58 protein-coding genes are annotated in these 54,487 nt (G+C 69.3%); 17 read left to right on the top strand and 41 right to left on the bottom strand.

Features of this window, described 5'->3' with window-relative positions; genetic code table 11:
• Together HFP89_RS04925 and HFP89_RS04920 are read right to left on the bottom strand one after the other, a co-directional pair.
• Window positions 1-525, bottom strand: coding sequence for a hypothetical protein (locus tag HFP89_RS04925; protein ID WP_168716535.1), 525 nt, complete (start codon window positions 523-525; stop codon window positions 1-3).
• A 149-nt stretch (window positions 526-674) separates the two neighbouring features.
• Window positions 675-1,346 carry a DNA-3-methyladenine glycosylase 2 family protein gene (locus HFP89_RS04920; protein WP_168716534.1) on the bottom strand — a complete coding sequence of 224 codons (672 nt, stop codon included), beginning with the start codon at window positions 1,344-1,346 and terminating at the stop codon, window positions 675-677.
• Between the two features lie 69 nt (window positions 1,347-1,415).
• Between HFP89_RS04920 and HFP89_RS04915 the strand changes: the two genes are divergently transcribed.
• The 6 genes from HFP89_RS04915 to deoC all read left to right on the top strand — a co-directional run bounded on the left by HFP89_RS04915 (window position 1,416) and on the right by deoC (window position 7,064).
• Complete coding sequence (locus HFP89_RS04915; RefSeq protein WP_168716533.1) at window positions 1,416-2,282, top strand: class I SAM-dependent methyltransferase; 867 nt, start codon at window positions 1,416-1,418, stop codon at window positions 2,280-2,282.
• Window positions 2,279-2,686 (top strand): HIT family protein, encoded by a 408-nt coding sequence (locus tag HFP89_RS04910; RefSeq protein WP_168716532.1) that lies wholly within the window; start codon window positions 2,279-2,281, stop codon window positions 2,684-2,686. Before HFP89_RS04915 ends, HFP89_RS04910 begins: the two co-directional genes overlap by 4 nt.
• A complete protein-coding gene (locus HFP89_RS04905) occupies window positions 2,683-3,243 on the top strand; it encodes an NUDIX hydrolase (protein WP_168716531.1) in 561 nt (186 codons plus the stop codon). Before HFP89_RS04910 ends, HFP89_RS04905 begins: the two co-directional genes overlap by 4 nt.
• 126 nt (window positions 3,244-3,369) lie before the next feature.
• Window positions 3,370-5,169, top strand: a complete 1,800-nt coding sequence (locus tag HFP89_RS04900; protein WP_168716530.1) for an acyl-CoA dehydrogenase C-terminal domain-containing protein — start codon at window positions 3,370-3,372, stop codon at window positions 5,167-5,169.
• 85 nt (window positions 5,170-5,254) lie between these two features.
• Window positions 5,255-6,334 carry a succinylglutamate desuccinylase/aspartoacylase family protein gene (locus HFP89_RS04895; protein WP_168716529.1) on the top strand — a complete coding sequence of 360 codons (1,080 nt, stop codon included), beginning with the start codon at window positions 5,255-5,257 and terminating at the stop codon, window positions 6,332-6,334.
• Window positions 6,324-7,064 carry a deoxyribose-phosphate aldolase gene (deoC, locus tag HFP89_RS04890; RefSeq protein ID WP_168716528.1) on the top strand — a complete coding sequence of 247 codons (741 nt, stop codon included), beginning with the start codon at window positions 6,324-6,326 and terminating at the stop codon, window positions 7,062-7,064. The genes HFP89_RS04895 and deoC overlap by 11 nt, the downstream gene beginning before the upstream one ends.
• Before the next feature lie 7 nt (window positions 7,065-7,071).
• On the opposite strand, the gene HFP89_RS04885 is transcribed toward deoC, so the two are convergent.
• Window positions 7,072-7,455, bottom strand: coding sequence for a cupin domain-containing protein (locus HFP89_RS04885; protein ID WP_168716527.1), 384 nt, complete (start codon window positions 7,453-7,455; stop codon window positions 7,072-7,074).
• Between the two features lie 134 nt (window positions 7,456-7,589).
• Between HFP89_RS04885 and HFP89_RS04880 the strand changes: the two genes are divergently transcribed.
• Together HFP89_RS04880 and HFP89_RS04875 are read left to right on the top strand one after the other, a co-directional pair.
• The gene (locus HFP89_RS04880; protein WP_168716526.1) at window positions 7,590-8,234 is read left to right on the top strand and encodes a hemolysin III family protein; all 645 of its coding nucleotides are present in this window, start codon (window positions 7,590-7,592) and stop codon (window positions 8,232-8,234) included.
• 13 nt (window positions 8,235-8,247) lie between these two features.
• A complete protein-coding gene (locus HFP89_RS04875) occupies window positions 8,248-8,907 on the top strand; it encodes a thiopurine S-methyltransferase (protein WP_168716525.1) in 660 nt (219 codons plus the stop codon).
• Here the strand turns inward: HFP89_RS04875 and HFP89_RS04870 are convergent.
• On the bottom strand, window positions 8,872-10,887 hold the full coding sequence (locus HFP89_RS04870) for an ATP-binding protein (protein ID WP_168716524.1): 2,016 nt from the start codon (window positions 10,885-10,887) through the stop codon (window positions 8,872-8,874). The two genes, HFP89_RS04875 and HFP89_RS04870, sit on opposite strands and share 36 nt — an antisense overlap.
• Complete coding sequence (pdsR, locus tag HFP89_RS04865; RefSeq protein WP_168716523.1) at window positions 10,884-11,579, bottom strand: proteobacterial dedicated sortase system response regulator; 696 nt, start codon at window positions 11,577-11,579, stop codon at window positions 10,884-10,886. The genes HFP89_RS04870 and pdsR overlap by 4 nt, the downstream gene beginning before the upstream one ends.
• Window positions 11,580-11,733: 154 nt before the next feature.
• Between pdsR and HFP89_RS04860 the strand changes: the two genes are divergently transcribed.
• Both HFP89_RS04860 and HFP89_RS04855 read left to right on the top strand, forming a co-directional pair.
• Window positions 11,734-13,770 carry a marine proteobacterial sortase target protein gene (locus tag HFP89_RS04860; RefSeq protein ID WP_168716522.1) on the top strand — a complete coding sequence of 679 codons (2,037 nt, stop codon included), beginning with the start codon at window positions 11,734-11,736 and terminating at the stop codon, window positions 13,768-13,770.
• A gap of 32 nt (window positions 13,771-13,802) precedes the next feature.
• A complete protein-coding gene (locus HFP89_RS04855; protein WP_168716521.1) occupies window positions 13,803-14,429 on the top strand; it encodes a sortase in 627 nt (208 codons plus the stop codon).
• A 104-nt stretch (window positions 14,430-14,533) separates the two neighbouring features.
• On the opposite strand, the gene HFP89_RS04850 is transcribed toward HFP89_RS04855, so the two are convergent.
• The 18 genes from HFP89_RS04850 to HFP89_RS04765 form a co-directional block, all read right to left on the bottom strand.
• Entirely contained in the window at window positions 14,534-15,946 is a 1,413-nt protein-coding gene (locus tag HFP89_RS04850; RefSeq protein WP_168716520.1) for an MATE family efflux transporter, read from the bottom strand.
• Window positions 15,947-15,995: 49 nt separating this feature from the next.
• The gene (locus tag HFP89_RS04845) at window positions 15,996-16,340 is read right to left on the bottom strand and encodes a chaperone modulator CbpM (RefSeq protein ID WP_168716519.1); all 345 of its coding nucleotides are present in this window, start codon (window positions 16,338-16,340) and stop codon (window positions 15,996-15,998) included.
• Window positions 16,337-17,248, bottom strand: a complete 912-nt coding sequence (locus tag HFP89_RS04840) for a DnaJ C-terminal domain-containing protein (RefSeq protein WP_168716518.1) — start codon at window positions 17,246-17,248, stop codon at window positions 16,337-16,339. The genes HFP89_RS04845 and HFP89_RS04840 overlap by 4 nt, the downstream gene beginning before the upstream one ends.
• Window positions 17,249-17,319: 71 nt before the next feature.
• Window positions 17,320-18,639 carry a replication-associated recombination protein A gene (locus tag HFP89_RS04835; protein ID WP_168716517.1) on the bottom strand — a complete coding sequence of 440 codons (1,320 nt, stop codon included), beginning with the start codon at window positions 18,637-18,639 and terminating at the stop codon, window positions 17,320-17,322.
• A gap of 4 nt (window positions 18,640-18,643) precedes the next feature.
• Window positions 18,644-18,979: a PilZ domain-containing protein gene (locus HFP89_RS04830; RefSeq protein WP_168716516.1), complete on the bottom strand. Its 336-nt coding sequence runs from the start codon at window positions 18,977-18,979 to the stop codon at window positions 18,644-18,646.
• A gap of 151 nt (window positions 18,980-19,130) precedes the next feature.
• A complete protein-coding gene (holB, locus tag HFP89_RS04825) occupies window positions 19,131-20,108 on the bottom strand; it encodes a DNA polymerase III subunit delta' (protein WP_168716515.1) in 978 nt (325 codons plus the stop codon).
• On the bottom strand, window positions 20,105-20,752 hold the full coding sequence (gene tmk / locus HFP89_RS04820; RefSeq protein WP_168716514.1) for a dTMP kinase: 648 nt from the start codon (window positions 20,750-20,752) through the stop codon (window positions 20,105-20,107). The genes holB and tmk overlap by 4 nt, the downstream gene beginning before the upstream one ends.
• A 34-nt stretch (window positions 20,753-20,786) precedes the next feature.
• Window positions 20,787-21,785: an endolytic transglycosylase MltG gene (gene mltG, locus HFP89_RS04815; protein WP_168716513.1), complete on the bottom strand. Its 999-nt coding sequence runs from the start codon at window positions 21,783-21,785 to the stop codon at window positions 20,787-20,789.
• Between the two features lie 13 nt (window positions 21,786-21,798).
• The gene (locus HFP89_RS04810; protein ID WP_168716512.1) at window positions 21,799-22,611 is read right to left on the bottom strand and encodes an aminotransferase class IV; all 813 of its coding nucleotides are present in this window, start codon (window positions 22,609-22,611) and stop codon (window positions 21,799-21,801) included.
• The gene (locus HFP89_RS04805; RefSeq protein ID WP_168716511.1) at window positions 22,608-23,906 is read right to left on the bottom strand and encodes an aminodeoxychorismate synthase component I; all 1,299 of its coding nucleotides are present in this window, start codon (window positions 23,904-23,906) and stop codon (window positions 22,608-22,610) included. Before HFP89_RS04805 ends, HFP89_RS04810 begins: the two co-directional genes overlap by 4 nt.
• The gene (gene fabF / locus HFP89_RS04800) at window positions 23,906-25,153 is read right to left on the bottom strand and encodes a beta-ketoacyl-ACP synthase II (protein ID WP_168716510.1); all 1,248 of its coding nucleotides are present in this window, start codon (window positions 25,151-25,153) and stop codon (window positions 23,906-23,908) included. Before fabF ends, HFP89_RS04805 begins: the two co-directional genes overlap by 1 nt.
• 44 nt (window positions 25,154-25,197) lie before the next feature.
• The gene (gene acpP / locus HFP89_RS04795; protein ID WP_168716509.1) at window positions 25,198-25,437 is read right to left on the bottom strand and encodes an acyl carrier protein; all 240 of its coding nucleotides are present in this window, start codon (window positions 25,435-25,437) and stop codon (window positions 25,198-25,200) included.
• Between the two features lie 154 nt (window positions 25,438-25,591).
• On the bottom strand, window positions 25,592-26,332 hold the full coding sequence (gene fabG, locus HFP89_RS04790; protein ID WP_168716508.1) for a 3-oxoacyl-ACP reductase FabG: 741 nt from the start codon (window positions 26,330-26,332) through the stop codon (window positions 25,592-25,594).
• Window positions 26,333-26,372: 40 nt separating this feature from the next.
• A complete protein-coding gene (fabD, locus tag HFP89_RS04785) occupies window positions 26,373-27,308 on the bottom strand; it encodes an ACP S-malonyltransferase (RefSeq protein ID WP_168716507.1) in 936 nt (311 codons plus the stop codon).
• 75 nt (window positions 27,309-27,383) lie between these two features.
• Window positions 27,384-28,349 (bottom strand): beta-ketoacyl-ACP synthase III, encoded by a 966-nt coding sequence (locus HFP89_RS04780; RefSeq protein ID WP_168716506.1) that lies wholly within the window; start codon window positions 28,347-28,349, stop codon window positions 27,384-27,386.
• Window positions 28,350-28,370: 21 nt separating this feature from the next.
• A complete protein-coding gene (gene plsX, locus HFP89_RS04775; protein ID WP_168716505.1) occupies window positions 28,371-29,396 on the bottom strand; it encodes a phosphate acyltransferase PlsX in 1,026 nt (341 codons plus the stop codon).
• Between the two features lie 49 nt (window positions 29,397-29,445).
• Window positions 29,446-29,649: a 50S ribosomal protein L32 gene (gene rpmF / locus HFP89_RS04770; RefSeq protein WP_168716504.1), complete on the bottom strand. Its 204-nt coding sequence runs from the start codon at window positions 29,647-29,649 to the stop codon at window positions 29,446-29,448.
• 56 nt (window positions 29,650-29,705) lie between these two features.
• Window positions 29,706-30,137 (bottom strand): YceD family protein, encoded by a 432-nt coding sequence (locus HFP89_RS04765; RefSeq protein WP_168716503.1) that lies wholly within the window; start codon window positions 30,135-30,137, stop codon window positions 29,706-29,708.
• Window positions 30,138-30,268: 131 nt separating this feature from the next.
• Between HFP89_RS04765 and HFP89_RS04760 the strand changes: the two genes are divergently transcribed.
• The 3 genes from HFP89_RS04760 (at window position 30,269) to HFP89_RS04750 (ending at window position 34,521) form a co-directional block, all read left to right on the top strand.
• Entirely contained in the window at window positions 30,269-30,856 is a 588-nt protein-coding gene (locus HFP89_RS04760; RefSeq protein ID WP_168716502.1) for a Maf family nucleotide pyrophosphatase, read from the top strand.
• Between the two features lie 97 nt (window positions 30,857-30,953).
• Window positions 30,954-33,176, top strand: coding sequence for a 3-hydroxyacyl-CoA dehydrogenase NAD-binding domain-containing protein (locus tag HFP89_RS04755; RefSeq protein ID WP_168716501.1), 2,223 nt, complete (start codon window positions 30,954-30,956; stop codon window positions 33,174-33,176).
• Window positions 33,177-33,228: 52 nt separating this feature from the next.
• Window positions 33,229-34,521 (top strand): acetyl-CoA C-acetyltransferase, encoded by a 1,293-nt coding sequence (locus HFP89_RS04750; protein ID WP_168716500.1) that lies wholly within the window; start codon window positions 33,229-33,231, stop codon window positions 34,519-34,521.
• Window positions 34,522-34,590: 69 nt separating this feature from the next.
• Here the strand turns inward: HFP89_RS04750 and HFP89_RS04745 are convergent, their stop codons facing one another.
• The 10 genes from HFP89_RS04745 to icd form a co-directional block, all read right to left on the bottom strand.
• Window positions 34,591-34,836, bottom strand: a complete 246-nt coding sequence (locus tag HFP89_RS04745) for a hypothetical protein (RefSeq protein WP_168716499.1) — start codon at window positions 34,834-34,836, stop codon at window positions 34,591-34,593.
• Between the two features lie 103 nt (window positions 34,837-34,939).
• Complete coding sequence (locus tag HFP89_RS04740; protein WP_206212229.1) at window positions 34,940-36,214, bottom strand: TRAP transporter large permease subunit; 1,275 nt, start codon at window positions 36,212-36,214, stop codon at window positions 34,940-34,942.
• Complete coding sequence (locus HFP89_RS04735; protein ID WP_168716498.1) at window positions 36,211-36,750, bottom strand: TRAP transporter small permease subunit; 540 nt, start codon at window positions 36,748-36,750, stop codon at window positions 36,211-36,213. Before HFP89_RS04735 ends, HFP89_RS04740 begins: the two co-directional genes overlap by 4 nt.
• Window positions 36,747-37,754 carry a TRAP transporter substrate-binding protein DctP gene (gene dctP / locus HFP89_RS04730; protein WP_168716497.1) on the bottom strand — a complete coding sequence of 336 codons (1,008 nt, stop codon included), beginning with the start codon at window positions 37,752-37,754 and terminating at the stop codon, window positions 36,747-36,749. Before dctP ends, HFP89_RS04735 begins: the two co-directional genes overlap by 4 nt.
• A gap of 4 nt (window positions 37,755-37,758) precedes the next feature.
• Window positions 37,759-38,631 (bottom strand): TRAP transporter TatT component family protein, encoded by an 873-nt coding sequence (locus tag HFP89_RS04725; protein WP_168716496.1) that lies wholly within the window; start codon window positions 38,629-38,631, stop codon window positions 37,759-37,761.
• The gene (gene folD, locus HFP89_RS04720) at window positions 38,628-39,503 is read right to left on the bottom strand and encodes a bifunctional methylenetetrahydrofolate dehydrogenase/methenyltetrahydrofolate cyclohydrolase FolD (protein WP_168716495.1); all 876 of its coding nucleotides are present in this window, start codon (window positions 39,501-39,503) and stop codon (window positions 38,628-38,630) included. Before folD ends, HFP89_RS04725 begins: the two co-directional genes overlap by 4 nt.
• A 75-nt stretch (window positions 39,504-39,578) precedes the next feature.
• Window positions 39,579-40,550: an FAD-dependent oxidoreductase gene (locus tag HFP89_RS04715; protein WP_168716494.1), complete on the bottom strand. Its 972-nt coding sequence runs from the start codon at window positions 40,548-40,550 to the stop codon at window positions 39,579-39,581.
• A complete protein-coding gene (locus tag HFP89_RS04710) occupies window positions 40,550-41,095 on the bottom strand; it encodes a lipocalin family protein (RefSeq protein ID WP_168716493.1) in 546 nt (181 codons plus the stop codon). The genes HFP89_RS04715 and HFP89_RS04710 overlap by 1 nt, the downstream gene beginning before the upstream one ends.
• Entirely contained in the window at window positions 41,092-41,880 is a 789-nt protein-coding gene (locus tag HFP89_RS04705; RefSeq protein ID WP_168716492.1) for a ferritin-like domain-containing protein, read from the bottom strand. The genes HFP89_RS04710 and HFP89_RS04705 overlap by 4 nt, the downstream gene beginning before the upstream one ends.
• Window positions 41,880-43,133 (bottom strand): isocitrate dehydrogenase (NADP(+)), encoded by a 1,254-nt coding sequence (gene icd, locus HFP89_RS04700; RefSeq protein WP_168716491.1) that lies wholly within the window; start codon window positions 43,131-43,133, stop codon window positions 41,880-41,882. The genes HFP89_RS04705 and icd overlap by 1 nt, the downstream gene beginning before the upstream one ends.
• Before the next feature lie 162 nt (window positions 43,134-43,295).
• Here icd and HFP89_RS04695 point away from each other — a divergent pair, with 162 nt between their 5' ends.
• The 4 genes from HFP89_RS04695 (at window position 43,296) to HFP89_RS04680 (ending at window position 46,572) form a co-directional block, all read left to right on the top strand.
• Window positions 43,296-44,087 (top strand): hypothetical protein, encoded by a 792-nt coding sequence (locus tag HFP89_RS04695; RefSeq protein WP_168716490.1) that lies wholly within the window; start codon window positions 43,296-43,298, stop codon window positions 44,085-44,087.
• A 27-nt stretch (window positions 44,088-44,114) separates the two neighbouring features.
• The gene (locus HFP89_RS04690; protein WP_168716489.1) at window positions 44,115-44,792 is read left to right on the top strand and encodes a 3'-5' exonuclease; all 678 of its coding nucleotides are present in this window, start codon (window positions 44,115-44,117) and stop codon (window positions 44,790-44,792) included.
• 180 nt (window positions 44,793-44,972) lie between these two features.
• The gene (gene yghU, locus HFP89_RS04685) at window positions 44,973-45,839 is read left to right on the top strand and encodes a glutathione-dependent disulfide-bond oxidoreductase (RefSeq protein WP_206212228.1); all 867 of its coding nucleotides are present in this window, start codon (window positions 44,973-44,975) and stop codon (window positions 45,837-45,839) included.
• Between the two features lie 205 nt (window positions 45,840-46,044).
• Window positions 46,045-46,572, top strand: coding sequence for a pseudouridine synthase (locus tag HFP89_RS04680; RefSeq protein ID WP_346775190.1), 528 nt, complete (start codon window positions 46,045-46,047; stop codon window positions 46,570-46,572).
• Between the two features lie 39 nt (window positions 46,573-46,611).
• On the opposite strand, the gene HFP89_RS04675 is transcribed toward HFP89_RS04680, so the two are convergent.
• The 8 genes from HFP89_RS04675 to HFP89_RS04640 form a co-directional block, all read right to left on the bottom strand.
• Window positions 46,612-47,088 (bottom strand): anthrone oxygenase family protein, encoded by a 477-nt coding sequence (locus tag HFP89_RS04675; RefSeq protein ID WP_168716486.1) that lies wholly within the window; start codon window positions 47,086-47,088, stop codon window positions 46,612-46,614.
• Between the two features lie 224 nt (window positions 47,089-47,312).
• On the bottom strand, window positions 47,313-48,173 hold the full coding sequence (rpoH, locus tag HFP89_RS04670) for an RNA polymerase sigma factor RpoH (RefSeq protein ID WP_168716485.1): 861 nt from the start codon (window positions 48,171-48,173) through the stop codon (window positions 47,313-47,315).
• Window positions 48,174-48,352: 179 nt separating this feature from the next.
• Window positions 48,353-49,276 carry a permease-like cell division protein FtsX gene (gene ftsX / locus HFP89_RS04665; RefSeq protein ID WP_168716484.1) on the bottom strand — a complete coding sequence of 308 codons (924 nt, stop codon included), beginning with the start codon at window positions 49,274-49,276 and terminating at the stop codon, window positions 48,353-48,355.
• Window positions 49,273-49,974 carry a cell division ATP-binding protein FtsE gene (gene ftsE / locus HFP89_RS04660; RefSeq protein WP_168716483.1) on the bottom strand — a complete coding sequence of 234 codons (702 nt, stop codon included), beginning with the start codon at window positions 49,972-49,974 and terminating at the stop codon, window positions 49,273-49,275. Before ftsE ends, ftsX begins: the two co-directional genes overlap by 4 nt.
• A 28-nt stretch (window positions 49,975-50,002) precedes the next feature.
• Window positions 50,003-51,196, bottom strand: a complete 1,194-nt coding sequence (locus HFP89_RS04655; RefSeq protein WP_168716482.1) for a type II secretion system F family protein — start codon at window positions 51,194-51,196, stop codon at window positions 50,003-50,005.
• Window positions 51,196-52,074, bottom strand: a complete 879-nt coding sequence (locus HFP89_RS04650) for a Rossmann-like and DUF2520 domain-containing protein (protein ID WP_168716481.1) — start codon at window positions 52,072-52,074, stop codon at window positions 51,196-51,198. The genes HFP89_RS04655 and HFP89_RS04650 overlap by 1 nt, the downstream gene beginning before the upstream one ends.
• Window positions 52,071-52,787, bottom strand: coding sequence for a rhomboid family intramembrane serine protease (locus HFP89_RS04645; protein ID WP_168716480.1), 717 nt, complete (start codon window positions 52,785-52,787; stop codon window positions 52,071-52,073). Before HFP89_RS04645 ends, HFP89_RS04650 begins: the two co-directional genes overlap by 4 nt.
• Entirely contained in the window at window positions 52,777-53,574 is a 798-nt protein-coding gene (locus HFP89_RS04640) for a lysophospholipid acyltransferase family protein (protein ID WP_168716479.1), read from the bottom strand. Before HFP89_RS04640 ends, HFP89_RS04645 begins: the two co-directional genes overlap by 11 nt.
• Window positions 53,575-54,487 lie beyond the last annotated feature (913 nt).

The raw sequence follows: 54,487 nt of genomic DNA, 5'->3' as shown, positions 1-54,487 counted from the left end.
TCACTGCGCGCCGTCGAGCGCCGGCATCGGGCCGGGGCCACGGGTCCGCAGGTAGCGGTCCGCCGAACTCTGGTCTTCGCGGATCTCGCTGACGGTCCGGCAGCGCGTGGACTTGAAGTTCGTCCCGACGCGGTGTTCGCGCCGACAGATCACCTGGTCCTCGTCGCGGCCGATCACGGCAGCCCACAGCGCCTGGGTGGTGTTGTAGACCTCGGTCTGCGCGTTGTTGTTGAGCTGATCGATGCTGTCCACGCCGTCGAGCATCTCGCGCAGATCCTTGCTGATCTCCTGGACGCGGCGCATTTCCAGACGATTCAGTTCGCGCGGCTCACCGGCTTCGAGATCCTGCTCGAGGGTATCGAGAAAGACCAGGAATTCCGCGGTGTCGACGATCCGCGGCGCCTCGGCCCGAACGGTCGGCTCGGCGGCGGGCTCGGCCTGTGTGGGGGCCGAGGTGGTGGACGCGCAGCCGGAAACCAGCACCAACAGGCAACTTGCAGACAGCAAGGAAAGCAGTGAACGCATAGTTCGGAAACTCCGATGGAAATGGATAGGGTCGACCAACGGTATCGCAGCCGCACTCGAATGGCAACGTTTCATGGCCTTCCGGGCGGATCGTGCCGGGAAGCCGGCGTTGGATCGGACCTCGTCGCGCCCCCGGTCATGGGAACCATTCACTCCTCGGGCTGGCCGTGCAGGTGCCACATCAACAAGGCCATTGCGCTGCGGTGCGGCGACCAGGCCCGACCGATCCGGTCGGCTTCCCGAGCATCCGGCCGGGACGGCAGGTTCTTCAGCCGCTGAAGGCCGGCCCGGACGCCGAGATCGTCGACCGGCCACACGTCGGGACGACCGAGCGAGAACAGCAGGACCATCTGGGCGCTCCATACCCCGAACCCCTTCAGCGAGGTCAGCGCCGCGATGACCTCGCTGTCGGCCTTGTCGTGGAGCGACTCCGGGTCGAACCGGCCGCTCTCGATCGCCTCGGCCAGCGCGCGGGCATAGCCGATCTTCTGACGCGACAGGCCGATCGCGCGCAGATCGGCATCCTCTTCGAGCAGCAGCGCGGCAGGCAATGGTGGGTCGCCGATCCGAGCCAGCAGCCGTTCGTGGATGGTGGCTGCGGCGCGGACCGACAGCTGCTGGCCGGCCAGTACCTTCAGCAGGTGCCCGAATCCGGGCGCCCCACTCCGCCGTTCGGCCGGAAATCCATGCCGCTCGAGCGCCGCGGCCACATCCGGATCGCTACCGGCCACGCTGCGCAGCGCCTTGTCCAGATGGGCCTGGTCGAGTTCGAACGGCATCAGTCGGTGGGTCGGGTGCGAATGCGGCGGAGAGTATTGCATGACCGCAACGAACCCACGGCGACGCCGACCGGGGTACCCTGCGTCGCGTATTCGAGACCAGGATCGTCGATGGACCCCGACCCGCCTTCAGAAGCCCGCAGCACGGCGAGCGCGGCGATCAAGCGCATGAAGCTCTATCAGCACCTCGAGCGCGTCGAGCGCGCGTTGAACGCCAGCGACGCGCGTACCCCCTGCCCGCCGGAGACCTTCGAAGCGCTGGACCAGCTGCACTACGAAGGCCGCGACGCCGTCGACCATGCCGCCGGAGAGCTGGGGCTCGGCCCGGGCCGTTGCGTGCTCGATGTCGGCTCGGGACTGGGAGGTCCGGCCCGCTGGCTGGCCCACCGGCACGGCTGCCGGGTCGCCGCGCTGGAGCTGCAGCCGGAACTGGATCGAGCGGCCAGAACGCTGACCGCGCGCTGCGGACTGGACGAGTCGGTCACCCACCTGTGCGGGGACGTGCTCGATCCGGCCAAGGCGCCCGGCCCGTTCGACGCGCTGGTCAGCTGGCTGGTGTTCCTGCACATCCCCGATCGACCCCGGCTGCTGACCCGCTGCCGCGAGCGGCTGCGCGACGGTGGCGGTCTGTACGTCGAGGATTTCTACCTGCGCGCGCCGCTGACCGACGACGAGCGCCGCCTGCTCCACGACGAGGTCTTCTGCAGCCACCTGGTCGACCGCGAGCGCTACGTCGAAGAGCTCGGCGAGGCGGGCTTCGAGGACGTCGAGTTCGAGGATCGAACCGCGACCTGGCAGGAGTTCGTGATCGACCGCCAGCAGCGCTTCGATCGACAACGCGAAGCCTATGTGGCCGAGCACGATCGCCCGACCTTCGATGCCCTGAACGGGTTCTATCGCACCATGCGGACGCTGTTTGCCGGCGACCGACTCGGCGGCGTCCGGGTCGTCGCGCGCGCCGCAGCGGGGCCGACATGAGCGCGTTCGAGATCGACCCGCGGCTTGCCGCCGACTCGTTGCCGGTGATCGAGCTGGACCTGTGCGAGGTCCGCCTGATCAACGATGCCCGCTATCCCTGGCTGATCCTGGTGCCGCGCCGCGCCGGCCTGGTCGAACTGATCGACCTGTCGGCGGACGATCGCGCGCGCCTGGCCGAGGAAGTCGACCGCTGCGCCCGGGTGCTGAAATCACGCACCGGTGCCGACAAGATGAACGTGGCCGCGCTCGGCAACCAGGTGCCGATGCTGCACGTGCACGTCATCGCGCGCTTCCGCGGCGACGACGCCTGGCCGGGCCCGGTCTGGGGCGTGTTGCCGGCCTCACCCTATTCCGACCGGGCCCGAACGCTGCGGGCCGAGCTGGCCGAGGCGCTGCGGACATGAGCGATCGGACCCTGGACCTGCTGGCCGAGTATCTCCGGCACCATCCGGACGAGCGGACGACGGTCGATCGCTTCTACGAACTGATTGCAACGACGCCGGATTGTTACGAGCGCAGCGGTCGGCCGGGTCACATCACCGGTTCGGCCTGGCTGGTGTCCGAGACCGGCGACGAGGTGCTGCTGACCCACCATCGAAAACTCGACCGCTGGCTGCAGTTCGGCGGCCACAGCGACGGCGATACCGATCCCCTGTCGGTCGCGACCCGCGAAGCGATCGAGGAATCCGGACTTCAGGTGCGGCCGATCGGTCCGGGTCTGCTCGACATCGACATCCACGTCATCCCGGCCCGCCCCGACGATGATCGGCACCTGCACTACGATCTCCGTTTCGCCTTCGTCACCGCATCGGGCCGCGACTACGCCGTCAGCCACGAATCGAACGACCTGGCCTGGGTGGCGATCGACCGGCTCGACGAGTTCGTCGACGAGCCCTCGCTGCTGCGCATGGCCCGGAAGTGGAGCGACTGGCAGGGACGCGGCCTCGCCGCGCTCGACTGATCGGTGCGGAATCGCCGTCGCGACGCTGCGGCCCGAGGACTGTGCTAGCCTTCTCCGGCCATACGCCACCGTATGTCCATCCTCGGCCTGCGAACGAACGCGTTCCACTACGATTCCGGAGACCCCATGCCGACCTATTCCGCCCCGCTCGAAGACTTCCGTTTCCTGTATCACGAATACCTCGACCTGGAGCCGTGCCGCTCGCTTCCTTCAATGGCCGAGGCCAGTTCCGACCTCATCGATGCCGTGCTGGACGAAGCCGCCCGGCTGGCCCAGGAGGTGCTGCAGCCGATCAACGCCGTCGGCGACATCGAAGGCTGCCGCTACCAGGATCACTGCGTCACGCTGCCGGAAGGGTTCGGCGCGGCCTACAAGCAGTACATCGAAAACGGCTGGACCGGCCTGACCACCGATCCCGACTACGGCGGGCAGGGCCTGCCGAGTTTCCTCGGGCTGGCGCTGTCGGAAATGATCAACGCGGCCAACCCGTCGTTTTCCGCCTACCCCGGCCTGACCCACGGCGCCTACGAAGTCCTCCACGCCTATGGCACCGACGACCAGAAACGCCGCTTCCTGCCGCCGATGGTCGAAGGACGATGGAGCGGCACGATGAACCTGACCGAGCCGCAGTGCGGCACCGATCTCGGGCTGATCCGGACCCGGGCCGAACCGACCGACGACGGCCGCTACCGGATCACCGGCACCAAGATCTGGATCTCGGCCGGCGAGCACGACCTGTGCGAGAACATCGTCCACCTGGTCCTGGCCCGCCTGCCCGACGCGCCGGCCGGCACGCGCGGGATCAGCCTGTTCGTGGTGCCCAAGTTCCACGTCGGCGAGGACGGTTCGCTCGGCGAGCGCAACGGCGTTCGCTGCATGGGCCTGGACCACAAGATGGGCATGAAGGCCTCGGCCACCTGCGAAATGCAGTATGACGGCGCGATCGGTGAACTGGTCGGTGAACAGCACCGGGGCCTTGCGGCCATGTTCACGATGATGAACGCGGCCCGCCTGGTCACCGGCATCCAGGGCCTGGGCATGGCCGACGTGGCGCTGCAGAACGCCCAGCGCTTTGCGCTCGAGCGCCTGCAGGGTCGCTCGCTCGACGGCGCCCGACACCCCGACAAGCCGGCCGACCCGATCATCGTCCATCCCGACGTGCGCCGGATGCTGATGATCGGCAGGGCCTCGGTCGAAGGTGCCCGGGCGCTTGGCCTGTACACCGGCGTGCAGCTGGAGCTCGAGCATCATCACGCCGACGCCGAGGTGCGCGAGAACGCCGGTCACTGGGTCGCACTGATGACCCCGATCATCAAGGCCTGCTTCACCGACATCGGCAGCGACGTCGCCAACCTCGCGATGCAGGTCCACGGTGGCGCGGGCTATATCGTCGACACCGGCGTCGAGCAGTTCGTGCGCGATGTCCGGATCACCCAGATCTACGAGGGCACCAACGGCGTGCAGGCGCTCGACCTGGTCGGCCGCAAGCTGGTCGCCCACCAGGGCCGGACCCTCGCTGCGTTCTTCCAGCACGCCGCCGGGCTGCTCGACTCGATCGGCGACGAGGAGGGCATGAGCGAGTTCGCCACGCCGCTGGCCGAGTCGCTGGAGCGGCTCCAGGCCACCAGCAAGTGGCTGTACGGTGAAATGACCCGCGACCCGCTCGAGGCCGGCGCGGCGTCGTCGGATTACCTGCGCCTGTTCGCGCTGACCGCGCTGGCGTTCAGCTGGACCGGCCAGGCCTTCGCGGCGCGGCGCGCGCTGGCCGCCGGGCGGGGCCGGCCGGCCTTTCTCGAAGCCAAGCTGGCCACGGCGCGCTTCTTCTTCGCCCGGATGCTGCCCGAAACGCTGGGCCTGGATGCGAAGGTCCGCGCCGGCGGCGCGACGCTGATGGCGCTGGACGCAGAGCAGTTCCGGCCCGACTGATCGCTCGACGCGAGCCGGCACCGACCACCGCGCGCCCGGCGCGCGGTGTAGCCTTGACCGCTCGACTTCGCCGAAGCCCGTCCCGATGCCCTCCTCGTCCGCCACCCGCAGGAAACGCCAGCGCAATGCGTCGATCACGATCGGCGGCATCACCGTAGAGCCCGGCAGCCGGACCGGCATCGACCTCGACATGGGCCGGCTCTACAGCCACATGCCGACGACCATGCCGGTCCAGGTGGTCTGCGGACGCAAGGCCGGGCCGGTGCTGTTCGTCAGCGCAGCGATCCACGGGGACGAACTCAACGGCGTCGAGATCCTCCGGCGACTGCTGCGCCTGCCGGTGCTCAAGCGGCTGCGCGGGACGCTGATCGGCGTGCCGATCGTCAACCTGCACGGGTTCATCCAGTCGAGCCGCTACCTGCCCGACCGGCGCGATCTGAACCGGGTCTTCCCGGGCTCCGAGCGCGGCTCGCTGGCCTCGCGCGTGGCCCATCTGTTCATGACCGAGATCGTGTGTCAGTCCAGCCACGGCATCGACCTGCACACCGGCGCGGTGCACCGGGCGAACCTGCCGCAGATCCGGGCCGACCTCGACGACCCGGAGACCCTGCGCCTGGCCCGGGCCTTCGGCACGCCGGTGATCCTGAATGCGGCCATCCGCGACGGCTCGCTGCGCGCCGCGGCGGCCGAGCGCGACATCCCGATCCTGCTCTACGAAGCCGGCGAGGCGCTGCGCTTCGACGAGTTCTCGATCCGCGGCGGAGTCAATGGCATTCTCCGCGTGATGGAGGCCCTCGACATGCTGCCGATCTCGGGCCGCAAGCCGCCGCCGGAGCCGCACGTCGCTCGCTCCAGCAGCTGGGTCCGCGCACCGCAGAGCGGCCTGTTCCGCGCCCGGATGCAGCTCGGCGAACGCGTGATCCGCGATCAGAGCGTGCTCGGCGTGGTCTCCGATCCGTTCGGCGACCGCGAGCAGGAAGTGGTGGCGCCGTTCAGCGGCCTGATCATCGGCCGGTCGAACCTGCCGCTGGTCAACGAGGGGGACGCGGTCTACCACGTCGCCCGCTTCTACCGCACCGACCTGGCCGCCGAACGGGTCGAGGACTACCAGGAGTTCATGGACGGCGCCGAGCATGTCTACGGAGACGACCTGGATGTGCCCTGATCGACTGCGCGCCCTGCTCGGCCGCCTCGACCTGACCCGGCTGGCGCCCGACGACGACGCCGATTCGGTCGCCGCGTTCTGCGCAACGGCAGCGTCGCGCCACGGCGCGCCTGCGGCGGTCTGCATCCTGCCCGCTTTCGTCGAACTTGCCGCCCGCACCCTCGACCGACACGGGCTGTCCGGCACCGTCCGGGTCGCCACCGTGGCCAACTTTCCAGGCGGCGACCGGCCCGTCGACGCCGTATTCGCCGGAATCGAGCGGTCGCTGGCCGACGGCGCCGACGAGATCGACCTGGTCCTGCCCTGGCGTGACCTCGTCGCCGGCCGGATCGAACAGGCGGCCGCCCTGCTGGACGGTGCCCGGAAGCGGAGCTCGGGGGCGACCTTGAAGGTGATCCTCGAGACCGGGGCACTGACGGGCAGACAGCTCGATCGGGCGGCCGACCTGGCGCTCGACCACGGCGCGGATTTTCTCAAGACCTCGACCGGCGTCGACCATCCGGGGGCAAGCCCGGAGGCCGCCGGACGACTGCTGCAGCGAATTTCAGCGCGGCGAGCGCCCTGCGGCCTGAAGGTCTCCGGCGGCATCCGCACCATCGATGCGGCGTCGGCCTACCTGGCCCTGGCAGAGCAGCGTATGGGCCCCGACTGGCCGAGCCCCGAGCGGTTCCGGATCGGTGCATCGGGCCTGCTCGATCGGCTGCTCGAGGCGCTCGACGCGAGCCGCTGAACCCCGGTCAGTGGTCGTGCTCGGCGGCGTCTGCGCGGGTCGCGTGGCGGGTGCCTTCGGCGTGCTCCGGCGGTGCGTACAACGTGTAGAGCTTCAGGGCACGATCGCCGGTGTTGATGAAGTTGTGTTCGACGCCGGCATGCACGAACACCAGGTCGTTGGCGCCCACTTCCCGGGCCCGGCCGTCGAGCACGGCTTCGCCGCGACCTTCGGCGAAGATCAGGACCTGGTCGTGGTCGTCATGCACTTCCGCGCCGATCTCTTCGCCGGGCTGCAGCGTCATCAGGACCACCTGGCACTTCGCACCGGTGATCACGGTGCGGCGGAAGTCGTCGTTGGCCAGGGTGTCGCGGAGAATCGGAACGATCGGCGGCGTGGAAGACTGGCTCATGGCTTGGCTCGGGTGAGAGTTCGTCGGTCACGATACCAACTCCGCGTGCAGGGACACTGAAACCGGGCAGCCATCCGCCCGCCATACCGGCGAGGTATGCTGTCGACGTGTTGGCCACCGCACGCAGGAGCCCCATGCATTCCTCGAGCCCGGAATACAACCACGCCGAAGAAATCGTCAACGCGCTGACCCACGGCGTCGGCGTGCTGCTGAGCATCGGCGGCGGCGCGGTGTTGATCACCCTGGCCGCGGTCCATGCGGGCGCGCGCGAGGTCATCAGCGTGTCGATCTTCGTCGCCAGCCTGGTGTTGCTCTACAGCGCATCGACGCTGTACCACGCCGCCCGACACCCCGAGGTCAAGCGGCGGCTGAAGATCCTGGATCACTGCGCGATCTTCCTGCTGATCGCCGGCACCTATACTCCGTTCACGCTGGCGGCACTGAACGGGCCGTGGGGCTGGTCGCTGTTCGGCGTGGTGTGGGGGCTTGCGGTGTTCGGCATCGTGTTCAAGCTGTTCTTCACCGGACGCTACAAGGCGGTCTCCACCGCCACCTACATCGGCATGGGCTGGTTGGCGCTGGTCGCGTTCGTGCCGCTGGTCCAGGCGCTGCAGCCGGCTGCGCTGGCCTGGTTGCTGACCGGTGGCGTGCTCTACACCGCCGGCACGATCTTCTATCACAACGAGCGGATTCCTCACGCCCACGGCATCTGGCACCTGTTCGTGCTGGCCGGCAGCATCAGCCACTTCACGTCGGTCGCGGTGACCGTGCTGGCCTGATCAGCGCCTGCCGATGGATCATGAGTTCTGGCACGAGCGCTGGGCGCGAAACGAGATCGGCTTCCACCGACACCGAGTCCACCCCATGCTCGAGCGGTACTGGCCTGCGCTGGCTCCGAGCGCCAGCGAACCGGTGCTGGTGCCCCTGTGCGGCAAGAGCCTCGACCTGGACTGGCTGGCCGATCGCGGCCACCCGGTGGTCGGCGTGGAGTTGTCCGAGGCCGCGGTTCGGGCCTTCTTCGACGAGCGTGGCCACACGCCGCAGCCGGCACGCTACGGCGGCCTGGACGCACTGCGGTCCGGTCCGATCACGCTGTGCATCGGCGATTTCCTGGCCTTCGACCCGGGAGAGAGGTTTCCGCTGATCTTCGATCGAGCCGCGATGATCGCGCTTCCGGGCGAGCGGCGACCGGCCTACCGTGCGCACCTGGCCGAACGGCTGGCTTCGGACGGGCGCGGCCTGTTGATCACGCTGGAATACGTCCCGTCGGCGATGGAGGGACCGCCGTTCAGCGTCGAGCTCGACGAGCTGGCGCTGGACCCGGACCTCGAGTACCGCTCGCTGGCCGCGGTCGACGCCCTGCCCGATCACCCCGGCTTCGCCCAGCGCGGTCTCCAGGCGCTGACCGAACGTGCCTCACGCTTCGCCCATCGTCGCGTGCCGCGCGGGTAGTTCGATCTCGATGACGGTGCCGCCGGGCACCGGGCGAGCCGCGATCCGGCCGCCGTGGAACCGCACGATGCAGCGCGCCACGTACAGGCCCAGGCCCAGGTGCGGCGCATCGTCGCCGGCCCGTGCGCCGTTGCGGAAGGTGACCATCGAATCGAACACGGTCGCCGCGCGGTCGAGGTCGATCGACGGCCCCTGGTTCTCGATTTCCAGGCGCCAGCAGGGCCCGTCGGCGGCCAGGCGCAGGACGATCCGGCCGCCGCTGGGGGTGAACGCCACCGCGTTGTCGACGACCTTGTCGAGCAGCTGGGCCAGCAGGTCCTCGGCCCCGTCGATCGGCGCCCGCGCGAGGCCGCCGAGCTCGGCTTCGAGCCGATGGTCCGGCTCGGCGGCCGCACGCGCGGCCGCGTAGTCGCCGATCAGGCCGGCCAGGTCCATCGGCCGCAGGGCCTCGCGCTCGAGGCTTTCCTCGAGCCGGGCGGCCTGGCTCATCGCGCGCACGATCGAGCGCAGTCGCTGCGCGCCCTGCTCCGCGCGCTGCAGGTACACGGCCCGCTCGTCTTCGCCGGCGTCGTGCAGGTTGTCCAGCGAGGACTGCACCATGCTCACCGGTGTGCGCAGTTCGTGGGCCAGCGAGTCGGCCAGCGACTGCAGGTAGCGCTGGTGTTCGCGCAGGCGCTGCAGTACGTCGCGCAGTCCGCGCGAGAGATCACCGAGTTCGTCGCGAGCGGTCGAGGCTGCCGGAAGCTCATCGAGCCGGCCGGTGTCGCCGACCGCGCGCTCGGCGGCGTTGCGCAGCCGCCGGATCCGGAGCGCAAGCACAAGCACGAACCCGAACAGCAGCAGCGCGATGAGCATGAATACCGCCAGGCTGGCGCCGAGCCAGGACAGCACGGCCCGGTTGGCCAGCAGCAACAGCGGGCCGGCGTCGCGTTCCAGCACCAGTACGCCCTGCTCACCGACCGGGACCGCGTAGCGCAGGCGAATCGCCCGTTCGGGACCGACCCGCCCCCAGGCCGCGGCCTCCGCGCCGTCGACGACCGCGCTCAACCAGTCGGCGTCGAGCCGGGCGCTGCGATCGGACCAGGCCTCGATCGGGTCGAGGCGCGCGGCCATCAGGAAGTCCAGCACGCCGCTGTCGCCCGTCGCGGTCGGCGCGAGGCTTCCGGACGTCGGTCCGCGGGCATGGGCGCGGACCCAACCGGCCCGGTCCAGCCACCAGGCCGCGCCGACCGCAAGCCGGTCGAGGCGCAGCTGGGCTTCCGGATCGCGACCCACCGGCCGCATCGGGCCGCTGTCGTGTCGGGTCGGTTCGCGGCCGTCGCCGCCGCGGTCGGTCACTGCGACCGAGACCGCCGTCAGCGGCCGGTCGATCGGCACCCGCAGCTCCAGGCTCCAGCCGTCCGGCCGATCCTGCCAGTGCGCCCGCAGCAGCCGCCCGTAGCGATCGCGCAGGGCCAGCGGGCCCGGCGCGGTGGGTGCCAGTTCGAAACGACGCTGCCCGTCCCCGTCGGTCAGTTCGAGCGTCAGTGCATCGCCGGGCCGGGCGCCGTCCTGGGCGAAGCGCGGGCTGGCGTCGGCCACGCGCAGGAACAGCTCCAGCGTCCGGCCATCCCGGATCGCGGCCAGCCGCACCGGCGCGGGATGCGATTCCAGCGCCGCAGCCGGGGCCGAGCCGGCCCGACGGCCGTCCAGCGTCACGACCCGATCGATCGCCGGCAGCCAGTCGTCGGCGTACCCGTCGACGATCCTGGTGCCGAGCCCCGGGTGCAGATACAGCACCGGGACGTCACGGGCGACCGGGCCGTCGACGATCGGCGCATCGGCGGCCAGCAGGCCGGCCGCGGCCCGCGCCGCGGCCCCGACGGCCTGTTCGTGACCTGCGCGCAACAGGCGTTCGATCGGGTTCAGGAACAGCACCGCGGTGACCGGCAGCAGCGCCACGATCAGCGCGGCGAGCACCAGCTGGCCGCGCAGTCTCATTCCGGTTCGCGCCAGCGGTAGCCTGCGCCGTGCACGGTGTCGATGGCCTCGAACCCGGGGTCCAGCGCCTCGAACTTGCGCCGGATCCGTTTGACGTGGGAGGTCATGGTCGCCTCGTCGACGACCAGGTTGGCGGCATCCATCAGCTGGCCGCGGGTCTTGACGTGTCCGGGCCGACGGGCGAGCGCGTGGACGATCCAGAACTCCGTCACGGTCAGTTCGACCGCGGTGGATCGCCAGGCCGCGCGCAGCCGGTCGACGTCCAGGCTCAGCAGGCCGAGCCGGACCGGACCGCTCTCGTCGTCATCGGCCGCGCTCAGACCCGCTCGCCGGAACAGGGCCGCGACGCGCGCGGCCAGGTGCGGCAGGCTGATGTCCTTGGTCAGGTAGTCGTCGGCGCCGAGCCGCAGTCCCGAAACGGCATCGAGCTCGCTGTCGCGGGCGGTCAGGAACAGCACCGGCAGTCGACGGCTGCGCGCGCGCAGGTATCGGCAGAGTTCGAAGCCGCCCTCGGGTTCGTCGCGCAGCCCGATGTCGATGATGACCAGGTCCGGCAGCGAGCGCTCGAAGGCGGCCTGGGCCGAGGCCCGGTCGGCGTGGGTCTCGACCCGGTAGCCGAGGCGCGCCAGCGCGTCCCGGTAGTTCTCCCGGAGCGCGGCTTCGTCTTCGACCACGGCGATTCGTTGCGGCATGACGCCAAGCGTACCGGAACGCGGTCGCGCTGCGGAGGCGCCGGCCACACTGCCCGATTTCTGCCACATTCCGTCGTCGAATCGCCCGAAAGCGCCCCGCTCACGTCCCGGACGAGCGGCTGGAATGGACGTCCGGTTCAATCGAGCTCCTCTCATGACCCACTGCCCGTTCGCATTGCCGCCCGGCGGCTCGCATCGTCCCCGCGCCGCAGTCCTTGCGCTGGTCCTGTCGGCCTTTCTGTCGATCGCCTACGCACACGCCACGTCGAGCGATTCCACCGCCCGGTTGCTGCTCGACACGGCAAACGGCGTGGTGCCGGCGCTGGCGCTGTCGACCGAGGTCCGGACCGAAGTGACCGGGCTGCTGGCGCGGACCACCATCCGCCATCGATTCGGCAACCCGAGCGCGGACTGGGTCGAAGGGCGTTATCAGTTCCCGCTGCCCGACGGCGCTGCGGTCGACCGCCTGGCGATCGAGATCGGCGACCGTCGCATCGAGGGCGAGATCCAGGCCCGCGCAGCGGCGCGGGCCACCTTCGAATCGGCGCGGGCCGAGGGCCGGACCGCCGGCCTGGTCGAGCAGCAGCGTCCGGGGCTGTTCACGACCGACGTGGCCAATATCGGTCCGGGCGAACAGGTCACCGTGGAGATCGGCTTCGGCCACCGGGTCGACTACCGACACGGGCGGTTCACGCTGCGGCTGCCGATGACCCTGCTGCCGCGCTATGCCCGGCGGATCGCCGACCCGGCGTCGACGTTCGGGCCGATCGAACCCGATCTGCCCGCAGGACCCCGTTACACCGAACATCCGGTCAATCCGCTGACGCTGTCGATCGAACTTCGCCCGGGCCCCGAACTGGCCACGCTCGACAGCCTGCACCATGCAGTGGACCTGGCGCCGGATCGGCACGGTGGCTGGACGATCCGGCTCGATGAGCCTGCGCCGGTCGTCGATCGAGACTTCGAACTGGAGTGGACGCTGATGGAACGCGAGCGACTGACCGGCGCGTTCTACGTCGAGGAATTCGACGGTCGAGCCCATGCCCTGCTGATGCTGGTGCCACCGGCCGCCTGGACGCCGGTGCAGCGGCGCCGGGAACTTGTCCTGGTGATCGATGCCTCCGGATCGATGCAGGGTGCGGCGATCGAGCAGGCGCGCAGTGCGCTGCACGCCGCGCTGGAGCGCCTCCAGCCCGGCGACCGCTTCAACGTCATCGCCTTCAACGACCGCGCCATGCCGCTGTTCGACGCACCGAAACCGGTCGGCCCGACGACGCTGGCCGAAGGCCATCGCTTCATCGACGGGCTGCGCGCCGACCGGGGCACCGAGATGGACGAGGCCCTGCGCCTGGCGCTGGCCGACCCACCCGCCGACGGACGGCTTCGCCAGGTCGTGTTCGCCACCGACGGGGCGATTGCCGGCGAGCAGGCGGTACTCGACCGGGTCCGACGCGATCTGGGCGACAGCCGGCTGTTCGCGATCGGCATCGGTCACGGCGTCAACGCCCCGTTCCTGCGGGCACTGGCCCGCCACGGCCGCGGAACCCACACGCTGCTCCACGATCCGGGCCAGCTGGCCAGGAACGTGACCGAGCTGATGGACCAGCTCGAGCGCCCGGCGCTGGAGCGGCTTGCGCTGGACTGGCCGGTGCCCGACGAGGCCTGGCCGGTGCTGCTGCCCGATCTCTATGCCGGCGAGCCGCTGATGGTGCTGACCCGACTCGACGCCCCGCTGTCGGCACTGCACGGGCAGGCCGTAGAGCTGATGGCCGAACGCGCCGGCGAGCCGGTTCGACAGCGCTGGCCGCTGGACCGATTCCATCCTGCCTCGGGCGTGGCCCGGGAGTGGGCCCGCCAGAAGGTCGCCGGCGTGCTGGACTTCGCTCGCGACGATGCCGACGCCGACGGCCTGCGGGCCCATGCGCTGGACGTGGCGCTGCGCTACCAGGTGCTCAGCCCGGTGACCAGCCTGGTCGCCGTCGACCGCACCCCGGGCCGCTCGGCCGAAGCTGCGCTGCGCGCGGCCGGAACCGGTCACGACCGACCGCATGGCCGAACGCTGGGCCTGCCGCAGACCGCGACCTCGGCGGCACGCGCGATGGCCGCCGGCCTGGTCGCGTTGCTGATGGCCGGCCTGCTGCTCGTCGCACCCCGACTGCAGCGCCCGCACGCGGCGACGGTCGGTCGATGAGCGGGGGCATGCGTGGGCCGAGGAAGGAGGCGATGCGTCGAACGATGCGTCAGGCCGTGGACCGGCGATCGACGGGAATGCTGGCGTGCCTGGTCCTGCTCGGCGGGCTGGCCCTGATCGGACACGGGGGCTGGATCCACGTCAAGGGCTGGCTCGGCCAGCACCTGATGGCCCGGTCCTTCGCCGCTGCGCTCGAGCAGCAGCGCGCGGCCGAGCCGCCCTGGCCGGGCGCACGGGCCCGGCCGGTTGCGCGGCTGGTCGTCCCGGCGCTGGACATCGACCGACTGGTGCTCGACGGGATCGAGCTGCCCAAGCTCGCCTGGGGGCCCGGAACGACCGCCGGCGAGCGGGGCCATCGCGTCATCGCCGGCCACCGTGACACCCACTTCAGATTTCTCGGCGACCTGGCGCCGGGCCAGCGGCTGTCGCTGCAACCGGCCGTCGGCCGGGCACGCGACTGGGAGGTGATCGATCGCCGGATCGTCGACAGCCGGACCACGGCCATCGATCTCGACGCGCCCGGACCGCTGCTGAGCCTGCTGACCTGTTATCCCCTCGACGGCCACCGGCCGGGCACGCCGTTTCGCTTGATCGTACGCGCCCGCCCGATCGACGATGCCGATGCATATTCCGAGGAGGCGGTGGCATGGGCACGCTGACGCTCGCCGACCTGGGCGGCGCGGCGCGCCGGGCGCTGGGACTGGACGAACGACCCTGCCGGTGCCGGTTGGCGGGTCGGCTGCCGGTGGTGCGGGTCGTCGGATCAGCCGCGGACCGGCGCACCGGCCCGCCAGGGGTCGGTCGGGCCGATCGACGGCCCACCGCCGCCCGGCCCGGACGGACCGCGCCGGAAGACCGTCAACACGATCAGCAGCAGCCAAACCGCACACAGCAGGTCGATCGCGGTGGCGCCGTAGTAGACGCCCGGAATCCCGACCCAGCGAGGCAGCAGCAGCATGACCGGCACGTACAACACCAGCTGCCGGGCCACCGACACGCCGGTCGCCAGCCCCGGGCGCTCGACCGCCGGCAGCAGGCTGAGCGCGGTGAACACGATCGGCAGGGCCGGCAGCACGACCATCAGGACCCGGAAGTGGTGCAGGTCCCGGTCCGAGAACACCACCTCGGGCAGCATGATCGCCAGCGCCTCGGCCGGGAACAGGTTCAGCAGCGCCCAGATCGGCAGGACCAGGACCAGGCCGGCGGCGACGAACACCCAGTAGTGCAGGCGCACCCGATCCCAGCGTCCGGCCCCGTAGTTGATGCCGGCGACGGGCTGGAACGCGCGCATCAGGCCGAACAGCGGTGTCAGCAGGAACATCAGCACCCGCCAGGCCGCACCGAAGAACGCGATGTCCTGCTCGTTGCCGATCCGTGACAGGACATTGAACACGACCGCGGCCTGGACCAGCCCCATCGACGAAGAAATCATCGCCGGCACGCCGAGTCGTGCGATCCGGCCGGCCAGCGCCCGCCCGACCCCGACGTAGCGCGCGTCGACCGGGTAGCTGGCCCGGCCGCGGGCGAAGCGGAGCCAGACCAGCAAGCCGCCGAGCAGCGCACCGAGGTTGGTCGCCCAGGCCGCGCCGGCCACCCCCCAGTCGAACACCGCGATGAACAGCGGGGTCAGGACCAGGTTGGCGACCAACCCGAGGCCCATGTACAGGGCCGCCAGCGCCATCTTGCCCTCGCCGCGCAACAGCATGTTCAGGGTCAAGCCGGCGATCGAGGCGATCCCGCCCCAGGCATGCGCGCGCAGATAGCTGGCCGCGATCGGCTCCAGCGGGCCGGTCGCGCCCATGCCGCGAACCAGCGTCTCGGCCAGGCCGACGCCGAGCACGCCGTAGCCGGCGGCGAGCAGCGCGGCGATGCCGACACAGGTGCCCGGCAAGCGCCGCAGCAGGTCCGAATCACCGCGTCCGATCGCGATCGACAGCAGCACGCCGCCGCCGATGCCACCCAGGGAGCCGAGCCCGAGTGTGAGCTGGGTGATCGGAAAGGCCAACGAAACGCCGGCCAGCGCCTGCTCGCCGATCAACTGGCCGATGTAGACGGCGTCCATCACCGAGTTCAGGCCGAACATCAGCATCACGGCCACGGCCGGCACGGCCATCCGGACCAGGACCCGGAACGGCGAACCCTCCAGGATCAGCCGGGCCTGCGGATCCTGGCTCAACGTCGGCGCTCCCGGTGTCGTCGTCCGCGCAGCGAACGCCGTCCGGCGCTCACTCGAAGAACCGGTCTTCGAGCTGGCGCACGCGGCGACGCAGGCGCTGCACTTCGCCGAGCAGGTCCATGACCAGCGGCAGTGACGCGGTGTTCAGGCCCAGGTCGTGCTGCAGGCGCAGCGCACGGCGGGCCCGGTCGAGCTGCTCGGGCGGGAAGGCCCAGTCGCGCCGGGCTCGGCCGTGCGGACGCAGCAGGCCTTCATCGACCCACTCGCAGACCGTTTCCTCGTGCAGTTCGAGGACCACACAGAAGCTGTCCAGGTCCAACGGCGTCCGTTCCGACGGGTCCAGTGCCCGGACCGGGGCGCCGGGCGGATCGTTGCGGGAATCGTTCGAACTCATGCGGGGTCCTCCAGGTCGGCGCGCGGATCGAACGCGCTGGCGGCTCGAAGCTGCTCGTAGAGCGGCCGGGTGTCTTCGGTGGCGGGCGGCGCGACGATCTTCAGGGTCACGTACTGGTCGCCGGGCGGCGAACCGGGCAATCCCCGGCCGCGCAGCCGCAGGCGCTGCCCGGACGCCGCGCCCGGCGGAATCTTCATCGCCACGCGCCCGGCCAGCGTCGGCACTTCGATCGCCGCGCCCAGCGCCGCTTCCCACGGCGCGATCGGCAGCACCAGCTGGACGTCGCGTTCGTCGACCTCGAAGGTCCGGTGCGGCTGCAGGTGAACGTCGAGGTACAGGTCGCCGGGCGGCGCGCCCGGCGGACCGGGTTCGCCCTTGCCGGCCAGGCGGATGCGCTTGCCCTCGGTCACGCCGGCCGGAATCCGCACGTCGAGACTGCGCGCCCGATCACCGCCCAGGCTGATCCGGCGGGAGCCGCCGGCGAACGCGGTCTCGAGATCGATGTCGATCCGGGCCCGCAGGTCGCGCCCGCGGGGTGCTTCCGGACGCGCCCGGCGGGCGCTGCCGAACAGGCTCTCGAAGAAGTCGCTGAAGCCACCGAGGTCCTCGGCGTGGAAGCCGCCGCCATCGCGGAACTCGAAACCCGCGCTGGACCAGTCCGGCGGCGGCCGGAACGATTCGCCCGGGCGATGGCCGCCGCGCCGCAGCTGGTCGTAGGCCTCGCGCTTTTCAGGATCGCGCAGCACCTCGTAGGCTTCGCCCAGTTCCTTGAAGCGCGCTTCGGCATCCGGCTCGTCGGACACGTCCGGATGGTACTTGCGCGCCAGTCGCCGATAGGCCTTCTTGATGGCGTCGGCCCCGGCGTCCGGGCTCACGCCCATGGTCGAATAGTAGTCCTTGAATTCCATGCATCACCTCGCCGTCCTACGACGATCCGAATGGGGGTCGAGGCCATCGTTTTCCATCGGCTTCGGGCCGATCAACGCTCGCCGCCGCCGCGACGTCTCAGCCGCTCCCAGTAGGCCAGCCTGCGCTGGATGTCGCGCTCGAAACCGCGCTCGACCGGCCGGTAGTACTGCTCGCGGCGCATCGCCTCGGGAAAGCCGCTCTGACCGGCAAAGCCTTCGGCGGTGTCGTGATCGTAGGCGTAGTCCTTGCCGTAGCCCAGGTCCTTCATCAGCGCGGTCGGCGCATTGAGAACGTGCGCCGGCGGCGGCAGGCCGCCGTAGCGCCTGGCCGATTTCGTGGCCCGACCCAGTGCCCGGTACAGCGCATTCGACTTCGGCGCGGTGGCCAGGTAGACCACGGCCTGGGCGATCGCCAGTTCGCCTTCCGGCGAGCCGAGCTGGTCGTAGGCCTCGCGCGCCGCCAGCGCCTGGGTCAGGGCCTGCGGATCGGCCAGGCCGATGTCCTCGGAAGCGAACCGGACCAGCCGCCGGGTCACATAGCGCGGATCCTCGCCGCCGACCAGGATCCGGGCCAGCCAGTACAGGCCGGCGTCGACGTCGGAGGCGCGCAGCGATTTGTGCAGCGCCGAAATCAGGTTGTAGTGGGCATCGCGGTCCTTGTCGTGCGCGGCCGCGCGCCGCTGGACCAGCCGCAGCAGCGCATTGCGTTCCATCGCGGGCTCGGGGTCGGCCAGCTCGACCACGGTCTCGATCAGGTTGATCAGGTATCGACCGTCCCCGTCGGCGAGTTCCAGCAGCAGTTCGCGCGCGTCCTCCTCGAGCGGCAGGGTGTGCCCGAGGTGCCGCTCGGCGCGCGCCAGCAGCGTGGCCAGCGCCTTGCGATCGAGCCGCTCGAGCACCAGCACCTTGAGCCGCGAGAGCAGCGCGGCATTGAGCTCGAACGACGGGTTCTCGGTGGTGGCGCCGACCAGCACGATGCTGCCGTCCTCGACCACCGGCAGGAAGCTGTCCTGCTGAGTCCGGTTGAAGCGGTGGATCTCGTCGACGAACAGCAGCGTACCCTGCCCCTGCGACCGACGCTCACGCGCCGCGGCGAAGACCTTCTTCAGGTCGGCCACGCCGGAGAAGATCGCCGAGATCTGTTCGAAATGCAGCCCGCCGACGCCGGCCAGCAGGCGCGCCAGGGTGGTCTTGCCGGTGCCCGGCGGGCCCCAGAAGACCAGCGACTGGACCCGGCCGGTGGCCAGCATCCGCTTCAGCGGTCCGTGTTCGTCGAGCAGGTGGTCCTGGCCGACGACTTCATCGACGCTCGTCGGCCGCAGCCGGTCGGCCAATGGGCGGGGCGGATCGGTTTCGATGGCGGGATCGGGCGTTTCGGACGAGCGTCCCACGCGATCACATGGTCTGGGTCGGGCGATCCGAGTCGAGCATGCCGGCCAGTTCGGACGCGATCCGGCTCTGCGCCTGCTCGCCTTCGGCGGTATCGAGGAACTGCACGCCGACGCCGGCGTTCGGCTGCGCGCCGGACTGGGCCGACAGCCAGGCGACGCGACCGGGAATGGCCATCCGTTCCTCGTCCATCAGGGTCAGCAGCACCAGCACCTCGTCCCCGAGCCGGAATCGCTTGCGGCTGGGAATGAACAGACCGCCGCCCTGCAGGAACGGCATGTAGCAGCGATAGAGTTCCTGCTTGTCGTCGATGCTGCAGGAAAGAATGCCCTTCTGTGCCATGACGGCCTCGCGCGTGGTCCCTGTTGGTGTCGAGTCTAACCGAATCGGCGAACGACCGGCCGGCCCGGAACGGTGGCTCGCCGGCAGCGCCCCTGCCCGAACGCGATCCCCGGCGGCCGCCGTCGCCCGGAGTGCCCCGAAGCGGGCCGGATCACTCGGCGACCGGCAGCTGGCCGGCCAGCGCGCGCCAGCGGGCCAGCCACTCAAGCATCAGCCAGTCGTGGCGGATCGGATCGGAGGCCAGGTTGCGGCCCTGCAACGCGTCCTGCCACAGCGCCTCGAGCCGATCGAACAGCGTTGGATCATCGCTGACCGCCGAGGGTCCGAGGCCGTCTGCGCGACCGATCCTGGCCCGCTTCATCCAGGCCGCCGTCCAGCGGGCCAGCCACGGCCAGGCGACCTCGGGCGATTCCACCCACTCGGCCGGCAGCTCCACCCCGCCGCTGCCGGACTGCAACAACCGGCCGAGGTGATCGCGGATGGCCAGGCCACGCGCCAGACCGTCGTCGGCGAGCCAGCCGTCGGCCACCCGCGGCGCGCCGTCGGCCAGCGCCAGTGCCAGCGTGCGCAGATCGGGATCGGCGGAAGAATGCCGCTCGGCCAGCCAGCGCTCGGCCAGCTCGCGCGGCGGCACGGCCACCGGCCGGAGCTGACAGCGGCTGCGAACGGTCACCGGCAGGCGGTCGGGTCGATCGGTGACCAGCACCAGCCAGACCCCGTCGGCCGGCTCCTCCAGCGTCTTGAGCAGTGCGTTGGCGGCGTTGCGGTTCATCCGGTCGGCCGGATCGATGCGGCCGACTCGTGCGCCACCCAGCGAGGCGGTCAGTGTGACCGACTCGATGAACTCGCGCACCTGGTCGACCCGGATCTCCTTCTTGTCCGGCTCCGGCGACAGGCGGAAGAAATCGGGATGGGTACCGCCGGGCAGCAGGCGACAGGATTCGCAGGCCCCGCAGGGTTCGCCGTCGGTGACATCCAGGCACAGCAGCCGTTCGACCAGCCAGTCGGCCAGCGCCCGCTTGCCGACGCCGGCCGAGCCGGTGAACATCGGTGCATGGCCGAGCCGATCGGCCGTTAATGCCGCGTTCAGCGCATCGCGCTCGCTGTCGAGCCAGGGCAACACGCTCACGGCGCGCCTTCCGCGCCCGGCAGCAGGGCCTTCTCGACCGCCCGGACCACCGCGCCGCGGACGGCGTCGGGCGCTTGCGAGGCGTCGATGACGACGAAGCGATCGGGTCGCGCCGCGGCGCGTTCGAGGTAGGTCCGACGGACCCGTTCGAGGAAGTCCACGCGGTCGCCCTCGAACCGGTCCGGGGCATCGCCGCGCTTGCGGATCCTGGCCAGGCCGACCTCGACCGGCACGTCGAGGACGAGCACCAGGTCCGGCTCGAGGTCCGGATGGACCAGTCCGCCGAGTGCTTCGACCGGCGCCGGACCGAGCCCGCGCCCGCCGCCCTGGTAGGCGTGACTGGCCTCGGTGAAGCGGTCACAGACGACGTCCTGTCCGGCCGCCAGCGCCGGCTCGATCGATCCGACCACGTTCTCGCGCCGGGCCGCGAACATCAGCAGCAGTTCGGTCAGCGGATCCAGTGCACCGGTTGCGGGATCGAGCAGCAGGCCGCGGATCTTCTCCGCCGCCGGGGTGCCGCCTGGCTCGCGGGTCCGGTGGACGCTGCGGCCGTGACCTTCCAGGCAGCGCACGACGGCGTCGATCGCCGTGGTCTTGCCGGCGCCCTCGCCGCCTTCCAGCGTGATCAATCGCCCGCGACTCATCGCGGTCCCCCTTTGGCGGTCGGCTCCAACGGCATCATCGGCGTCCTCGGATGTAGCGATCGACGGCCCGGTTGTGCTCGGCCAGGGTCGCGGAGAAGTGGTGGGTGCCGTCACCTCTGGCGACGAAATACAGCGCATCGCCATCGGCCGGATGGGCAGCGGCGTCGAGCGCGGCGCGGCCGGGCAGCGCGATCGGCGTCGGCGGCAGGCCGTGGCGGGTGTAGGTGTTCCAGGGATGATCGGTGCGCAGGTGGACCCGGCGGATCCGGCCATCGAACTCCGGCCCGAGCCCGTAGACCACGGTCGGGTCGGTCTGCAGCCGCATGCCGCGCTGGAGGCGACGGACGAACACGCCGGCCACGCGCGACCGCTCCGCGGCCACCCTCGCCTCCTTCTCGATCAGCGAGGCCAGCACCAGCAGCTCGTCGGCCGAATCCAGCGGCAGGCCGTCCCGGCGCTCCTGCCAGGCCGCGGCCAGCGTCTCGTTCAGGGCCGCGTGCGAGCGCGAAAGCAGGTCGAAATCGCTGTCGCCGCGCTGGAAGAAGTAGGTTTCGGGCAGGAACCGCCCTTCGGCCGGACAGGCGCAGCCGAGCCGGGCCATCAGCGTCTCTTCGGCAAGTGTTCCGGCCTCGCGCCGGAGCCTTGAATCGCGCGCCAGCGCCGCGCGCAGCTCCGCAACGGTCCAGCCTTCGATGATGGTGAAGCGATGACGGACGACCTGCCCGTCGGCCAGCCTCGACAGCCACTCGGCCGGTGTCATACCGGGGTCGACCGCATACTCGCCGGCCGCCAGTGCCACGCCCTGCTGGCGGCCCAGCAAGCGCCAGCGCCAGTCGGATCGGGTCAGGCCGAGCCGCTCGAGATCGCCGACCACGGTCGACAGCGTGCCGCCGGCGGGCAACCAGATCCTGGCGGTGCCCTGCTCGATCAGCGGACGATCGAGGAAGGCCCGGTACTCGCGCAGCGCCCAACCGCCCCCGACCAGGCCGGAAAGCAGTACAAGAACGAATAGAATCAGGAAAATGCGGCGCATTTCTCGAGTAAATTCAATTTTCGACATCCTCGGCCCAACGCCGCTGCCAGGCCCGGAGCGTTCGACCCGTCGGCCGGGCCGCGCCATCCAAACGCGCCACCGGCCGGATCCCCGCGACCGAGTTTAGCACCCAGATCGCGTCGTCCGGCTGGAGCTGATCGGTTCGGAACCCGGCCTGCTCCAGCGCGTCGCCTGCGGCGGCCCGCAGCCACGCCAGCCCGACCCCGTCGACCGCCGCGGGATGCGGACCGGGCGCGATCAACCGACCGTCGCGCTCGATGACCAGGTTGCCGGTCAGCGCCTCGACAAGGCAACCGTCCCGATCGACGACCAGTGCTTCGGGTACGCCGGCGGCCCGGCACTGCGCGCCGATCAGGACCTGCGGTAGACGATTCAGATGCTTCAGGCCGCCCAGCGGGCCGCCCGACGGCAGCTCGGTGCGAACCGTGATCAGGTCGATGCCGGCTTCACGCTGCATGTCGAGGTCGTCGGGCAGCGGTCGCTGCATGACGATCGAGGTCGGCAGCGGCCGGTCCGGCGGGACGTAGGCCCGCCCACCGCGGCCGCGCGTCCAGGTGATGCGGACCGCGCAGCGGGCCCGCCCTTCGGCCACGGCGCGGCCGTCGTCGAGCAGCCGATCGGAATCCGGAAGCGGCAGGTCCAGCGCCGCACAGCCGCGCATCAGGCGATCCATGTGCAGCGCCCACAGCCGAGCGCGGCCGTGGTGAAAGGCCACCGTCTCGAACAGCCCGTCGCCGTAGAGCAGGCCCCGGTCGTCGGCCGGCACGACATCGCTGGGGCGTCCGTTGACCCGGATCGCGCTCATGGTTCGAGCGCGCGCAGCAGGCCGCGCGCCTTGGCCTCGGTCTCGGCCAGCTCGGCGCTCGGAATCGAATCGGCCACGATGCCGGCGCCGGTGCGGAAATGAACCTCCGGGCCGGTCACCCACATGCTGCGGATCAGGATGTTCAGGTCCAGCCGGCCGTCCAGGCCCAGGTAGCCCATCGACCCGGTGTAGGCGCCCCGTCCGACCTGCTCGAGCTCGGCGATGATCTCCATGCAGCGGATCTTCGGACAGCCGGTGATCGTGCCGCCGGGAAACACCGCCCGGATCACGTCCACCGGCGAGGCGTCCGGCGCCAGCCGACCGGTCACGTTGGAGACGATGTGATGCACGTGGGCGTAGCTTTCGATGACCATCAGTTCGTCGACCCGGACACTGCCCGGCACGCAGACCCGGCCGAGATCGTTACGCTCCAGGTCGATCAGCATGACGTGCTCGGCCCGCTCCTTCGGGTGAGCGATCAACTCGTCCGACAGCGCGCGGTCCTGGCCCGGCGAGGTGCCGCGCGGCCGCGTACCCGCGATCGGTCGGGTATCGACCCGACCGTCGCGGCTGGCGACCAGCCGCTCCGGCGATGACGACAGGAGGCTGCCGCCGGGCAGGCGCGCCAGGCCGGCGAACGGCGCGGGATTGGCCTCGGCCAGGCGCCGATACAGCGCGACCGGATCCAGCCGTTCGACGGCCCGGGCCCGCCAGCCGCGCGAGAGGTTCACCTGGAACACGTCGCCGGCCAGAATGTACTCGCGAATCCGGCGCACGCCGTCCTCGAAGCGCGTGCCGTCGTCGACCTCGATCGCCAGCTCGGGCGGCCGGGCCGACGGGTCGGCCGGCGGCTTGTCGGCCAGCAGGGAGCGCATCTCGGCGACCACCTCCGGCGTTTCGCCGACCAACCGGGCGCGATTGCCCGCATGATCCAGCACCAGCGCGCCCCGACAGCGCTGGGCGTGGACATCGGGAAGGTCCGGCGAAGGTCGGGGCAGGCTCAGCGTCGGTTCGATCGCAGCGGCGGTTTCGTAGCCGAGATACACGAACCAGCCGCCGGCGAAGACCTCGTCGTCGGGCTGCGCCCGACGCTCGCGCTGCCAGGCCGCTTCGAGTTCGGCCAGGCGATCGGCGCCGCCGGTGATCGGTGGCGTCGCAGGATCGGCGAACAGCAACAGGCTGCAGGTGCTGCGCGCACCCGGGCTGGCGGTGTGGAGCAGGAACGGCCAGGCGTCCGGATTCGCTCGATGCAGAGCCACCGGATCCGGCGCGGATCCGGCCAGGGCTTCGGCCATCACTCCAGCCGGGAGAACAGCACCGTCCCGTTGGTGCCCCCGAAGCCGAAGGAATTGGAGATGGCGACACGGAGATCGGCATCCCGCGCGGTGTGCGGGACCAGGTCGACGCCGGCGAAGTCCTCGTCCGGTTCATCGAGGTTGATGGTCGGCGGCACCACGCCGTGGTACAGCGCCAGTACGGTGAAGATCGCCTCCACGCCGCCGGCGGCGCCGAGCAGGTGGCCGGTCATCGACTTGGTCGAACTGACCATGACCTTGCCGATGTGATCGCCGAAGGTCGAACGCACGGCCTGCAGTTCGGCCCGATCACCGAGCGGGGTCGAGGTGCCGTGCGCGTTGACGTAATCGACGTCCGAGGGCGCCAGGCCGGCATCGCGGATCGCGGCGTTCATGCAGCGGGCCGCACCTTCACCGCCCTCGGGCGGCGAGGTGATGTGGTGGGCATCGCCCGACATGCCGTAGCCCTTGAGCTCGGCGTAGATCCGGGCGCCGCGGGCCTTGGCGTGTTCGTATTCCTCCAGCACCAGGATGCCAGCGCCGTTGCCGAGCACGAAGCCGTCGCGGTCCCGGTCCCAGGGTCGGCTGGCCTTTTCCGGTTCGTCGTTGCGGGTCGACAGCGCGCGGGCCGCGATGAACCCGCCCATGGCCGTCGGCACGGTGCCGAATTCCGCCCCGCCGGCCACCATCACGTCGGCGTCGCCATAGGCGATCATCCGCGCGGCGTCGCCGATGTTGTGGGTGGCCGTGGTGCAGGCGGTGACGATCGAGATGTTCGGACCCTGATAGCCGTAGCGGATCGACAGGTGGCCGGCGACCATGTTGATGATGCAGCTCGGAACGAAGAACGGCGAGATGCGTCGGGGACCCGAATCGATGTAGGTCTGGTAGGTCTCCTCGATCGACTTGATGCCGCCGATTCCCGACCCGATGGCCACGCCATAGCGGGTCGGATCCTCGGGCGTTTCGGGGAGTCCCGCGTCCTCGACCGCCTGCACCGCTGCGGCCATGCCGTAGTGGATGAAGGTGTCGGTCTTGCGGGCTTCCTTCTTCGACATGTACCGGTCGAGATCGAGATCGCGGATCTCGCCGGCGATCCGGGTGGCGAACGCCGCCGGATCCATCTCGGTCAGCGGCCCGATGCCGCTGCGGCCATTGACGACGCTGTCCCAGGCCGAGGACACATCATTACCGACCGGGCTGACACAGCCCAGGCCGGTGACCACGACGCGACGATTGCCTCGCATGCCCTCGAACTCCCCGTTCGTGCCTGTCGATCAGGCGAAGTGGATTACTTGTCGACCGTCGACTTGACGTAGTCGATCGCCTGCTGGACGCTGGTGATCTTCTCGGCTTCCTCGTCGGGAATCTCGCACTCGAATTCCTCTTCCAGGGCCATCACCAACTCCACCGTGTCGAGCGAGTCGGCACCCAGGTCGTCGACGAACGAAGCGCTCGGCGTGACTTCCTCTTCCTTCACGCCCAGCTGCTCGACGACGATTTTCTTGACTCGTTCTTCAATGCTGCTCATCAGTCAGTTCCTCATTTGGATTGAAGAAAGCGCGCACATTGTAGGAGACAATGAACGCCCCTTCCAGTTTACCGGACTCCCGGCGTTGAAACGAACCCGGACACGGATTCACTATATCAATTAAATCAATGTTCTATACGATTTTCTTGAGGTATCACGTCATGTACATGCCGCCGTTGACGTGCAGGGTCTGCCCGGTCACGTAGCCGGCCGACGGCGAGGCCAGCCAGCCGACCGCCGCGGCGATGTCGTCGGGCAAGCCCAGACGGCCCAGCGGGATGCTCTCGGCCAGCCGGTCGCGCTGGGCCTCGTCGAGGGCCCGGGTCATGTCGGTATCGATGAAGCCCGGTGCGATGACGTTGACGGTGATGTTGCGCGCCGCGACTTCCTGGGCCAGCGCCCGGGAGAAGCCGGCCAGCCCCGCCTTGGCGGCCGCGTAGTTGGCCTGGCCGGGGTTGCCGCTGTAGCCGACCACCGAGGAAATGCCGATGATCCGACCGCTCCGCGCCTTGAGCATGCCGCGCAGGCAGGCCCGGGCCAGCCGCATCGCGCCGGTCAGGTTGGTTTCGATGACTTCGGCCCAGTCCTCGTCCTTCAGCCTCATCAGCAGCTGGTCGCGCGTGACGGCCGCATTGTTGACCAGCACCGTCGGCGCCGAAGCCGCGGCGCCGATCGTCGCGATGCATTCAGCGATGGCCTCGCCGTCCTTGACGTCGAGCACCAGGCCGCGCCCGTCGCCCAGACGCTCGGCGATGCCGGCGGCGCCGGATTCGCTGGTCGCGGTGCCGAACACGTCGGCGCCGAGCGCCTTCAGCCGGTCGGCGATCGCCGCGCCGATGCCGCGGCTGGCGCCGGTGACCAGGGCCACCTGGCCATCCAGGCGAAGGGACTGCATTGGGTCATCCATGGTGGTTCGTGCTCCCGTCCGTTGCGGTTCAGGCGTCGGCGCCCAGGCCGCGCAGTGCATCGACGTCGTCGAGCGGCCGCCAGGTGGCCGTGCGCTCGATGCGCTTGCCGAGGCCGCTGAGGACGCGCCCCGGTCCGCATTCGACGAATCGCTCGACGCCGTCATCGATCAGGCTGCGTATGGTACCGGTCCAGTGGACCGGATGGGTCAGCTGGTCGACCAGCGCGGCCCGGATCGCGTCCGGGTCGCTGCGCGGCTGGCGGTCGAGATTGTGCAGCACCGGGCAATCCGGAGAGCGGACCTCGATCGCCGCCAGGGCCTCGGCCAGCGGCGCGGTGGCCGGCTGCATCAGCGGCGTGTGCGACGGCACGCTGACCGGCAACACCATCGCGCGTCGCGCGCCGGCCTGGCTGCAGGCCGCCACGGCCCGTTCCACCGCGTTCCGGGCCCCGGCGATCACGACCTGGCCGGGCGCGTTGTAATTGGCCGCCACGACCACCGAATCGCCTTGCGTGGTCTCGGCGCAGATCCGCTCGACCTCGGCATCGTCGAGGCCGAGCACGGCAGCCATGCTGCCCTCGCCTTCGGCCACGGCGGCCTGCATCGCCCGGCCCCGCAGGTGGACGACCCGGATCGCGTCCCGGAAATCCAGCGCGCCGGCCGCGACCAGCGCGGCGTACTCACCGAGGCTGTGGCCGGCCATCGCACGCGGCGCCTCACCGCCGCGCTCGACGTAGATGCGCCACAGCGCGACATCGCCGGCCAGGACCGCCGGCTGGGTCCATTCGGTCCGATTGAGATCCTGTTCCGGTCCTTCCCGGACCAGCGCGGTCAGATCGCGATCCAGCGCATCGCCGGCTTCGTCGAAGGTGGCGCGGATGACGGCCTCGAACTCGTCCATGCCGGTCAGCATGCCGACCGACTGCGAGCCCTGCCCCGGAAAGAGGATGGCGGTGTTGTCCATTGGTGTCTACCCCGATGGTGTTCGTTGCGCGGCCGCGGTTGTTTTGGGTGCGGTCCGTCGCGATGGTGGGTGTGGTCAGTACCGGATCAGCGAAGCGCCCCACGTGAACCCGCCGCCGAAGGCCTCGAGCAGCATCAGGTCGCCGCGCTTGACTCGCCCGGAGCGGATCGCCTCGTCCAGCGCCATCGGCACCGACGCCGCCGAGGTGTTGCCGTGCCGGTCGACGGTCACGATCACCCGGTCCATGGGCATGTCGAGCTTCTTCGCCGTGGCCTTGATGATGCGCAGGTTGGCCTGGTGCGGAATCAGCCAGTCCAGGTCGTGCTTGTCGAGCTGGTTGTAGGCGAGCGTCTCGTCGACGATCCGGCCGAGCGTATTGACCGCGACCTTGAAGACCTCGTTGCCCTTCATCAGGATCTTCAGCCCGCCGCGCGGGCCCTCGGTGAACCCGCGCGACACGCCGACGTCGACCTTGAGCAGATCGCCGTAGTTGCCGTTGGCGTGGATGTGGGTCGACATCACGCCCGCCTCCTCGCTGGCTTCGAGCACCGCGGCGCCGGCGCCGTCGCCGAACAGCACGCAGGTTGCCCGATCGTCCCAGTCCAGCAGCCGGCTCAGGGTCTCGGCGCCGATGACCAGCGCGCGCTTGACGGTGCCGGCCTCGATGTACTGGGTCGCGATCGAGAGCGCGTAGATGAAGCCCGAGCACGCCGCGTTGACGTCGAAGGCGCCGCATTCGCCCAGCCCGAGGCGCTGCTGGATCAGACAGGCAGTGGACGGAAACACCACGTCGGGCGTGGTCGTGCCGACGATCAGCAGATCGATCGTCGCCGGATCGATCTCGGCGGCCTCCAGCGCGCGCCGGGCCGCCTGCTCGGCGAGATCGCCGGTGGTCTGGCCGTCGGCCGCGATCCTGCGCTCGCGGATGCCGGTCCGTTCCTGGATCCAGCTGTCGGTGGTGTCGACGAATTCTTCCAGGTCGGTGTTGGTCAGCACCCGATCGGGCAGGTAATGCCCGGTGCCGATGATGCGTGCATGCATGTCCGATCTCCCTTGCCGCCGTCAGGCCTCGGCCCAGAGTTGACGTTCCAGGGCCGGGATCAGTCCCCGGCGCACTTCCAGCGCGGCCAGCCCGATCGCGTTGGCCAGTCCATCGACGCTGGCGTGGGCGTGGCTCTTGATGACGATACCATTGATTCCCAGCAGCGAGGCCCCGTTGTGAAGCGCCGGATCGTAGCGCTCGCGCAAGCCGCCGAGCGCCCGCCGCAGACCGAGCCCGCGGACCGGACGACGCGCCTCGTCGGCCAGTTCGGCCAGCAGCATGCCGATCGCGCCCTCGGCCGACTTCAGCAGGATGTTGCCCGCGAACCCGTCGCAGACGACCACGTCGGCCCGACCGGCGAACACGTCGTGGCCTTCGACGAAACCGACGAAATCGATCTCCGCCTGGGCGGCCAACCGTCGCGAGGCCTCGCGGATGACGTCCGGCCCCTTGCTCGGTTCCTTGCCGATGTTCAGCAGACCGACCCGCGGCCGCCGACCCAGCAGCACGCCCACCGCGGCCCGGCCGAGCAGCGCGAACTCGAGCAGGCGATCGGCATCGACACCGATGTTGGCGCCGAGGTCCAGCACCCAGGCCCGACCCTCGCGGACCGGAAATGCCGTCATCAGGGCCGGCCGCTCGACCCCGGGCAGCATGCCCAGCGCGATTCGGCCCAGCGCCATCAGCGCGCCGGTACTGCCGGCGCTGACCACGGCCGCATCACGCCCTTCGGCCACGGACCCCAGCGCGGCGGCCATGCTGCTGGCGCGGCCATGCCGCAGCGCCTGAGCCGGGCTGACGTCCATCGGCACGAACGACGAGGTCGGCGCCAGCTCGATCCGCGCACGTGCCTCGTCCGGCAGCGCGCACACGGCCGCGTCGAGCGCGTCCGGATCGCCGAACACGCGGAGTTCCAGGCGGGGATCGTCGACGACCGCGCGACACGCCGCGTGGACCGCCGCTTCGGGTTCGAAGTCGGCGCCCATGGCGTCCAGCGCAATACGAACGACGCCGGGCTCGGGGGGCGAGCCGGTGGGGTGCGCCATCGCAACAGCGGACCGGGCCGGCGCGGACGGGCCGCGCCGGCCGCCGGTCTCAGTCCTGGTCTTCGTCCAGCTCGACCTCTTCGGCCACCTCGATCACCTGGCGACCGCGGTAGAACCCTTCGGCGCTGACATGATGGCGGCGATGGATCTCGCCGGTCTCGCGCTCTTCGGACAGGGTCGGTGCCTTCAATGCATCGTGCGAGCGGCGCATGCCGCGGCGGGACGGGGTCTTTCGGCTTTTCTGTACGGCCATTTCGGCACTCTCCAGCAGGTTGCGTTCAATCGTGGCCGAGGGTCGATCGGACCGGCTCAGCGCTTCTTCAATTGTTCCAGCGCCGCGAACGGGCTGGACGGTTCTTCCGGCTCGAACGGCGGATCGCCCGCCTGCACCACCGGCTCGCTGTCGGGCTTGACCGGCACCACCGGCAGTTGCAGCAGCACTTCGTCCTCGATCAGGTCGACGAGCTGCAGACGGCCTTCGCTGCAGACCTTCGGCTCGGCGTCCTCGGGCAGCGTCGAAAGCTCGGCCTCCGATTCGACCAGCGTCAGATCGCTCTGCGATGCGATCGGATGCAGGAAGCGATCCAGCGTGCGCTGACAGGTCAGCGGCACCGCGCCATCCAGCGCCAGGTCCAAGCGCACGTGGCCCTGCGGATCGTTCCAGACCCGCAGCCGGAACCCGATGGTTTCATCGGCGCTCGGCGAATCCAGCAGGTCCTCGACCCGCTTGAGCCAGGTCACCGGTACGCGGCCGGAGAACTCACGCTCTCCCTGTGCGGCCCGGTGCGGATCGATCCAATCCGGAAAGTCACGCGACATAGCCCACCAGTATATCATTTCGAAGCACTTCCGAACACCCATGGACGTCCCTGATGAACGACCGCTCCGCACCGCTGGTACTGGCCTCCGGCTCGACCTACCGTGCCGGCATGCTGCGCCGCCTCGGACTCGAATTCACGATCGATCCGGCCGACATCGACGAACGCCCCCGGCCCGGCGAGGCGCCGGCCGCGCTGGCCTTGCGGCTGGCGCGGGAGAAGGCCCGGGTGGTGTTCGAGCGCCATCCCGATGCCTGCGTGCTCGGCGCCGACCAGGTGGCCGGGCTGGACGACGGCCGGATCCTCGGCAAGCCCGGCAGCGTGGAGCGGGCCATCGAGCAACTGCGCACGATGCGCGGTCGGCGGGTGACCTGGCATTCGGGCATCGCGCTGCTCGGGCCGGGCATCGACGAGCATGCCGTGATCGATACCGCGATCGATATTCGCCCGCTCCTGGACGAAGAAATCCGACGCTACGTCGAGGCCGACCGGCCGCTGGACTGCGCCGGCGCGATGCGCTCGGAATCGCTCGGCATCGCGCTCGTCGACCGAATGGCCAGCGACGACCCCTCCGCGCTGATCGGGATGCCGCTGATCCGCATCTCGTGCTGGCTGCGCGCGGCCGGCTACGCCCTGCCCTGAGCGCGGCAGACCGCAGTCGTTCGCGAAATCGTCGCCGGTCGAGGCCGGCGGTCTTGATACACTTCGCACCATACGCCCACGCATGGAGCTCGACCCGATGGTCACCGAAGCGGCCCAAACGCCCCTGCCCGGCCCGTTCAAGCACTGGCGCCTCGAGACCGATCTCGAAGGCATCCTCTGGCTCTACATCGACCGCGAAGGCGAGAAGGTCAACAGCCTGAGCCGCGAGGTCCTGACCGAACTCGGCCAGATCGTCGATCACCTCGAAAAGCACGCACCCACCGGACTGGTCCTGACCTCCGGCAAGCCCGGCACCTTCATCGTCGGCGCCGACGTCCGCGAGTTCGACCAGACCCGTGACGTCTCGGTGCTGCAGGAAGGCGTCCGCGAGGTCCACGCGCTGTTCGACCGGATCGAGAAGCTGCGGTTTCCGAAGGTCGTGGCCTTCGAAGGCTTCTGCCTCGGCGGCGGTCTGGAACTGTCGCTGTGCTTCGACTGGCGGATCGCGCTGGACCACGACCGGACCCGGATCGGGTTTCCCGAAGTCAACCTCGGGATCTACCCCGGCTACGGCGGCTCCGGCCGCTCGCTGGCGGCCATCGGCGGCATGAAGGGCATGGAGATCATGCTGACCGGCCGGATGCTGCGCGCCCGCGCCGCGCGCGGCATCGGCCTGGTCGACCAGACCGTCAGCGTGCACGGCTCGCTGCGCTGGGCGGCCCGCCGCGCGGTGCTGAAGAAGCGCAAGCACAAGCTTTCCGGGATCGTCAACAAGCTCTCGCTGACCGGCCCCGGCCGCAAGCTGCTGGCCGGCCAGATGCGCAAGCAGACGCACCGCAAGGCCCGGCCCGAGCATTACCCGGCGCCCTATCGGCTGATCGACGAGTTCGAGGCGCACGGCAACTCGCAGAGCGCGATGATCCGCGCCGAGGCCGAGAACATTCCCGAGCTGCTGGTCGGCGACACCTCGACCAACCTGCGCCGGGTGTTCCGGCTGATGGAGCAGCTCAAGGCCCAGGGCAAGCGCTCCGACTTCAAGGCCCGCCGCGTCCACGTGATCGGGGCCGGCGTCATGGGCGGCGATATCGCGGCCTGGTGCGCCCTGCGCGGACTGGACGTCACGCTGCAGGACCGCGAGATGAAGTACATCGAGCCGGCCCTGAAACGCGCTGCGTCGCTGTTCCGGAAGAAGCTCAGGAAGCCCGCCGCCGTCGCTGCGGCGAAGGCACGACTGCGCGCCGACATCGAAGGCGAAGGCGTCAGGCGCGCCGACGTGGTGATCGAAGCCATCTTCGAAAACCGCGACGCCAAGCGCCAGCTGTTCGAGAACCTCAAGGCCGACCTCCAGCCGCATACGCTGGTCGCGACCAACACCTCGGCCATTCCGCTCGGCGAGCTGTCCGACGTGTTCGACGACCCCGGCCGGCTGATCGGTCTGCATTTCTTCAACCCGGTGGCCAGGATGCCGCTGGTCGAAGTCGTCCACGACACCGACACCCATCCGGACCGGGTCGATGACGGCTGCAGCTTCGCCACCCAGATCGGAAAATACGCGCTGCCGGCCACCTCGACGCCGGGCTTCCTGGTCAACCGGGTGCTGGTGCCGTACATGTACAAGGCCATGACCATGCACCGCGACGGCATTCCCAAGGAAGCGCTGGACAAGGCCGCGGTCCGGTTCGGCATGCCGATGGGTCCGGTCGAGCTGGTCGACACGGTCGGCCTGGACGTCGGACTCGGCGTGATCGACACCCTGCTCGGCGATGCCGCCGGCGAAGACCGCAAGGTGCTGGAGTCGATGGTCGAGTCGGGCAAGAAGGGCAAGAAGACCGGCGAAGGATTCTACAAGTGGGACAAGGGCAAGCCGGTGCGCGACGATGATGCGCACAAGGGCCATGACCTCGACCGGATCGCGAAGGACCTGATCCAGCCCTACCTCGACGAATGTCTCGCCTGCCTGCGCGACGACGTGGTCGAGGACAAGGACCTGCTCGACGCCGGCATGATCTTCGGCACCGGCTTCGCGCCGTTCCGCGGCGGTCCCGTCCATTACATCGAAAACACCGATGCCGAAGCCTCGGCCGACGACTCGCTGCTCGACGCGGCCCGCGCGAAGTCCGGCGGCAAACAGGACGGCGATGCGCCGAAGAAGAAGGCGATCAAGAAGAAATCGGCCAGCAGGAAGAAGACGGCAAAGAAGAAGAAGAAAGCCGCCAGGAAGACAGCGGCAGACAAGGCATCGACCGGCCGGACATCGACCGACAAGAAATCATCCGAAGCGAAATCGAACGGCGACCCGTCGGCCGACCGGGCCGACTGATCGTCCGTGCATTTCGACTCGAACCTGACCCCATTCCACGAGGATCGTTTCCATGACTGACGGATCCCTTCGACGCATCGCCGTCATCGGCGGCAGCCGGATTCCGTTCTGCCGTTCGAACACGCTCTACGCCGACGAAACCAACCTGGACATGCTGACCCACGCCATCCAGGGCGTGGTCGATCGCTTCGGCCTGGCCGGCGAGAAGATCGACACGGTCATCGCCGGCGCAGTGACCACGCATTCCAGGGACTGGAACCTGGCGCGCGAAGCCGTGCTGTCGACCGACCTTTCGCCGCTGACCCCGGGCATCACCATGCAGCAGGCCTGCGGCACCAGCCTGCAGGCGGCGCTGATGGCCGGCGCCGAGATCGCCACCGGCCAGATCGACTGCGCCATCGTCGGCGGGACCGACACCACCTCCGATCCGCCCATCGTGTTCTCGCGGAAGTTCGCCCAGCGCCTGGTCAAACTGGGCCGGGCGAAGACCTTCAAGGACAAGCTGGCCGTGTTCAAGGGCTTTTCTCCGGCCGAACTGGCGCCACAGGCACCGGCCAACGGCGAGCCGCGGACCGGACTGTCGATGGGCCAGCACTGCGAGCGCATGGCCAAGGAATGGCAGATCGGGCGACGCGAGCAGGACGAACTGACGCTGGAAAGCCATCACAAGGCGGCACAGGCCTGGGACGAAGGATTCTTCGACGACCTGGTCGTCGCGCACGCCGGCGTGCTGCGGGACAACAACATCCGCGCCGACAGCACCATGGAAGCCCTGGCCAAGCTCAAGCCGGCCTTCGACCGCTCCGGCGCCGGCACGCTGACTGCCGGCAACTCGACGACGCTGACCGACGGCGCGGCCGCCGTGCTGCTGACCTCCGAGGAGTACGCAAAGAAGCACGACCTGCCGGTCACATGCTGGCTGACCCAGGGTCGGACCGCCGCGGTGGACTTCGTCCACGACGAGGGCCTGCTGATGGCCCCGACCGTGGCCGTTGCGGAAATGCTGCAGAAGGCCGGGCTGACGCTGCAGGACTTCGATTTCTACGAGATCCACGAAGCCTTCGCCGCCCAGGTCCTGTGCACGCTGAAGGCCTGGGAATCGGACGACTACTGCCGCGATCGCCTCGGCCTCGATGCCGCGCTGGGATCGATCGACCGATCGAAGATGAACGTCAAGGGCTCCTCGGTCGCCGTCGGCCATCCATTTGCCGCCACCGGCGCCCGGATCGTCGGCACGCTGGCCAAGCTGCTGGAACAGAAGGGCTCCGGCCGCGGCCTGATCTCGGTCTGCACGGCCGGCGGCATGGGCGTCTCGGCGATCCTCGAGCGGGATCGAGACGGCTGACCGCATCGAATTGAATCGGACCGGAACCTGAAACGCCTCGCACCGCGGGGCGTTTTCGTGTCCGCTGGATCAGTTCGCGATCCAGCGCGCCAGCACCCCGCTCGCCGCATACAACAGCAGACCCCACAGGACGATGCTCGCGCGTCCCCAGACCACGGCCTGCGCCATGGCCGCGACACCGGTATCGGCCACGCCACCGACGCTGGCTTCGAGCCCGACCACGGCGAAGACCGAAACCGTGGTCAGAATCGCGCCGATCAAGACCGTGACCAGGGCCACGATGCGCAGAACGGTTCGGATGGTGTGCTCACTCATGAATTCGGCCACCTCGGACAAACCACCTCGCCGTCCATCCTAGCGGATTCCCGACCGACCGTTCTGCAAACGACTCCGGGCCGACGCCGGGTGCGAGGTCGGCTCAGTCCATCCGCCCCGGCAGCCACAGGCTCAGCGCCGGCCACCAGGTGATGATGACAAGCGAGACCAGTAACCAGCCGAGGAACGGCAGCGTGGCGCGGTAGACGGTCAGGATATCGGTGTTGAAGCGGTGCGAGGCGAGGAACAGGTTGATGCCGACCGGCGGGGTGCAGTAGCCGATCTGCAGGTTGGCCAGGAAGATGATGCCCAGGTGAACCGGGTCCACGCCGAAGGCCAGCGCGATCGGCAGGATCAGCGGCGCCATGATGACCAGCGCGGCGAAGATGTCCAGCATCATGCCGACGATCAGCAGCAACACGTTCAGCGCGACAAGAAACATCCACGGGCTGGACAGCCACGGCTCGACGGCCTCGAACAGGCGCTGCGGGACCTGCGTATCGATCATGATGTTGGTCGAGGCCATCGAGAAGCCCAGCACGACGAGAATCGCACCGATCAGCATCATCGCCTCGGCGATGACCCGGCCGAGATCGGCGAGGCCGACCTCGCGGCGGACCAGGACCACGGTGACCAGCACCCAGGCCGCGGTAACGACGGCCGCTTCGACGACCAGCAGCCAGCCGCCGTAGATGCCGCCGAGGACGACGAACGGCAACGGCAGCTCCCAGGCCACGGCGCGCAGGCTGGGGCCGATCGGCGGCCGCGGCTCGGTCTCGGGTTCCAGCCCCCGACCCACCCACATGGCCCAGCCGGCCATCAGCGAAAGCATCAGCAGACCGGGCAGGATGCCGGCCAGGAACAGGTCCTCGATGCGGATGCCCTGCCCCGGCGCGACCTGCTGGGCGACCACTGCATAGAGAATCAGCGGCAGCGACGGCGCGAACAGGACACCCATGCTGGAACCAGCGGTCACCAGACCCATCGAGAAGCGCTGCGGATAGCCGGCCTTGAGCAGCGCCGGCAGCATCAGTGAACCCAGCGCGACCACGGTGATGCCCGACGCGCCGGTGAACGCCGTCATCAGCGCGAACAGTCCCAGGCCCAGGATCGCCAGGCCGCCCGGCAGCCAGCCGAACAGCGCGCGGGTCAGGTCGACCATGCGCGCCGGCGTGCCGGATCGCGCCAGCAGCACGCCGGCGAAGGTGAACAGCGGCAGCGCGACCAGTACCGGCAACTCGCCGATGCGCTGGAACTCCAGCGCGGCCAGCACCGGATTGCCGCCGGCGTCGTGGAAGCCGATGATCGCCGCCAGCCCGATCACCGCGAACAGCGGCAGTCCGAACAGGGCCAGCACCAGCAGCACGACCATCATCATGCCGAAGGCACCTCGGCGGCCGCCGGCGCTGCGGGTGGACTGCCGAGCACGGCGCGGCGCATGAAGCGCCAGCCCATCAGTGCAAACCCGACCGGAATGATCGCCAGCACCAGCCAGCGCGGAACATCGAGAAAGGCCAGGTCACCGAACTCGCGTTCCAGCTGGACGGTCTGAAGCGACAGGTAGACCATGCCGATGCAGAACAGGGAGGTGATCGCGAACATGATCCGGTCGACGATCGCACGCGCCGCGTCCGGGAGAAAACGCCCGAGCAGGTCGATGCGGATATGCCGGGCCTCGTCGGCGGCCAGCGCGGCCGACAGCATCGCCAGCCAGAGCACGCCGGCGCGCATCGCCGGGTCGGCCCACGGCAGCGCGCTGTCGGCCAGGTTGCGAAGGCCGATCTGGGTCAGGCCGAGCAGGACCAGGGCAACGAAGAGCACGCCGAGCAGGCCGACCTCCAGATGGCGGATCCAGCGACCGAAGGCGGTGGCCGGAACGTGCCCGTTCGCCCCCTCCGGAGCGCCTTCGCTCACGGCGTGGCGGACGCGTCTGCGCCGCGCAGTTCGTCGAGTCGCTCGCGCAGCCGATCCAGGCCGGGGACCTCGAACTCGCCGGCTTCGAGCATTTCATTGAGCACGGCATTGGCCCGCGCCGTCCATTCCTCGACCCCGTCGGGCGCCGGCTGCAGGATTTCGATGCCCTCCTCGACCAGCGCCGCCCGAGCCTGGATGTTCTCGTCGACGACCGCGGCTTCCTGGGCCCGCAACGCGTCGCCGAAGTGCTGGCGCACGATCGCCTGGTGCGCAGGGTCCAGTTTCTCGAAGGCCTTCCGGTCGATCGCCAGCGTACCGGCGGTCGCCAGCACCGGCAGGTCGAGCATGTACTTCGCGCGGGTGTGCCACTGCAGGATGATGGCCCCCGAGACGGTACTGCCGAAGGTGTCGATGGTGCCGGTCTGCAGGCCGGTGTAGACCTCGGCCATGCTCATCGGTACCGCGCTGGCACCGATGCGCTCCAGCGTCCGGCGCGAAAGCGGGTCGCCTTCCGGAATCCAGACGCGCAGGTCGGCGGAAACATCCGCCGGCGCGGTGAACGGCTGGCGCGAGAACAGGTAGGCGAAGCCGCCGTTGGAGATCGCCGGCGCCATCATGCCGCCCTCGTACAGTGCGTCGAGGATCAGCGGGTCGAATTCGTCGCGCAGCGCGGCCAGTTCTTCGGCGTTGCGGAACTGGAACGGCAGCGAATACAGGTTCGACTCCGGCGCCACACCGGCCAGTTCGCCGACGGTGAACACACCGCCATGCAGCTGGCCCAGGCGGATCCGGCGCAGCACCGTATCGGCATCGCCCATCACGCCGCCGGGATAGAAGCGGATGCGGACCTCGCCGTCGCTGGCCTCCTCGATCCGGTCGCCGGCGGCGTTCAAGGATTCCATCCAGCTCGAACCGTCGGGAGCCAGCGCGGCGATCTTGAGCTGCTGGGCATTCACTGCCGGCATCAGCAGCAGAAGAAGTAGAAGAAAAGTAATAGATTTCATTGGATCAGTCGAAAATCCTCGACGTCTGGTCAAGTAGATCACGGGCCCGCTGCTGGGCGATGCGATTGGCCAGCACGTAGCCGTCCTGCTGCGGATCGGCATCGCGCACGCCTTCCAGCAGCTCGACGAACAGGTCCCGATCGAACATCAGGCGAGCGTACTCGTCGGCCATCAGAACCGGAATCAGCAGGTTCCGGCCCTGCGAAATCCTCCGTGCGCGCTCGAACTGCTCGCGGGCCAGGTCCGGACGCCCCCCGGCGGCCGGCGGGCGCTGTGAATTCAGCACGGCAAGATACAGCCAGACCGCGCCGTCGTCGTGGTTCGGGTCCCGCTCGGCGACCCATTCGAGCAGCGCCTCGACCCGCGGCAGGTCGGCCAGCGCGCGGAAGTCGTCACTGGACGCCGCGATCCAGGCGGCCCAGACCGTGCCCAGTACGTAGGCTTCGTCCACGGCCGCGGTCGGGAGTTCCTGGAGCCGCGCCTCGAAGGCCTCGAAATCACCGTCGTCGATGCGGCACAACGCAGCGACCGCATCGCAGGCTCCGCGGCGGGCATGGTCGAGCGCGCGGGTGGCCAACCGGCGCTGGCGTTGGGGTTGTTCGGCGAACAGGCCGGCGTAGGTGCCGGTCAGCTCGGCCGTGGTCAGGCGGGTCCGGGCGTTGCCGGGGTTGGCCTGCAAACGCGCTTCGAGGATCAGCAGAAAGGTCGGCAGACCGCGTTCGACGATCATCGGCTCGTCATAGTTGACCACGGCCTGTTCGAGATCGGCCGCGAAGTTGCTGGTCGCCCGGTCGATCAACGCACCGCAGCCCGAGAGCATCGGTGCGGCGACGACCAGTGCAGCCAGTGGTCCAGACCAGCGTCGGGCCCGGCTCATGGCGCGCGCACCACGAGGCCGGCTGCCTCGGCGGTGTTCTGCATCAGGCTGGCCACCGTCATCGGACCGACGCCGCCGGGCACGGGGGTGATCCAGCCGGCGCGCTGCGCTGCGGCATCGAAGTCGAGGTCGCCGCGGAGTCTGCCGTCATCGCCGCGATGAATGCCGATATCCACGACCACGGTGCCTTCGCGGATCCATTCGGCGTCGACGATGCCGGGCTTGCCGACGGCAACGAACAGGTAGTCGGCCTGGCGGACCAGCGCTTCGAGATTGTTGGTGAACCGATGCGCCACGCTGGTCGTCGCCCCGGCCAGCAGCAGTTCGAGTGCCAGCGGCCGGCCGACGATGTTGCTCGCGCCGACCATCACGGCATGGTGCCCCTTCGGCGACAGGTGGTAATGGTTGAGCAGCGTCATGACCCCACGCGGCGTACACGGCCGCACACCGGGATCGCGCAGCGCCAGCCGGCCGACATTGAAGGGGTGGAATCCATCGACGTCCTTCGCGGCGTCGATGCGGCGGGTCACTTCCAGTTCGTCCATGTGGGCCGGCAGCGGCAGCTGGACCAGGATGCCGTCGATTTCGTCATCGGCGTTGAGATCGTCGATCAGCGCCAGCAGGCTGTTCTGGTCGGTGCCGTGCGGCAACCGGAAATCGCGCGAAACCAGCCCGGCCCGGGCGCAGGCCTTGACCTTGTTGCCGACGTATACGTCCGAAGCCGGATCGTCACCGACCAGCACCACGGCAAGACCGGGCGGTCGGCGGCCGCGATCCACCGATTGGCGTACGGCCTGGGCGACGTTCTCGATCAGTCGATCGGCAACGGCGCGGCCATCGAGCACGTGCGCGGATTGGGAGGTTTCTGCCATGGCTCCAGTGTACCTGCTGTTCGATGACGCACCGATGTCGCAGCGCCCTCGTCCGAGCTCGGTCCGGGCGTTCGATCAACCCGTTCCGGCCAACCAGTCCGCTGCCTTCCGGCCGCTGGACCAGGCGCCCTCGACGCGGCTTCCCGCCAGCCAGTCGCCGGCCACGACCAGTCGCTGCTCGGCATGGACCAGCACGCCGTCCTGACGTGGCGCGGCCGCCTGCGCATAGCGCCAGCGGTGCGCAGCCACGGATTTCAGGCTCGCTTCCGGCACCTCCAGCCGCGCGCAGAGCGCCGGCGCCAGCGCGGCGGCCAGCGACTCGACGTCTTCTTCGAGATGCGCCCGGGACCATTCGGCGGTCGCGTGCGCCACCCAGCATTCGCCGCTGCGCCCCGGCTTGCTGGAGTTGCGTGCGATCCAGTCGAGGGTCGGGTCGTCGTTGACGAAGGCCGCGTCGAAGCGCGGCTCGAGCGCTCGTTCGAACGCCGCCATCAGCGTGATACAGGGATGAAACACGGTCCCGGCCAGCTCGCCATGCAAGGGATGGGTCGGACCCAGCAGGGCCGCGGCCTGGGCCGGCGGCGCGGTGACCAGTACGCGGCGCGCCTCGATCACTTCGCCGTCCTCCAGCATGGCAGTCCAGTGGGCCTCGAACTCCAGCCGCTCGACCCGCGAGCGGAAGCGGCACTCCAGACCTTCGGCCAGCCTTCGGCAGACCCCGTTCATGCCGGGCACGGCCACGAAACGCTGGACGTTCTCGGTATCGCGATGACCACCGTCCCCACCCAGCACGGCAAGCCTCGGCGTCCATTTCTCGATCCAGCCGTCATCGCGCCACTGCTGGATCTGCCGGCCGAACGCGGCCGAGCGCGCCGTGAAGTACTGGGCGCCGTGATCGAACCGGTTCTTGTCGTCACGGCGGGTCGCGCTGCGCCCGCCGGGCCCGCGCGACTTCTCGACCACCTGCACCCGTTGCCCGGCCTCGGTCAAGCGCGCAGCGGCGGTCAGTCCGGCCCAGCCGGCGCCGATCACAAGGGTATCGAACATCATTCGTCGTCCTGTGGCGTGAAATCGATCCGGTCGACCGGAAACCCCTGACGCCGGGCTTCGGCCAGAAGCTCGTCGATCCGGGCGCGAGGCAGCCCGCGTGTACGCGAAAGAATCCACAGGAACTTCCGCGAGGGCTCGCCGACCAGCGCCCACCGGTAGCCACGATCCAGCGCCATGACCTGGTAATCGCCCCAGACCATCGGGAGCCAGCTCAGCCAGGCGGGTGCGAATCGGACTTCCAGCGCGGCCGGACGATCCGGATCGGGCCGGCGGGCCCTGCCGCGGACTTCCTCGGTTGCGCCGCTGGCCAGTCGACAGCGGTTGATGACCTCGACCCGGCCGTCGTCGAGCAGCGTGTATTCGGCCCGGGTTCCGGCCACGCACTGGTCCTGGAACCGGTTCGGCAGCTTGGCAATCTCGTACCAGGTGCCCTGGTAGCGCGCCAGGTCGACCGCGTCGACCAGCTCCAGCGGTGCTTTCGACGCGCCGCCGCAGCCGGCCAGCGACAGCCCGAGCAGCGGAATCCAGTGCTTCCAGTTCACGCCATGGCCTCCAGCGCTTCGAGCTCCGGCGCGCTGAATCCGGCCTCTCGGCGCGCCGAGTGATTGAACGGACCGCGCAGCGCCCCGCCGAAATGGTCCCGCAGCAGTCCGCGGAAGGTCGGTTCGGGATCCAGGTCCCGACCTTCGCAGCAGAAGCGGAACCAGCGGCTGCCGATCGCGACGTGGCGGACTTCTTCCTCGAGGATGACCTCCAGGCAGGCCACGCTGTCGAGATCGCCGACCGCGCGCAGTTTGTCGATCATGCCCGGCGTGACGTCGAGACCGCGCGCCTCCAGCACCCGCGGCACCAGCGCCATGCGCACCAGCACATCGTCGGCCGTCTTCTCGGCCATGTCCCACAGCCCGTTATGGGCCGGCAGGTCGCCGTAGGCGGCGCCGAGCCGGTCGAGCCGCTCGGCAAGCAGCCGGAAGTGACGGGCTTCGTCGGCCGCGACGCTGAGCCAGTCGCGGTAGAACTCATCGGGCATGCCCGGAAAACGCAGCGATGCATCCAGGCCGAGATTGATCGCATTGAACTCGATGTGGGCGACCGCATGGAGCAATGCCACGCGGCCTTCGACGCTGCCGAGGCCGCGTCGCGGCAGGGCCGACGGATGGACTCGCGCCGGCCGCTCGGGTCGGCCGACGTCGGGTACGTCCACCCCACCGGGATCCCGGGGCACGAAGGCCCCGGAGTCGACATCCGCCCAAAGGCGATCGACCCGCCGGCACTTGGCCCGCGGGTCGGTTTCGGCCAGCGCGGCACGGACGTCGTTCCAGCCCATCAGGACTGCTGGATCGCCTCGATCAGCGCATCGGCGAAGCCCGAGGTCGAGACCTCGGTGGCGTCGTCGCGCTGGCGCGCGAAGTCGTAGGTGACGGTGCCGCCGACCACGACCTTTTCGAAGGCATTCTCGATGAGCCGCCCGACTTCCGGCCAGCCGATGTAGTCGAACATCATGACGCCGGAGAACAGCAGCGAGGACGGGTTGACCTTGTCCTGGCCGGCGTACTTCGGCGCGGTGCCGTGGGTGGCTTCGAACACGGCCACGTTGTCGGCCATGTTGGCGCCCGGTGCGATGCCGATCCCGCCGACCGAGGCCGCGGCCGCGTCGGACAGGTAGTCGCCGTTGAGGTTCATGGTCGCCAGCACGTCGAACTCGGCCGGGCGCAGCTGGAGCAGCTGGAACATGATGTCGGCGATCCGGTCCTTGATGACGATCCTGCCTTCGGGACGCTTGCCGTCGTGCTTTTCCCAGAGCTCGTCCTCGGTGATCGTCACGTCGCCGAACTCCTCGGCCGCCACCTCGTAGCCCCACTTGCGGAAGGCGCCTTCGGTGAACTTCATGATGTTGCCCTTGTGGACCAGCGTGACCGACTCGCGGTTGTTGTCGATCGCGAACTGGATGGCCTTGCGCACCAGGCGCTTGGTGCCGAACGCCGAGATCGGCTTGACCCCGAGACCGGCGTCCTCGAAGAAGTCCGCGCCCATTTCCTCGCGCAGGAACTTCGCCAGCTTCTCGTTTTCCGGCGTGCCGGACTCGAACTCGATGCCGGAGTACACGTCTTCCGTGTTCTCGCGGAAGATCACCACGTCGAAGTCCTCCGGCTTGCGCAGCGGCGAGGGCACGCCCGAGTAGTACTTGACCGGGCGGACGCAGGCATACAGGTCCAGCGTCTGGCGCAGCGACACGTTCAGCGAGCGGAAGCCCTCGCCGACCGGCGTGGTCAGCGGACCCTTGATCGCGACGTTGAGATCCTTGATCGCCTCCAGGGTCTCGTCGGGGAAGTAGTCACCGTCGTATATGCCGGCGGCCTTCTCGCCGAGATACAGCTCGGCCCAGTGGACCTTGCGTGCGCCGCCGTAGGCCTTCTCCACCGCGGCGTCCCAGACGCGCAGGCAGGCCGGCGTGATGTCGACGCCGATGCCATCGCCCTCGATGTAGCCGAGGACCGGATCGTGGGGCACCTTGAGCTGGTTGTTCTCGACGGTGATTCGGGAGCCGGATTCCGGCAGCTTGACGTGCTGATAGGGCATGCGATGCGTCCTCTTAACCAATGGAAAACAGCAAGACGCGTAGTGTACCAGTCTGTCGTTTGTCGACCGGCCGGCATGCCAGGCACATCAACCCCCATCTTCGGCCCGGACTCGCCCGAGAGGGCGGCATCGGCCCGCCTCGCGCCCATCCGAACCGCTGCCATGCCCGCTCGCGCCGTCGCGGTTCGCGCCGCCGCGCTGTCGCTCGGGCTGCATGCCGCTGCGGCAATGCTTCTGGTCCTGCTCGTCGAGCCCCCGCCCCCGCTGCGTACGCCAACGTCGGACATCGTCCGCGTTGCGCTGGTCGCGACGCCGCGTCCGGCATCCGACGCCGATCCGGCCAGGCCGATTCAGCCCACGGTGCCCGCGCCGCCGGCCGAATCCTCCGGCGTGCCGCCGCGTGAGCTGCCCATCGAATCGACGCTGCAGCCGGCTCGCGATCGCAGTGCGGCGGCCGAACCCGCGGTACAAGCGACGCCGCAGGACCGCAGCCCCGCGATCGATCTCGATCGACTTCGAATGCAACTCGCGGACGGCCTGCCGATCGAGGACCCGGAGGCTCGACCCGGACCACCCGGCAGCGCGGAGCCGCCGACGGCCGTGCCCTGGGCCCGGCGCGGCGAGCCGATTCGCGGGCTGCCGATCGGCGGCGGCTGGATGAATCCCTACGTCGGCCCGGTCCGGCCGCGCTCGGAGACCTGGGGCTCGCAGATCGGCGAACGACGCGGCTACTACGTGCTGGCCAACGGCCAGGCGGTCTGCACGCGCGCTCCCGCACCCAGCTTCGCCGAACTGACCCACCCGTGGAAGGCGATGACGGTGACGCTGGCCTGGGCCTGCGGTCGCCAGCGCGGAACCGCACCGCCGCCGGACGACCTCGACTACGCACCGGCGCCCGCCGCGCTGCGCGAACGGTCCGTCGATGCCGATCCGGGCGCCAACGTCGTACCCTGACGCCCTTCCCGACCAGCGAGTTCGATCATGCCTGCCACCGTTTTCCACCTGCTCGCGCTGTTGCTGCTCGTCCCGGTATCGGGCGCCGCCCAGAGCCCGTGGCCCGACAACGAGCCCGGCGACTGGGGCCTTGCGATCATCGATGTCGAAACCACCGGGCTGGAGCCCGGCTATCACGAGATGATCGACATCGGCATGATCTACACCACGCTGGACGGCGAGGAACTCGACCGGCTGTTCCTGCGCATCCATCCGCGCCATCCGGAGCGGGCCGGCGACGTCGCGCGCTCGATCAACGGCTATTCCGAACAGCGCTGGGCCGAGCTCGATGCGCTGCTCCCTGCTCAGGCCGTAGAACGGATCCTGGACTTCCATCGACAGCACGCCGATCCTCGTCGCTTCATCCTGACCGCCTACAACGCGCCGTTCGACCGGGCATTCCTCGACGCGCTGCTGACCGAGCACGGCAGCACGGTCCGCGATCTCTACACCTGGTTCGTGCTGGACCTGCCGTCGATGGCCTTCGGTCTCGGCGCCACGGCGTTGGTCAACGACCGGGTCGCCGAGCGCTTCGGGCTCGAACCGGAAACCGACGACCCGCTGGACCACACCGGGCTGTCGGGCGCGGAGTGGAATCTGGCGTTGTACCGGGCAATGCGCCAGACAAGCCGGGAGCTGTCCGTCGGGCCTGACCTGAAGCCTTGATCAGGTCGCTGCCCGTCCGGCCAGGCGCGATTCCAGGGAATCGCCGGTCGACCCGGCGGCCGACTTCGGCCGGGGATCCCGCGATCGCTCGCGGCCATCGGAAGCAATCGCTGCGCAAGCAAGCCCCGGCCAACCCGGTCCGATGCGTACACTTCAAGAATTCACGCTGGAATGTCCGACATGACCGATACCGAGTACACCCCACCGAAGATCTGGCGCTGGGAGCCGGGCAACGGCGGTCGATTCGCCAACATCAACCGACCGACCGCCGGCGCCACGCACGACCAGGCCCTGCCGGTCGGGGCGCATCCGCACCAGCTCTACTCGCTGGCCACGCCGAACGGCGTCAAGGTCACGGTGCTGTTCGAGGAGCTGCTGGCGCTGGGCCACCGCGACGCCGAGTACGACGCCTGGCTGATCCGGATCGGCGAAGGCGACCAGTTCGGCTCCGGCTTCGTCGAGATCAACCCGAACTCGAAGATCCCCGCCCTGCTCGACCGCTCCGTCGAGCCGCATATCCGGGTGTTCGAGTCCGGCAGCATCCTGCTGTACCTGGCCGAGAAATTCGGTGCCTTCCTGCCGACCGACCAGCATGGCCGCACCGAATGCATGAACTGGCTGTTCTGGCAGATGGGCTCAGCGCCCTACCTGGGCGGCGGCTTCGGCCACTTCTACGCCTACGCGCCGGTGAAGATCAAGTACTGCATCGACCGCTTCGCGATGGAGGCCAAGCGCCAGCTCGACGTGCTCGATCGTCACCTCGCCGAGCACGAGTGGATGGCCGGCGGCGGCTACTCGATCGCCGACATGGCGATCTGGCCCTGGTACGGCCAGCTGGTACTGGGCCGGCTGTACGAGGCGGCCGAGTTCCTGCAGGTCGAGGAATACGTCCACGTCATGCGCTGGGCGACGACCATCGACGCTCGCCCCGCCGTCAGCCGCGGCCGGATGGTCAACCGCACGTTCGGCGAGCCGTCCATGCAGCTGCACGAGCGCCACGAACCCAGCGATTTCGAACGCCGGACCCAGGACCGGGTCGGTGAATGAACGGGACCGGTTCTGCGCGGGATGCCGGGCAATGCCCAGCGGATGGCCGGCGAAGCGCGGACGCTGAATCGGCCGCTCGCCGAGCGGGCTGTGCTGGCTCTGCCGTCCGGGGTCCAACGAGACCCGTCAGGAACCGGCGACGGTCCGGCCGCCGCGCCAACCGATGTCCTGCCGGGCGCACCTCCCGTCAGGGTGCGTGGCGGTCGTGCTGATCGCCTTCAACAAACCCTTCGGCGTGCTCTGCCAGTTCAGCGGCGAGGGTCCGACGCTGGCCGACTACATCGACGTGCCGGGCGTCTACCCGGCCGGCCGGCTGGACAAGGACTCCGAGGGCCTGCTGCTGCTGACCGACGACGGCGCGCTGCAGGCCCGGATCAGCTCACCGAAGTTCAAGCAGCCCAAGACCTATCGGGTGCTCGTCGAGCGCGAACCGACCGACGAGGCGCTGGAACGGCTGAGGAAAGGAATCGAACTGAAGGACGGCCGTACCCGGCCGGCCGAGGTGCACCGAGTTCCGGAACCGGAAGGACTCTGGCCACGGGAGCCGCCGGTGCGCTACCGGAAGAACGTCGTCGACGCCTGGCTGGAACTGACCATCCGCGAGGGACGGAACCGCCAGGTGCGCCGGATGACGGCGGCGGTCGGGCATCCCACCTTGCGCTTGATTCGAGTGCGGATCGGGAACTGGACGCTCGATGGGCTGGACCCCGGCGGATGGAGGCCGCTCGACTGAGCACCGATCAGCGAGCCGTGGCAGTGCACCCCGCAAGCATCAGAATTCGACCGCCCCGATGGCCAGCGCCCCCAGCGCCGCGATGCCGAGCGCCGCACGAATCACGCTCCAGAACTGCGCTCGACGACGGTACGCCGGCCAGACCCGCTCGGCGTTCGACCAGTCGGCGGCCTTGAGTCCCGCGTTCAACGGCGCCTGGTGGGTCATCGTTACGCCCACCGGGCCGATCAGGTAGACCACGGCCCCCGCCATCAACCACCAGCGCTCGACCGACTCCAGAGCAAGGAACGCGATGACGCCCACCGCGCTGACCGCCAGCAGTGTGCCGATGAACAGCGCAACCGACTGCGGGCCGGCCAGACGGTCGTTGATCTGGCGCATCAGGAACATTGCCTGTTCGGGTTCGTGACGATGCAGGGCCTGGATCACGGCACCCGCGAGGAAAAGCTGAGCGCCGACCACCAACCCGCCACCGAGCAGGGACAGCGCAAGCAGAAAGGAAAGCACTGCGATCATCGGATGTCGGACCCCGGGATTTCCAGAACGTGATGATACGCAAATCAAGCGGCTCATAGAGTGAAGCCGATCACGGATCGTTGCCGGGCGAGATCGATTCGTCCTGCAGCCGAGACCTGGGGAGACCGCCCCCGAGCCTGGCTCTGGGTCGCGCCGAACCGGTACGAAAGAAAACGGCCTCCACGCGGGAGGCCGTTTCATGGGTCGTGGCGTCGGTGCAGCGATCAGGCGTCGAAGGCAGCCTTCAACTTCTTCATCGCTGCGGCTTCCAGCTGGCGGATCCGCTCGGCCGAGACGCCGTACTTGTCGGCCAGCTCCTGCAGGGTCATCTTGGGGTCGAGCAGCCAGCGCGACTGGATGATGTCCTTGGAGCGGTCGTCGAGGCCGTCGAGGCCGGCGAACAGCAGGTTGTGCTGGTGCTCCTCCATGTCGGCCGTTTCGGTGGCGATGTCCGGCGAGGCTTCATGGTTTTCCAGGTAGCCGGCCGGGGCCAGGTACGGACGATCATCGTCGTCGTCGCTGGTCAGGTCGAAGCCGACATCCTGGCCGGACAGCCGCGATTCCATCTCCATCACGACTTCGGGCTTGACGTTCAGGTCCGCGGCGACGCGGTTGACTTCGTCCTGGTTCAACCAGCCCAGGCGCTTCTTGTTCTTGCGCAGATTGAAGAACAGCTTGCGCTGCGCCTTGGTCGTGGCGACCTTGACGATGCGCCAGTTGCGCAACACGAATTCATGGATCTCGGCGCGGATCCAGTGGACCGCGAACGAGACCAGTCGCACGCCCTGCTCGGGATCGAATCGCTTGACGGCCTTCATCAGGCCGATGTTGCCTTCCTGGATCAGATCGCCCAGCTGAAGGCCGTAGCCCGAGTACCCGCGCGCGACGTGCACGACGAAGCGCAGGTGCGACATCACCAGCAGGCGCGCGGCATCCAGGTCCTCGTCGTCGCGGAACCGGCGCGCCAGGCGCTGCTCTTCTTCCAGGCTCAGCACGGGAACCTTGTTGACCTCCTGGATATAGGCATCCAGCGAGCCGGTTCCGGCCGGGGCGAGAAGATGGCTCGGTACGAGTTCCTTCGACATGCAAAACCTCCTTGATCAACCCTTCAATTCTAACAAGAACCGGCCTTTCCGGCCAATCGAACAGAACCGGGATCGATTTCGTCCGCTCGGGTTCACGCCCCGTTGGACGGGTCCTTGGGGCGGAAGTTCCCCGGTTCAATGCCGGGGACCGCGATTCCCGGATCGTCCGGGCGCCCCGATCATGGGTTGATTCGATGAAGCTGTCGTGAGACCGCCACCGCGGCACCGGCAATGCCGAGCAGGCCCGAGCCGATGATCAGCGCGGCGATCAACTCCGCCGGCGGTGCCTGCAGCGAGGCCGGCGTGCCATAGGAGGCACCCAGGTCCCGAACCGGCCCCGCCAGCAGCCAGAGCCCGAGCCGGACCAGCAGCCAGGCGCCGAGCCCGCCGAACAGCCCCAACCAGAATCCGGCGTACAGGAACGGCCGACGGATCCAGGCCGGCGTGGCGCCGACCAGCGCCATCACCTCGATCTCCTCGTGCCGCGACTGGATCTCGGCCCGGATGGTATTGGCGATGACGAACAGCACCGCCAGCCCGAACAGGACGGCGACCAGCTCGACCAGCCGGGCGAACACGCCGAGCAGCGCCTCCAGCCGCCGGAGCCAGCCGAGGTCGACGATGACCTGGTCGATGCCGTCCAGCGCGCGCAGCCGACCGGCCAGCCCGCCGACATCGCCTTCGCGCGCCGGCGTCACCTCCAGCACCCAGGGCAGCGGGACCTCGCCGAGCTCCAGGTCGTCCAGGCCGGTCGCCCCGGCCAGTTCACGCATGCCGGCCTCGGGGCTGATCGGGTCGACCGTGAGCACGTCCGGCGACGTCGACAGCGACGACGCCAGACGCCGTGCCCGGTCTTCGTCGAGCTCGGCGTCGAGAAACACCGAAATCGATTCCAGCCGCTCCAGGTCGGTGTTCATGGCGCTGAGGTTCGCCAGCGCGGTGTACAGGCCCAGCGGCAGGCTCAGCGCGATGGCCAGCACGCCGATGGTCATACCGCTTGCGACCGGCGAGCGGACCAGCGCGCCGATCGACGACAACAGGCTGTAGGCATGCCGGCGCAACCAGCCGCGAAACCCCGCTCGGATTGCCTTCGCCGCACTCATCGAAGCACCTCCGGACCGGTCGACCCCGGCGGCACCGGCACCGTGTCGTCGACCATCCGCCCGTGGTCGAGCACCAGCGTCCTGCGACCGAGCTGGCGGACCAGGTACAGGTCGTGGGTGGCGATCAGGACGGTCGTGCCGAGCTCGTTGAGCGTGCAGAACAGCCGCATCAGCTCTTCCGACAGCGCCGGGTCGAGGTTGCCGGTCGGCTCATCGGCCAGCAGCAGCGGCGGCTTGGCGACGATCGCGCGGGCGATGCCGACCCGCTGCTGCTCGCCGCCGGACAGCACCGGCACCGGCATGCCGGACTTGTCGCGCAGGCCGACCTGGTCGAGTGCCGCCCCGACCCGCCGCTTGATCTCGCCGAACGAAAGCCCGGCGATGTGCAGCGGCAGCGCGACGTTGTCGAACACCGTGCGGTCGGTCAGCAGTTTGTGGTCCTGGAAGATCACGCCGACCCGCCGCCGCAGCATCGGGATCTGGCGACGCGACAGCCGGCCGACATTGCGGCCCTCGAACAGGACCTGACCGCGACTGGGCCGCTCGAGCAGCGCGATCAGGCGCAGCAGCGTGCTCTTGCCGGCGCCGGAATGGCCGGTCAGGAAGGCCATCTCGCCGGGCTCGAGCCGGAAGTTGACGTCGGCCAGCGCCTGGACGCCGCCGGCGTAGCGCTTGGCCACGTGTTCGAAGACGATCATTGCATCATTGCCTTTCGCACCCATGGCCCTAGCCCAGCATCTGGCTGAGGTTCATCACCGGCAGCAGAATCGCCAGCACGATGTAGAGCACGACCAGGCCCACCAGCAATATCAACGCCGGCTGCAGCACGGCCAGCAGGACCGCGCCGGTCTGTTCGAGATCCGCTTCCTGGAGCTCGGCGGCGTGGTCGAGCATGCCGGCCAGGTCACCGGCCTGTTCGCCACCCGCGATCAGGCGTCGGGTCAGCGGCGGCATCCAGCCGATCTCGGCGACCGAGGCAGTGATCGAGCTGCCTTCCCGGACGCGCTGTCCGGCCTGTTCGAGATCGTCGCGCACCCGCCGATTGGACATGACGCTGGCGGCCGTGCCCAGCGCATCGACAGCCGGGACGCCGCTGGCCATGAGGATGGCCAGGGTGCGGGCGAACAGCGCGCTGGCATGGGCCCGCACGACCCGCCCGATCAGCGGCAGGCCGAGCAGCGCACCATCGAAGGCCCGGCGCGGGCCCGGTCGGCGCAGCAGCAGCGCGCCGCCGGCCGCCAGGCCGAGGAGCACGAGCAGCAGCAACCCGCCCCAGCCGGCCAGCGCATCGGAAATCCAGATCAGGCTGCGCGTCAGCGCTGGCAGCGCCTGGTTCGACTGACTGAACACTTCGACCACGCGCGGCACGACAAAGCCCAGCAGGCCCCAGACCACGGCCAGCGACAGTACACCCAGCAGCAGCGGATAGACCAGCGCCATCACGATGCCGCGCGACAGCGCCGCGCGCCGCTCGGCATGATCGGCCAGCCGGGCGATCACGGTCTCGAGCCTGCCGGCCTGCTCGCCAGCGGCCACCGAGCGCCAGACCAGCGGCGGAAACAGCGCCGGCTGCTCGGCCATGGCCTCCGAAAGCGCCGCGCCTTCGCGAACCCGCGATCGCATGGCCGCCAGCGGTCGATGAACGGCCGGGCGATCGGTCTGCTCGGCCAGCAGCGCAAGAACGTCTTCCAGCGGCAGGCCAGCACGCAGCAGGCCGGCCATCTGACGCAACAGCAATGCGCGTTCGCGCACAAGCCGCGCAGCGCCGCCGCGTCGTCCGGCCGCCTGCACCGGCCGCACCTCCAGCGGCACCAGCCCGCGCTCGCGCAGCTGGCTGCGGGCCTGGCGCGCGGAGTCGGCCTGGACCACGCCGCGCACGCTCTTCTGCTCATCGAGCGCCTCGTACTCGAACGCCGCCATCAGGCCGCTCGCTCCTCGAACAGCGCCCGCAACGCCTCCAGCGACTCCGCACGATCGGGATGCCTGCGCCGGGCCAGATCCACCGTCGAACCGGCCAGGACGGCAAGCAGCGGCAGGACCTGTCGGCCGAACGCTTCATCGTCCCCGGCCCGCGCCCGGATCCGGTCCATCATCGCCGCACAGGTGGCCGCGTCACCGCGCTCGATCGGGCCTGTCAGGGCGCCGGCCCCGCCCCGCTCGGCGATCGTATCCAGCGCTCCGGCCTGCAGCGTGGCGATCAGTCGGCGGGCGTCGCCGGCCGCCAGCCCGCCGGCCACGGCCAGGTCCTCGGCCAGCTGGTCGAGCGTGCACAGGAAATTCGAAGCCGCGATCATGGCCGCATGGTAGAGCCGCTTGTCGTCCGGCCGGAAGCGCAGGGTGCGGGCGCCGATCGCCTCGAAGGCCGGCAGCAGCCGATCCAGCGCCGCTGCATCCCCCTCACCGACGGCGTAGCGACCCGGAAACTGGCGGCGTGCCAGGTCCGGCTCGGCAAAGGCACAGACCGGATGCACCGCGGCAACCGCCGCTGCGCGACCGGCCAGCAGCGAGGCCGGCTCGGCACCCGAAAGGTGGAAGGCCAGCGCGGCGAACGGAAGGCCCGCATCGGCCACCTCGGCGATCGCGCTGTCCGGAACGCCGATCAGCAGCCAGTCCTCCGGGGCGATGCGCTCGAACCGCTCGACCGGCCTGCCCTGCCCGATCCAGTCCACGGCCTCGGCCGCACTGGCCGGGCTTCGGTTGCAGACTTCGCCGATCGTCAGCACGCCGGCCTCGTGCCACAGTCGCGCCAGCGTGCGCGCCGTGCGACCGGCGCCGAGAATGTGCAGGCACGGCGTCATTCGAGACGATCCCGGTCCGAAGGACGGACCCTGTCGTTACCGAACTGCCGCCACGGCGCGTCGATTTCATCGTCCAGTTCGTCGTCCTCGTCTTCCCAGTCATAGCGCTTCATCGGCGGCCGGTCCCAGGCGCGGAAGACCAGAGCGCACAGCACGCCGAGCACCAGCCCGCTGGCATGCAACTCCCAGCTGGTCGCCGGCGCGGACGGCAGCACGCCCCAGAGCATCGAGCCATACAGGAACCAGACCAGCAGCGCCGCGCCGACCGAGCGGAGATCCCGACGCAACAGGCCGGAAACGAACACGAACGCCAGGATGCCGTAGATCAGGCCCGACGCACCGATATGGACGTGGTCGCGGGCGAAGATCCAGGCCAACGCGCTGGTGCCGACGAACAGCAGCGGCAGCACGCGCAGCGAAGCGTTCGGAAACAGGTAGAGCATCAGCGTGCCACCGATCAGCAGCGGCAGCGTGTTCGACATCAGGTGGGACAGATCGAAATGCAGCAGCGGCGTGGTCGCCAGGCCGATGAGCCCGGCACTTTCGCGCGGTCGAAGGCCGAATCGAATCAGCTCCAGCTGAAGCATCTGGTCGAACAGGAACACCGACCAGACCACCACCAGGAAACCGAACACCAGCCTGAAGGCCAGCACGAAGTTGCCGGCCGCGCGGCGCGATGCGCTGTACCGTGGGTCCGGGACCTCAAACCGCATCGGTCGGCTCCAGCGCCGAGGCGATGACGTCGCGGGAGCGCCGATGCAGGTCGCGCACCACCTCATCGATCGTCAGGCCGTCGCCCTCCTGCTTCGCTTCGATCGGCGGATGGATGATCAGCTTCGCACGGCCCGGCCGGATCCGAAGACCGCCCGGCCGCAGAATGTCGCGCGTCCCGATGACGGTCATCGGCAACACGGCCCAGCCTCGATCCGCGGCGACCCGGAACGCGCCCTTTCGAAACGGCAGCAGCTCACCGGTGCGGCTGCGCGTGCCTTCCGGAAAGAACAGGATGCCGGTGCCCTCGTCGAGCCTCGCAACCGCGGCATTGATCGCCGCTCGGGCCTGGTCGGGGTTGGAGCGGTCGATGAAGATGTGGCCGATCGCCCGGCAGCCCTGGGCGACGAACGGAATCCGCCCGACCTCGGCCTTCATGACCCAGCGCAGGTCCAGACCCGAGTATCCGTAGATCACCGGAATGTCGTACTGGCTCTGGTGATTGGCGACCACCACGTACGATCGCCCCGGCTCGATGTGCTCGGCGCCTTCGATGTCGAGTTCGACCGGCGTCAGCTGCGCGATCAGGCGCGCCCAGCGCGCGGCGATCTGCGTATTGGCAAAGCGCTGGCCACCGAACAGGCAGACCGCCATCGCAAGCGGTGCAGCGATCATCGTATAGACCACCACGACCGGCAACAGCACCAGCCACAGCCAGAGCGGGTACAGCCGGTCCAGCCAGCCCGGCCGGTTCGATTGCGCGTGGGAAGTCGACGAAACGTCGGTCATGGGCGGATTCTAACGCCTGACCGGCGTGGCGACGAGGTGGGTCGTCGGCGTTGGTGCTGTGGATGCCGCGTCGGTCGGCTTCCTTGCGGGTGGCTTCGTTCAGTGAAAGGCCCTTCGGTGGGCGGCTGACTTGCGTTCGGTGGTTTGCTCGCCTTCGGGGTGTTGCTTCCCGGGGCTACAAACGTTTCGCCACGCGGACTTCGTCCGCATTCTGGCGATGTGCTTTTGTCAATCGCCACAAACGTACCCGAAAGGGCTTCATGATTACGCACGTTTCTCGGCCGGTAGTACAGCCCTCCGGAGGCGTGCAGGAAACTCGAGAACAGCAAGCAAGGACCCTTCGAAAGCGCTTTTTTGCCCGGGTTCGACTGTTGGAGGGCGCTTGCGCGCGAAGGGTGGCCGCCTCCGAAGTCGTTCGCGCGCAAGCGCCCTCCAACAGGCGGTCTTCCTGCCAGTCCGGCGTCGGGCTGGAATCTCGCTTGGGATGGAAACCCGTCCTTCGAATCCGATCGGATGATCCAACGGCTCGCCTGTATCGCCTGCCGCGACGCTCCGATGGCGGGACGCTACCCGACCGTGGCCGAGATTCATGCGTAATCAGGAAGGTTTTTTACAAGCGCGCGTACCGGGTGGGGGTTGCCCTCCGGTGACGGTCGTGGCGCGAAGAATCGCTTCGTGCCGTGGAGTGGGAAGCGCTTGCCGGGTACAGAGGGGTAAGAGCCCGAGGCGAAGCCGGATGGTTGTTTCCGGCTTGGTTCGGTGAACGGCCCTTCGGTGGGCGGGTGTTCTGCTTCTGGTGTTCTGCTCGTCCTGGGGTTGTTGCTGCCCCGGGCTACAAGCGTTTCGCCACGCGGACTTCGTCCGCTTTCTGGCGAGGTACTTTTGTCAAACGCCACAAAAGTACCCAAAAGGG

It is taken from the genome of Wenzhouxiangella sp. XN79A (genome assembly GCF_012272825.1).
Lineage (GTDB): Bacteria > Pseudomonadota > Gammaproteobacteria > Xanthomonadales > Wenzhouxiangellaceae.
Note: the sequence above shows the minus strand (reverse complement) of the source record. Positions and strands in the feature narration are given on the sequence as shown.

What these genes read in the sequence shown, in the direction of transcription:
- HFP89_RS04900 (WP_168716530.1), top strand. Translation starts at nt 3,370, where the DNA reads ATGCCGACCTATTCCGCCCCGCTCGAAGACTTCCGTTTCCTGTATCAC.
- HFP89_RS04655 (WP_168716482.1), bottom strand. Translation starts at nt 51,196, where the DNA reads ATGGCGGCGTTCGAGTACGAGGCGCTCGATGAGCAGAAGAGCGTGCGC.
- HFP89_RS04805 (WP_168716511.1), bottom strand. Translation starts at nt 23,906, where the DNA reads ATGGCCGAAGCCCTGGCCGGATCCGCGCCGGATCCGGTGGCTCTGCAT.
- HFP89_RS04925 (WP_168716535.1), bottom strand. Translation starts at nt 525, where the DNA reads ATGCGTTCACTGCTTTCCTTGCTGTCTGCAAGTTGCCTGTTGGTGCTG.
- HFP89_RS04650 (WP_168716481.1), bottom strand. Translation starts at nt 52,074, where the DNA reads ATGACGCCGTGCCTGCACATTCTCGGCGCCGGTCGCACGGCGCGCACG.
- HFP89_RS04880 (WP_168716526.1), top strand. Translation starts at nt 7,590, where the DNA reads ATGCATTCCTCGAGCCCGGAATACAACCACGCCGAAGAAATCGTCAAC.
- HFP89_RS04870 (WP_168716524.1), bottom strand. Translation starts at nt 10,887, where the DNA reads ATGAGACTGCGCGGCCAGCTGGTGCTCGCCGCGCTGATCGTGGCGCTG.
- HFP89_RS04855 (WP_168716521.1), top strand. Translation starts at nt 13,803, where the DNA reads ATGCGTCGAACGATGCGTCAGGCCGTGGACCGGCGATCGACGGGAATG.
- HFP89_RS04860 (WP_168716522.1), top strand. Translation starts at nt 11,734, where the DNA reads ATGACCCACTGCCCGTTCGCATTGCCGCCCGGCGGCTCGCATCGTCCC.
- HFP89_RS04885 (WP_168716527.1), bottom strand. Translation starts at nt 7,455, where the DNA reads ATGAGCCAGTCTTCCACGCCGCCGATCGTTCCGATTCTCCGCGACACC.
- HFP89_RS04810 (WP_168716512.1), bottom strand. Translation starts at nt 22,611, where the DNA reads ATGAGCGCGATCCGGGTCAACGGACGCCCCAGCGATGTCGTGCCGGCC.
- pdsR (WP_168716523.1), bottom strand. Translation starts at nt 11,579, where the DNA reads ATGCCGCAACGAATCGCCGTGGTCGAAGACGAAGCCGCGCTCCGGGAG.
- fabG (WP_168716508.1), bottom strand. Translation starts at nt 26,332, where the DNA reads ATGCAGTCCCTTCGCCTGGATGGCCAGGTGGCCCTGGTCACCGGCGCC.
- HFP89_RS04780 (WP_168716506.1), bottom strand. Translation starts at nt 28,349, where the DNA reads ATGCATGCACGCATCATCGGCACCGGGCATTACCTGCCCGATCGGGTG.
- HFP89_RS04875 (WP_168716525.1), top strand. Translation starts at nt 8,248, where the DNA reads ATGGATCATGAGTTCTGGCACGAGCGCTGGGCGCGAAACGAGATCGGC.
- HFP89_RS04705 (WP_168716492.1), bottom strand. Translation starts at nt 41,880, where the DNA reads ATGGGCTGGAACGACGTCCGTGCCGCGCTGGCCGAAACCGACCCGCGG.
- HFP89_RS04830 (WP_168716516.1), bottom strand. Translation starts at nt 18,979, where the DNA reads ATGGCACAGAAGGGCATTCTTTCCTGCAGCATCGACGACAAGCAGGAA.
- HFP89_RS04740 (WP_206212229.1), bottom strand. Translation starts at nt 36,214, where the DNA reads ATGATGATGGTCGTGCTGCTGGTGCTGGCCCTGTTCGGACTGCCGCTG.
- ftsE (WP_168716483.1), bottom strand. Translation starts at nt 49,974, where the DNA reads ATGATCGTCTTCGAACACGTGGCCAAGCGCTACGCCGGCGGCGTCCAG.
- fabF (WP_168716510.1), bottom strand. Translation starts at nt 25,153, where the DNA reads ATGCGAGGCAATCGTCGCGTCGTGGTCACCGGCCTGGGCTGTGTCAGC.
- HFP89_RS04695 (WP_168716490.1), top strand. Translation starts at nt 43,296, where the DNA reads ATGCCCGCTCGCGCCGTCGCGGTTCGCGCCGCCGCGCTGTCGCTCGGG.
- dctP (WP_168716497.1), bottom strand. Translation starts at nt 37,754, where the DNA reads ATGAAATCTATTACTTTTCTTCTACTTCTTCTGCTGCTGATGCCGGCA.
- folD (WP_168716495.1), bottom strand. Translation starts at nt 39,503, where the DNA reads ATGGCAGAAACCTCCCAATCCGCGCACGTGCTCGATGGCCGCGCCGTT.
- HFP89_RS04750 (WP_168716500.1), top strand. Translation starts at nt 33,229, where the DNA reads ATGACTGACGGATCCCTTCGACGCATCGCCGTCATCGGCGGCAGCCGG.
- HFP89_RS04920 (WP_168716534.1), bottom strand. Translation starts at nt 1,346, where the DNA reads ATGCAATACTCTCCGCCGCATTCGCACCCGACCCACCGACTGATGCCG.
- acpP (WP_168716509.1), bottom strand. Translation starts at nt 25,437, where the DNA reads ATGAGCAGCATTGAAGAACGAGTCAAGAAAATCGTCGTCGAGCAGCTG.
- deoC (WP_168716528.1), top strand. Translation starts at nt 6,324, where the DNA reads ATGTGCCCTGATCGACTGCGCGCCCTGCTCGGCCGCCTCGACCTGACC.
- yghU (WP_206212228.1), top strand. Translation starts at nt 44,973, where the DNA reads ATGACCGATACCGAGTACACCCCACCGAAGATCTGGCGCTGGGAGCCG.
- rpmF (WP_168716504.1), bottom strand. Translation starts at nt 29,649, where the DNA reads ATGGCCGTACAGAAAAGCCGAAAGACCCCGTCCCGCCGCGGCATGCGC.
- tmk (WP_168716514.1), bottom strand. Translation starts at nt 20,752, where the DNA reads ATGAGTCGCGGGCGATTGATCACGCTGGAAGGCGGCGAGGGCGCCGGC.
- HFP89_RS04760 (WP_168716502.1), top strand. Translation starts at nt 30,269, where the DNA reads ATGAACGACCGCTCCGCACCGCTGGTACTGGCCTCCGGCTCGACCTAC.
- HFP89_RS04715 (WP_168716494.1), bottom strand. Translation starts at nt 40,550, where the DNA reads ATGTTCGATACCCTTGTGATCGGCGCCGGCTGGGCCGGACTGACCGCC.
- HFP89_RS04895 (WP_168716529.1), top strand. Translation starts at nt 5,255, where the DNA reads ATGCCCTCCTCGTCCGCCACCCGCAGGAAACGCCAGCGCAATGCGTCG.
- plsX (WP_168716505.1), bottom strand. Translation starts at nt 29,396, where the DNA reads ATGGCGCACCCCACCGGCTCGCCCCCCGAGCCCGGCGTCGTTCGTATT.
- fabD (WP_168716507.1), bottom strand. Translation starts at nt 27,308, where the DNA reads ATGGACAACACCGCCATCCTCTTTCCGGGGCAGGGCTCGCAGTCGGTC.
- HFP89_RS04755 (WP_168716501.1), top strand. Translation starts at nt 30,954, where the DNA reads ATGGTCACCGAAGCGGCCCAAACGCCCCTGCCCGGCCCGTTCAAGCAC.
- HFP89_RS04845 (WP_168716519.1), bottom strand. Translation starts at nt 16,340, where the DNA reads ATGAGTTCGAACGATTCCCGCAACGATCCGCCCGGCGCCCCGGTCCGG.
- HFP89_RS04745 (WP_168716499.1), bottom strand. Translation starts at nt 34,836, where the DNA reads ATGAGTGAGCACACCATCCGAACCGTTCTGCGCATCGTGGCCCTGGTC.
- ftsX (WP_168716484.1), bottom strand. Translation starts at nt 49,276, where the DNA reads ATGAGTGCGGCGAAGGCAATCCGAGCGGGGTTTCGCGGCTGGTTGCGC.
- HFP89_RS04725 (WP_168716496.1), bottom strand. Translation starts at nt 38,631, where the DNA reads ATGAGCCGGGCCCGACGCTGGTCTGGACCACTGGCTGCACTGGTCGTC.
- mltG (WP_168716513.1), bottom strand. Translation starts at nt 21,785, where the DNA reads ATGCGCCGCATTTTCCTGATTCTATTCGTTCTTGTACTGCTTTCCGGC.
- rpoH (WP_168716485.1), bottom strand. Translation starts at nt 48,173, where the DNA reads ATGTCGAAGGAACTCGTACCGAGCCATCTTCTCGCCCCGGCCGGAACC.
- HFP89_RS04905 (WP_168716531.1), top strand. Translation starts at nt 2,683, where the DNA reads ATGAGCGATCGGACCCTGGACCTGCTGGCCGAGTATCTCCGGCACCAT.
- HFP89_RS04640 (WP_168716479.1), bottom strand. Translation starts at nt 53,574, where the DNA reads ATGACCGACGTTTCGTCGACTTCCCACGCGCAATCGAACCGGCCGGGC.
- HFP89_RS04910 (WP_168716532.1), top strand. Translation starts at nt 2,279, where the DNA reads ATGAGCGCGTTCGAGATCGACCCGCGGCTTGCCGCCGACTCGTTGCCG.
- HFP89_RS04915 (WP_168716533.1), top strand. Translation starts at nt 1,416, where the DNA reads ATGGACCCCGACCCGCCTTCAGAAGCCCGCAGCACGGCGAGCGCGGCG.
- icd (WP_168716491.1), bottom strand. Translation starts at nt 43,133, where the DNA reads ATGCCCTATCAGCACGTCAAGCTGCCGGAATCCGGCTCCCGAATCACC.
- HFP89_RS04840 (WP_168716518.1), bottom strand. Translation starts at nt 17,248, where the DNA reads ATGGAATTCAAGGACTACTATTCGACCATGGGCGTGAGCCCGGACGCC.
- HFP89_RS04675 (WP_168716486.1), bottom strand. Translation starts at nt 47,088, where the DNA reads ATGATCGCAGTGCTTTCCTTTCTGCTTGCGCTGTCCCTGCTCGGTGGC.
- HFP89_RS04645 (WP_168716480.1), bottom strand. Translation starts at nt 52,787, where the DNA reads ATGCGGTTTGAGGTCCCGGACCCACGGTACAGCGCATCGCGCCGCGCG.
- HFP89_RS04690 (WP_168716489.1), top strand. Translation starts at nt 44,115, where the DNA reads ATGCCTGCCACCGTTTTCCACCTGCTCGCGCTGTTGCTGCTCGTCCCG.